This is a genomic window from Candidatus Leptovillus gracilis (genome assembly GCA_016716065.1).
Taxonomy (GTDB): domain Bacteria; phylum Chloroflexota; class Anaerolineae; order Promineifilales; family Promineifilaceae; genus Leptovillus; species Leptovillus gracilis.
The window spans coordinates 115,343-173,013 of record JADJXA010000011.1; the positions used below are offsets into that span (position 1 = coordinate 115,343).

Annotated in this window: 44 protein-coding genes and 1 pseudogene (2 of these 45 running past the window's edge); 12 read left to right on the top strand and 33 right to left on the bottom strand. The window is 58.3% G+C overall.

The genetic code is table 11. The annotated features are described in order from the left end of the window. Positions 1-991 carry the 3' portion of a hypothetical protein gene (locus IPM39_21605; protein ID MBK8988632.1) on the top strand. Its footprint begins 95 nt before the window's first position, so 991 of the gene's 1,086 nt are visible here — the last part of the coding sequence; its start codon lies off the left edge, out of view; it ends in the stop codon at positions 989-991. A gap of 24 nt (positions 992-1,015) precedes the next feature. On the opposite strand, the gene IPM39_21610 is transcribed toward IPM39_21605, so the two are convergent. Together IPM39_21610 and IPM39_21615 are read right to left on the bottom strand one after the other, a co-directional pair. Then, positions 1,016-1,726 carry a polysaccharide deacetylase family protein gene (locus tag IPM39_21610; protein MBK8988633.1) on the bottom strand — a complete coding sequence of 237 codons (711 nt, stop codon included), beginning with the start codon at positions 1,724-1,726 and terminating at the stop codon, positions 1,016-1,018. A gap of 45 nt (positions 1,727-1,771) precedes the next feature. Beyond that, on the bottom strand, positions 1,772-4,297 hold the full coding sequence (locus IPM39_21615; protein MBK8988634.1) for an alpha/beta fold hydrolase: 2,526 nt from the start codon (positions 4,295-4,297) through the stop codon (positions 1,772-1,774). 150 nt (positions 4,298-4,447) lie between these two features. On the opposite strand from IPM39_21615, the gene IPM39_21620 reads away from it, so the two are divergent. Together IPM39_21620 and IPM39_21625 are read left to right on the top strand one after the other, a co-directional pair. After that, positions 4,448-5,644 carry a sensor histidine kinase gene (locus tag IPM39_21620; GenBank protein ID MBK8988635.1) on the top strand — a complete coding sequence of 399 codons (1,197 nt, stop codon included), beginning with the start codon at positions 4,448-4,450 and terminating at the stop codon, positions 5,642-5,644. Between the two features lie 452 nt (positions 5,645-6,096). Continuing rightward, positions 6,097-6,756: a response regulator transcription factor gene (locus IPM39_21625; protein ID MBK8988636.1), complete on the top strand. Its 660-nt coding sequence runs from the start codon at positions 6,097-6,099 to the stop codon at positions 6,754-6,756. A gap of 136 nt (positions 6,757-6,892) precedes the next feature. On the opposite strand, the gene IPM39_21630 is transcribed toward IPM39_21625, so the two are convergent. Together IPM39_21630 and pulA are read right to left on the bottom strand one after the other, a co-directional pair. Then, the gene (locus IPM39_21630; GenBank protein ID MBK8988637.1) at positions 6,893-7,837 is read right to left on the bottom strand and encodes a D-alanine--D-alanine ligase; all 945 of its coding nucleotides are present in this window, start codon (positions 7,835-7,837) and stop codon (positions 6,893-6,895) included. Positions 7,838-8,084: 247 nt separating this feature from the next. Next, a complete protein-coding gene (gene pulA / locus IPM39_21635) occupies positions 8,085-11,591 on the bottom strand; it encodes a pullulanase-type alpha-1,6-glucosidase (protein ID MBK8988638.1) in 3,507 nt (1,168 codons plus the stop codon). Positions 11,592-12,794: 1,203 nt separating this feature from the next. Here pulA and lipB point away from each other — a divergent pair. The 7 genes from lipB (at position 12,795) to IPM39_21670 (ending at position 21,700) form a co-directional block, all read left to right on the top strand. Then, positions 12,795-13,484, top strand: coding sequence for a lipoyl(octanoyl) transferase LipB (lipB, locus tag IPM39_21640; GenBank protein MBK8988639.1), 690 nt, complete (start codon positions 12,795-12,797; stop codon positions 13,482-13,484). Between the two features lie 28 nt (positions 13,485-13,512). Further along, on the top strand, positions 13,513-14,484 hold the full coding sequence (lipA, locus tag IPM39_21645; GenBank protein ID MBK8988640.1) for a lipoyl synthase: 972 nt from the start codon (positions 13,513-13,515) through the stop codon (positions 14,482-14,484). A 254-nt stretch (positions 14,485-14,738) separates the two neighbouring features. Continuing rightward, positions 14,739-16,007, top strand: a complete 1,269-nt coding sequence (locus IPM39_21650; protein ID MBK8988641.1) for a glycosyltransferase family 1 protein — start codon at positions 14,739-14,741, stop codon at positions 16,005-16,007. Beyond that, positions 15,982-16,917, top strand: coding sequence for an aminotransferase class IV family protein (locus IPM39_21655; protein ID MBK8988642.1), 936 nt, complete (start codon positions 15,982-15,984; stop codon positions 16,915-16,917). The genes IPM39_21650 and IPM39_21655 overlap by 26 nt, the downstream gene beginning before the upstream one ends. Before the next feature lie 1,275 nt (positions 16,918-18,192). After that, positions 18,193-18,528: a hypothetical protein gene (locus IPM39_21660; protein ID MBK8988643.1), complete on the top strand. Its 336-nt coding sequence runs from the start codon at positions 18,193-18,195 to the stop codon at positions 18,526-18,528. Between the two features lie 1,907 nt (positions 18,529-20,435). Further along, positions 20,436-20,591: a hypothetical protein gene (locus IPM39_21665; protein ID MBK8988644.1), complete on the top strand. Its 156-nt coding sequence runs from the start codon at positions 20,436-20,438 to the stop codon at positions 20,589-20,591. Beyond that, complete coding sequence (locus IPM39_21670) at positions 20,588-21,700, top strand: alpha/beta fold hydrolase (protein ID MBK8988645.1); 1,113 nt, start codon at positions 20,588-20,590, stop codon at positions 21,698-21,700. The genes IPM39_21665 and IPM39_21670 overlap by 4 nt, the downstream gene beginning before the upstream one ends. Positions 21,701-21,730: 30 nt before the next feature. Here IPM39_21670 and IPM39_21675 read toward each other — a convergent pair whose 3' ends face one another. The 14 genes from IPM39_21675 to IPM39_21740 form a co-directional block, all read right to left on the bottom strand. Next, positions 21,731-23,464, bottom strand: coding sequence for a hypothetical protein (locus IPM39_21675; protein ID MBK8988646.1), 1,734 nt, complete (start codon positions 23,462-23,464; stop codon positions 21,731-21,733). A 388-nt stretch (positions 23,465-23,852) separates the two neighbouring features. Beyond that, complete coding sequence (locus IPM39_21680; GenBank protein MBK8988647.1) at positions 23,853-25,190, bottom strand: C39 family peptidase; 1,338 nt, start codon at positions 25,188-25,190, stop codon at positions 23,853-23,855. A 57-nt stretch (positions 25,191-25,247) separates the two neighbouring features. Further along, positions 25,248-26,432 (bottom strand): NAD(P)/FAD-dependent oxidoreductase, encoded by a 1,185-nt coding sequence (locus IPM39_21685; protein MBK8988648.1) that lies wholly within the window; start codon positions 26,430-26,432, stop codon positions 25,248-25,250. A 167-nt stretch (positions 26,433-26,599) separates the two neighbouring features. Continuing rightward, complete coding sequence (locus IPM39_21690) at positions 26,600-28,069, bottom strand: peptidase S10 (GenBank protein MBK8988649.1); 1,470 nt, start codon at positions 28,067-28,069, stop codon at positions 26,600-26,602. Positions 28,070-28,373: 304 nt separating this feature from the next. Continuing rightward, a complete protein-coding gene (locus IPM39_21695; protein ID MBK8988650.1) occupies positions 28,374-29,564 on the bottom strand; it encodes an SPFH domain-containing protein in 1,191 nt (396 codons plus the stop codon). A 53-nt stretch (positions 29,565-29,617) separates the two neighbouring features. Continuing rightward, positions 29,618-30,955, bottom strand: coding sequence for an AI-2E family transporter (locus IPM39_21700; protein MBK8988651.1), 1,338 nt, complete (start codon positions 30,953-30,955; stop codon positions 29,618-29,620). Between the two features lie 114 nt (positions 30,956-31,069). Next, complete coding sequence (locus tag IPM39_21705) at positions 31,070-32,497, bottom strand: phosphoglucomutase/phosphomannomutase family protein (GenBank protein MBK8988652.1); 1,428 nt, start codon at positions 32,495-32,497, stop codon at positions 31,070-31,072. Positions 32,498-32,752: 255 nt separating this feature from the next. After that, the gene (locus IPM39_21710) at positions 32,753-34,069 is read right to left on the bottom strand and encodes an MFS transporter (protein ID MBK8988653.1); all 1,317 of its coding nucleotides are present in this window, start codon (positions 34,067-34,069) and stop codon (positions 32,753-32,755) included. Positions 34,070-34,088: 19 nt separating this feature from the next. Continuing rightward, entirely contained in the window at positions 34,089-34,814 is a 726-nt protein-coding gene (locus IPM39_21715) for a class I SAM-dependent methyltransferase (protein ID MBK8988654.1), read from the bottom strand. A 55-nt stretch (positions 34,815-34,869) separates the two neighbouring features. Next, positions 34,870-35,343, bottom strand: coding sequence for a hypothetical protein (locus IPM39_21720; GenBank protein ID MBK8988655.1), 474 nt, complete (start codon positions 35,341-35,343; stop codon positions 34,870-34,872). 24 nt (positions 35,344-35,367) lie between these two features. After that, positions 35,368-36,759, bottom strand: a complete 1,392-nt coding sequence (locus IPM39_21725) for a hypothetical protein (protein ID MBK8988656.1) — start codon at positions 36,757-36,759, stop codon at positions 35,368-35,370. After that, positions 36,756-38,063 (bottom strand): hypothetical protein, encoded by a 1,308-nt coding sequence (locus IPM39_21730; GenBank protein ID MBK8988657.1) that lies wholly within the window; start codon positions 38,061-38,063, stop codon positions 36,756-36,758. The genes IPM39_21725 and IPM39_21730 overlap by 4 nt, the downstream gene beginning before the upstream one ends. Positions 38,064-38,136: 73 nt before the next feature. After that, the gene (locus tag IPM39_21735) at positions 38,137-39,756 is read right to left on the bottom strand and encodes a radical SAM protein (protein ID MBK8988658.1); all 1,620 of its coding nucleotides are present in this window, start codon (positions 39,754-39,756) and stop codon (positions 38,137-38,139) included. Continuing rightward, a complete protein-coding gene (locus IPM39_21740; protein MBK8988659.1) occupies positions 39,750-40,091 on the bottom strand; it encodes a hypothetical protein in 342 nt (113 codons plus the stop codon). Before IPM39_21740 ends, IPM39_21735 begins: the two co-directional genes overlap by 7 nt. A 240-nt stretch (positions 40,092-40,331) precedes the next feature. On the opposite strand from IPM39_21740, the gene IPM39_21745 reads away from it, so the two are divergent. After that, on the top strand, positions 40,332-41,339 hold the full coding sequence (locus tag IPM39_21745; GenBank protein MBK8988660.1) for an Rpn family recombination-promoting nuclease/putative transposase: 1,008 nt from the start codon (positions 40,332-40,334) through the stop codon (positions 41,337-41,339). Between the two features lie 161 nt (positions 41,340-41,500). Here IPM39_21745 and IPM39_21750 read toward each other — a convergent pair whose 3' ends face one another. The 4 genes and pseudogenes from IPM39_21750 to IPM39_21765 form a co-directional block, all read right to left on the bottom strand. After that, entirely contained in the window at positions 41,501-41,830 is a 330-nt protein-coding gene (locus IPM39_21750) for a hypothetical protein (protein MBK8988661.1), read from the bottom strand. Between the two features lie 53 nt (positions 41,831-41,883). After that, a complete protein-coding gene (gene mutS / locus IPM39_21755) occupies positions 41,884-44,514 on the bottom strand; it encodes a DNA mismatch repair protein MutS (protein MBK8988662.1) in 2,631 nt (876 codons plus the stop codon). Positions 44,515-44,710: 196 nt separating this feature from the next. Next, positions 44,711-45,055 (bottom strand): type II toxin-antitoxin system HicB family antitoxin, encoded by a 345-nt coding sequence (locus IPM39_21760; protein MBK8988663.1) that lies wholly within the window; start codon positions 45,053-45,055, stop codon positions 44,711-44,713. Then, a pseudogene (locus IPM39_21765) lies at positions 45,052-45,304 on the bottom strand (type II toxin-antitoxin system HicA family toxin). Before IPM39_21765 ends, IPM39_21760 begins: the two are co-directional and overlap by 4 nt. A gap of 300 nt (positions 45,305-45,604) precedes the next feature. Between IPM39_21765 and IPM39_21770 the strand changes: the two are divergent. Continuing rightward, the gene (locus IPM39_21770; protein MBK8988664.1) at positions 45,605-45,937 is read left to right on the top strand and encodes a PLP-dependent transferase; all 333 of its coding nucleotides are present in this window, start codon (positions 45,605-45,607) and stop codon (positions 45,935-45,937) included. Positions 45,938-45,962: 25 nt separating this feature from the next. Here the strand turns inward: IPM39_21770 and IPM39_21775 are convergent, their stop codons facing one another. The 11 genes from IPM39_21775 to IPM39_21825 all read right to left on the bottom strand — a co-directional run. Next, positions 45,963-46,499, bottom strand: coding sequence for a dual specificity protein phosphatase family protein (locus tag IPM39_21775; GenBank protein ID MBK8988665.1), 537 nt, complete (start codon positions 46,497-46,499; stop codon positions 45,963-45,965). Between the two features lie 96 nt (positions 46,500-46,595). Beyond that, positions 46,596-47,825 carry a YeeE/YedE family protein gene (locus IPM39_21780; protein ID MBK8988666.1) on the bottom strand — a complete coding sequence of 410 codons (1,230 nt, stop codon included), beginning with the start codon at positions 47,823-47,825 and terminating at the stop codon, positions 46,596-46,598. Between the two features lie 34 nt (positions 47,826-47,859). Beyond that, positions 47,860-48,441, bottom strand: a complete 582-nt coding sequence (locus tag IPM39_21785) for a YeeE/YedE family protein (protein MBK8988667.1) — start codon at positions 48,439-48,441, stop codon at positions 47,860-47,862. Between the two features lie 50 nt (positions 48,442-48,491). Then, a complete protein-coding gene (locus IPM39_21790) occupies positions 48,492-51,296 on the bottom strand; it encodes a cytochrome b/b6 domain-containing protein (GenBank protein MBK8988668.1) in 2,805 nt (934 codons plus the stop codon). 2 nt (positions 51,297-51,298) lie between these two features. Then, the gene (locus IPM39_21795) at positions 51,299-52,741 is read right to left on the bottom strand and encodes a tetrathionate reductase family octaheme c-type cytochrome (GenBank protein ID MBK8988669.1); all 1,443 of its coding nucleotides are present in this window, start codon (positions 52,739-52,741) and stop codon (positions 51,299-51,301) included. A 6-nt stretch (positions 52,742-52,747) separates the two neighbouring features. After that, positions 52,748-53,095 carry a winged helix-turn-helix transcriptional regulator gene (locus tag IPM39_21800; GenBank protein ID MBK8988670.1) on the bottom strand — a complete coding sequence of 116 codons (348 nt, stop codon included), beginning with the start codon at positions 53,093-53,095 and terminating at the stop codon, positions 52,748-52,750. A 161-nt stretch (positions 53,096-53,256) separates the two neighbouring features. Beyond that, a complete protein-coding gene (locus tag IPM39_21805) occupies positions 53,257-53,517 on the bottom strand; it encodes an acyl-CoA-binding protein (GenBank protein ID MBK8988671.1) in 261 nt (86 codons plus the stop codon). Between the two features lie 659 nt (positions 53,518-54,176). Then, entirely contained in the window at positions 54,177-54,602 is a 426-nt protein-coding gene (locus tag IPM39_21810; protein ID MBK8988672.1) for a hypothetical protein, read from the bottom strand. Beyond that, on the bottom strand, positions 54,595-54,882 hold the full coding sequence (locus tag IPM39_21815) for a hypothetical protein (GenBank protein MBK8988673.1): 288 nt from the start codon (positions 54,880-54,882) through the stop codon (positions 54,595-54,597). Before IPM39_21815 ends, IPM39_21810 begins: the two co-directional genes overlap by 8 nt. 127 nt (positions 54,883-55,009) lie before the next feature. After that, complete coding sequence (locus IPM39_21820; protein MBK8988674.1) at positions 55,010-57,514, bottom strand: hypothetical protein; 2,505 nt, start codon at positions 57,512-57,514, stop codon at positions 55,010-55,012. A 97-nt stretch (positions 57,515-57,611) separates the two neighbouring features. Further along, positions 57,612-57,671 carry the 3' end of a hypothetical protein gene (locus IPM39_21825; GenBank protein ID MBK8988675.1) on the bottom strand. Its footprint extends 891 nt past the window's final position, so only the last 60 of its 951 coding nucleotides appear in the window; the start codon falls outside the window, past its right edge — the gene reads right to left on this strand; its stop codon occupies positions 57,612-57,614.

The window sequence follows — 57,671 nt, forward strand, 5'->3', positions numbered from 1 at the left end:
CCAGGATCCTATCCGGGTGCGTAACCTGGTTCTGGAAGCGGGCAACCGGCTGCTGCAAGAGTTCAGCAAACGCGAAATGGAGACCATACTCGCCCGTCTGGAGCAGGCGGCCAACGAGATTGATTATCGCGGCACGCTAGATGGCCTGGCGATCTTTGTCAACCAGGACATTAGCCGCATCTTGTACCTGCCGTTTACCTTAAATGAGCGCGTTGTGATTGATGAGACCTTTGCCACCCGCGACCTGGTCTACGCGCTCAATCGTACCACCCGTTACTGGGTATTGGCCCTCAGCGAAAATTCGACTCGCCTGTTTGAAGGTGTGCGTGAAGAATTAATTGAAATTCGTGAAGAAGGCTTCCCGCTGGTCCATACTGGCGCAACCAGAGGCAAAGCCGTGCCCACCGATCCGGCGGTCCAGGCGTCGGCTTACCGGGATGAACGCCACCGCCAGTTTTTCCGCCAGGTGGACGAGGCGTTTAAGCCATTTTACACCGACGATGAACTGCCCCTGGTTGTGGTGGGGGTGGACCGCTACCTGGCCTTCTTCCAAGAGGTGACGGCGCGCCCCGGCGCAGTCGCGGCAACCTTACAGGGCAACTACGACAAAGCCGCCCCACATGAATTGGGCAAATTGGTCTGGCCGCTGATGGAGGAAGTCGAAACGCAGCGGCGGTTGGAATACCTGGATGTATTGGGGCGAGCCGTCGGGCAGCGGAAGTTTGTCTCCACGGCCGAACAGGTGTGGCGGTTGGCGCAAGAAGGGCGCGGCCGGCTGCTGCTGGTGGAGCAGGATTTCCACTTTCCTGGGCGTCTCAGTGAAGACGGCCGTCTCCTTTTTGCCGCCGACGACCCCACTGCGCCAGATGTAATGACCGACGCCGTGAATGAGATTATTGAGATGGTTTTGTCCAAGCAGGGGCAGGTCGTCTTTGTGGACAATGGGCAGTTAGAACAGCATCAGCGCATTGCGCTGGTGCTGCGTTATTAAACTGCAAAACAGACCTGACAGTTCTCAGAGAGCTGTCAGGTCTGACAGAGTCGCGAAGCGGTAGCCACGCTTTTTCAGGGCGGGCACAACCCGGCGCAGCACCTCCACCGTGCCTTCCCGGTCGCAGCATCCATCGTGCAGCACAATGATAGACCCCGGCTGCACGTTGCCCAAAATGTAACCGGTGGCAAATTCAACAGAGTGGAACTGGGCGTCGTAAGGGTAAATGGAACCGACAACGCAGCGGTAGCGATACGGCCGTATCTGCTCCAACATGCGCGTATTATAAAAGCCCGAACCGGGCCGGAACCAGCGTACCGGCCCAAACGGGGCAATCAGCGCGTGGGTTTCCGCCAATTGACGGTCAAATTCGCCGGCGTCCAGAGTGATGGAACGCTGGTCACTCATCAGGTGATTGCCCAGTTCGTGCCCCTCGGCTACGATGCGGCGCATCACTGCCTCATTGCCGGGGACCTGGCTGCCGATAATGAAAAAGGTGGCGGGCACTTGCAGCTCGGCCAGCGCGTCTAAAATCTCCGGCGTCAGCTCATCGTGGGGGCCATCATCAATTGTCAGAGCGATGACTTTGTCGTGGGGGTCGGCGCGGAACAGCACCTCATCGGAAGTTTGCTCCTCTAACAGACGCGAAAAGAGCCGGGCCTTGAAGAAAAAGCCAGCGGCGGCGGCGGCGCTGAGGACGCTAAGAAGTAAAAAAGTGCTTTTTGTTCGGCGCATGATCATTAACCAACTGTTTATGGGGGACAATCAACGGGTTACGGATCATTGTTGACGGTTGTCGGCTGATTGTTGGTCTTGCACCAGCAGGCGGCGCAAGACCTTGCCAATAAAGGATTTGGGCAGTTCCTCGCGGAACTCAATGTCCCAGGGCACAGCGTAAGGGTCCAGACGGCGGCGGCACAGGTCTAACAGTTCCTCTTTGTTGATGTTGGCCCCGGGGCGGGGGACAACAAACGCCTTCACTTTTTGCCCTTCTTCGGCGCGACCAATACCCACGACGGCCACCTCTAAAACGCGCGGATTTTCGTATAGTACCTCCTCCACGTCGCGGGGAAACACGGTGTATTCGCCGAAGACAATGGTGTCTTTTTTGCGGCTGATAATGCGGAAGTAGCCGTCTTCGTCTTGCACGGCCACGTCGCCTGTGTCCAGCCAGCCATCATCCAGGACGATGGCGTTATCCAAAGTGCCATCGGCCTGCCAGTAGCCCTGCATCACTTGCGGACCGCGTATGACCAGCTCGCCGATCTGCCCAACGGGGAGATCTTCACCAGTAATGAAGCTGATGATTTTGGCGTCGGTGTTGGGCAGCGGCACGCCAATGGAGCCAGGTTTGCGCAAGCCATAAAGCGGGTTGGCGTGCGTGACGGGCGAGGCTTCGGTGAGGCCGTAGCCTTCGACGAGACGACCGTGACTCAGCTTCTCGAACGCCTCTTGCACCTCAACGGGCAGTGGGGCCGCGCCGCTGATGCACGCCTTCACACTGGACAGACCATAACTGCGCACGTCGGGCGTCTGGTTAATTGCCATGTACATGGAAGGCACGCCGGGAAACATCGTTACTTTGTGGTCGCGGATATGCTCTAGCACCTGGGGGGTGTCGAAGACGGGCAGCAGAACCAGAGTGGCGGCCACGGCAATGGGCACGCTCATGGCGCTGATGAGACCATAGCTGTGCAGCAGCGGCACGACGGAGAGAAAGACTTCCTGGCCGTAAGTCAGGTCGGGGACCCAGTGGCGGGTTTGCAGGGTATTGGCGACCAGGTTGTGATGGGTGAGCGCGACGCCTTTGGACAGGCCGGTAGTGCCGCTGGTGTAGAGGATGGCGGCCAGGTCATCGGGCTGCACTTCGATGCCCAACGGTGTGATGGGAGCGTCCTGACGCACGGTGAACATGCGCTGGCCGACTTCGCGGGCAATGGCTTTATGCCGCTCTTCGTCATCGGCAATGCCAAAGCGGGCGATGAGTTTCTGGTAGACGGCGTGGGAAACGGCCGTGCGTAAATCGGCAAATATGAACTCGTTCAGGCCGGTCATCTGCTTGATGGCCTGGGCCAACTGGCTGAAGCTGTGGACTGTTACCAGCACTTTGGGCTGCGTTTCGCGCACCTGGCGGATGATGGTGGTGGTGTCGGCTTCGGCGTTGGGCAGCACCACCACGCCGCCGGCGCGCAGCACGCCGTAAAAGGCCACCACCATCTGCGGCATGTTGGGCAGGATGATCATCACCCGGTCGCCGGGACGCACCCCTAAGCCGTGAAAGACGTGGCTCATCTGGTTGACCTGCTCGTTGAGTTCTTTGTAGGTAAGCTGCGAGCCGTAGAAGTGGATGGCCGGGCGGCGCGGCAGCCAATGGGCGGCGCTTTCCAGAAAGTCGGGCAACGGCCGTTTGGGTATCGGGATGGATGGGGGTGTGCCGGGGCTGTAACTTTTGAGCCAGATACGGCCGTGCAGCGGATTATCCCGGCTAATGGCGTCGCGCCAGGTTCGCGGACGGCCGTCGGCGAACCGTTCGATGGCCCGGGTGACAGCCTGATGGCGCTCTAACTGCACCTTGTGTTTGGCCGATCCCACGTCAATCACTTCGGCATCGGGGATCATCTTGCCTACGTCTTCAAAGACGCGGCGCGGGAAATAATTGTCCCGTTCGCCGGTGATAATCAGCGTGGGCGTGCTGATGTTGCGCATCAGCGACCAGCCCTGCCAATGCTGCATATTATTGGCCATCATATTTTTGACGACGTGGATTTCGGCGTCGAAGCGAGTGCGATATTTCCAGAACGGCCGCAGCCAGTTCAACGGCAGCTTCAGCAGCCACTTGGCAAACCAGGGCAGCGGGTACTCTCCGGCCGTAGCGATGAGAACCAGCTTTTCTAACTGCTCCGGGTGGGCGTTGGCGTATTCCACGGCAATCGAACCGCCAAAGGAGTGGGCCACCAACGTAAACTGCTCCGGCAGCTTGAGCCTCTGGGTGATGGCGTATAGATCGGCGACCAGTTCGTCCATGGTATAGCGCGTATAAGGCGCATCGCTTTGCCCGTGTCCGCGCAAATCGGGGGCGACGACGCGGTAGTTGTGGCTGGCAAAATAATTGATCTGAAACTCCCACGATTCCAGCACGCCAGCGTAGCCGTGCAGAAATAGAATGGTGCGCTCGGCCCCTTCCGGCCATAAGTCCAGCACGCTCAATTCGGCGTCGGCGACGCCGGGGATGGGCACGCTGCGTCGGTAGAGATCATAATCGAATACAATGTCGCGTCGTTTGACGCCGCGGAGTTTCTTTTTCATGAGGCGCACCTGTCAGTTGGGTATGTCACCCGATTATACAAAGGAGGCTGCGTTCCACCAATTCAGACTGTAGTTGTAACTGCTTGTCATCTGCGGCAGCGCGGACATGGGCCGGTGAATGTGGTATAGTAACGGGCCAGGAGATATGTCATGACCAGACCAAACCGAACCGAATTAGACTTGGAAACACACGGCCGTCTTTCCATCCTGGTTGTTGTTGCTGTCGGTTATCTGGTCACGTTTCTGGGCGCCTTTTCTGCCAACGGCTATACCGGCACATGGTTGGAAACCTTTTTGGCGCTGCTGTTTGGGGTGGTTTTTTCCCTGCTTTGCGCCTATGACTGGCTCTTTTTTCATTACGTCCAGGGCGCCTGGAAGAAGCCGTTATACTTTGGCATCCAGCTTGGCCTGCTTTTTGCCATTCAATGGTTGATTGGTCCGGGTGGCATCTGGTTGGTTTCCTTGCCGCTGGCCGGGCTGGCGGTAGAGCATCTGTCGCCGCTGTGGCGTTGGCCGGTTTACCTGGGCATATTGTTCGGCATGTTCGTCTCCATTGGCTTTCGTTATCAGGATTGGCAGTCTGTTTTTTTGTTTACTCTCAGCGTTAGTCCGGCCATCTTTTTTGTGGTGGTTTTTTCGGAGCAGGGGGTGCGTGAACGCACTGCCCGTCAGAAAGCAGAAGAATTGACGGCCGACCTGGAAGAGGCCAACCATCGCTTATCGGCTTATGCCGCGCAGGTGGAGGAGTTGGCAACCACACAGGAGCGCAACCGGCTGGCGCGAGAGATTCATGACAATTTGGGCCATTACCTGACGGTGGTGAATGTGCAAATCGGCGCGGCCAAAGTGCTGTTGGCCCATGAGCCAGAGCGGGCCATGGCCGCTTTGGACAAGGCGCAGGGGTTGACCCAGGAAGGGTTAACGGCCGTGCGTCAATCTGTCAGTTCGCTGCGCGAATCACCGTTGGCTAAACGGCCGTTGCCCCAAGCCATCGCTGCGCTGGTCCAGGAATCCAACAATGCCGGCATCGTCACCGATTTGACCCTTCACGGCGATTACCGCCCTCTGACCCCTCAGACCGAGTTAACGCTCTACCGCGTGGCCCAGGAAGGGCTGACCAATATCCGCAAACATGCCCGCGCTTCCCGCGCCAATCTGACGCTGGATTATGCCAACCCGGAGCAGGTGCAGTTGATGGTGGCCGACAATGGTTTGGGCGCAGCCGCTGCCGGCAGCGGGTTTGGGCTGCTGGGCATACGGGAGCGAGTGCTGCTGCTGAACGGCGATATGGAGATAGAAACGGCCGTCAACCACGGCTTTTGCCTGCGCGTCACCATTCCTAAGTGATCATCTAGAAATTACATGGCCCAGATTGGACCAATCTCCAAGATTGGTCCAATCTAAAAAACAGGAAGTTATTCTTAGACGATTACTAAGAGGTAGGAGCCGTTAACCGAAGTCCGTATTCCGTTTTCCGATGGCATTTATCCAGCAATTCCAATTATCAACCTGCTCGTAGGGGCGGGACAGTCGGGCCAATGTCTCGGCCATTCTCCAACACCTTTGCTCCCGCCTGTCTCGCCCGGTCCAGGCGAAAAAGGGCGAGACGGCGCGGGAAAAAGCCGTTCGCTGCGGTTGTTACCTGCCCGCGCCGTCCCGCCCCTACCACAATTGGAATTGCCGGCATTTATCAGAGGCGACACGCTACGAATACGGATTACGAAGTACGGATTACGTCTACCAGAAGCCTGCCTGAGAAGTAAAATGGGGCACAGATTCACAAAGATTTTGGAGGTTTCATGAGCATTCGCGTATTACTGGTAGATGATCAGGCACTTTTTCGGGAAGGGCTGCGCACCCTTCTTTCGGTCTGGCCAGACCTGGAGGTGGTAGGCGAAGCGGGCAACGGCCAGGAAGCGTTGGTGCTGGCCGCGGCCGTGCGTCCCGACGTGGTTTTGATGGATTTGCGGATGCCGGTTTTAGATGGCGCAGCCGCCACACGCCGCCTGCTGGCCGAGTGGCCCGATACCAAAATCATCGTCCTCACCACGTTTGATGACGACGACCACGTGTTTGATGGCTTGCGCGCCGGGGCGGTGGGCTATTTACTCAAGGATGTGCCCTCGGAGAAATTAGTCGAGGCAATTCGTCTGGCGGCAGAGGGTAAATCCTTTTTGCAGCCGTCTATTGCCGCCAAAGTGGTAGCGGAATTTGCCCGGTTAACGGCCGTACCCCCGGTAACGGCCGTATCTACCTCCCCGTTAGTTGAACCCCTGTCTGACCGCGAACGGGAAATTCTAGCGCTGCTATCCACCGGAGCCAGCAACAAGGAAATCGCCGCGCAGCTTTATATCGCCGAAGGTACTGTGAAGAATCACGTCACCAACATTCTCGGCAAAATGGGCGCGCGTGACCGCACCCAGGCGGCCCTCAAGGCCAAAGAGATGGGCCTCCTTTAAGTTGAAAGACCTGACAGATTTCGCCAACCTGTCAGGTCTTTTGGGTAGTATTCAGTTTTCAGTGCGCGTTTTCCAGAGGTAACACCGACTGAACACTGAACACTGGTCACTGACCACCGATTACGGCTCCTGGCCCTTATAGTCCATACCGTTCTATCGCTTCGTTTAAGATACGGTTAACCAGTTCTTCATAGCTCCAGCCCTCCGCCCTGGCTTCGATGCACAGGTCAGAATATTCCGGGTTCAGGCCGGGCAGGGGATTCACTTCCAGAATGTACGGCTTGTTACCATCATTGGCGTCCAGGCGAAAATCCACGCGGGCAACGTCCAGGCAGCCGGTGACACGAAAAGTAGCGGCCGTCAACCAGTTTAACTCATCCAACATCGCCTGCTCAATTGGCGCCGGGCATAGATAGTGGAAGGTGTGTACCAGTTCGGTCTTGATGCGGCTGGTGTAGATGCCCCCTTCTTCGTCGGGATAGCGAGTCATGTCTATTTCCAGCGGCGGCAGCAGCGAAAGCCCCTTGGAGACACGCTGCGCTTCTTCATCGTCGGGCACGCGCCAGGCGACCGGCGTGGTCAGGTTGCCTACCACGCCTACGGTAATCTCTCGCCCTTCGATAAAGTGTTCGGCCAGCACCGGTTGATCATAACGGTCGAACAATCGGCGTAGCTGGGTCCGCAGTTGGGTCTCGTTCTGCACCACCGATTCGGCGCTGATACCCATGCCGGTGCCTTCGCGGCTCGGTTTGACAAACAAGGGGAATATCAGATCGGCGCTGATGGGTTCGTGAACACGCTCGAAGACCTGAAATTGGGGCGTTGGCAGGCCATGGTAGGTGAGGACACGCTTGGTCATCGGCTTGTCCAGGGTCAGAGCCAACGTGAGGACCTGGGAGCCGGTGTAGGGGATGCGCAGCATTTCCAGGATGGCCGGAACCTGCGCTTCCCGCGAGTCGCCAAAATGGCCTTCACAAATATTAAAGCAAATGTCTGGCTTGAGCCGGACTAAGTTTTCAAACAGGCTTCTGTCCCCTTCCAAAAAGGTGACATCGTGGCCGCCCGATCGGAGAGCGGTCATGATTGACTCGATGGTTGCTTCGGAATCCAAATCGTCCCACATGTCGGGCGACATGCCGGGCAACAAGGGCGCATTTTTTTGAAGGTTTGCCAACAAAGCAACGTGCATTTTATTGTTTTTCTCCTGAAAATTGATTTACATAAAGCGGCAATGTGGTTGCCGCACAAAAATTCACCACAGAGAGCCAACGGGTTTGATAAACCTTCGGCTCTTTGTGGTGCTATCGAATCGCCTGATTCATTTTGCTTTATTCATTGGTTTGTTTGCGTCGCCAGAGGTACAGACCACCGCCGACGGCCGCTATTCCGGCTGCTACCAACCCACCAGCAACCAGGGCATTGTTTGCGCCATCATCTGCGGTTACCGTAGCGGTTTCAGCTTCGGCTGTCGTTGGGGGTTCGGGGGTGGCGGCGGGCTGGAACTCCTCGGTCACGGCCGTTTCTGCCTCAATCGTGGCTGCCGGCAGTTCTGCCTGAACCGCGCTGTCTGGTAAGACGAAAACGGCCGTCGTCCGTCCTGGCACGCTAACCGTACCCGTCGCCGCATCAAAGCTGGATTCAGCCACCAGCGCGTCGGCGGAGTTGAGCAGCACCGGATGCAGTTCCAGGGGCAAATTCACCCAATCAGCCGCGCTGAAGTTGAGCGGATCGTCGTTGGCGTTAAACAGCGTGACGACAAGGGCATAGTTCGAGTCCAGATTCTCCCCTTCCAGGTCCGACAGGCTCATGACAATGACGCCAGGGATTTGCTCTGGCCCGGTGTTGTGAAAACGCAGCCGCGCCTGCACCTCAGCGGCCGTTTGCAGGCGGAAGAGAGGCGAACTGGCGCGAATTTGCAGGAATTCGCGGAAGTGGGCGGCGGAAACGGCCGTGTGTTCGCTGCTGGCTGCCAGGTCGGGGTTAGCCAATAGGGGACCCATCACCGGCCACATGCTCTGGTTGTCGGCGGCGGCAGGCAGCCCCTTGCCCCAGTTGGTGCTGTTGCCAGTCCAATCCACGGCGTTGAACCAGTCGCCGGAATTGTAGCTGTTGCGGTCCAACGATTTGGAGCGCAGCAGATCATCGCCGGCCTGGAAGAAAGGCACACCCTGGCTGAGCATGACGATGCTGCTGCCCAGGTTGTGCATCCGCACGCGGGCGTCCATGTCGGCCGTCAGCGGCGCTTTGTACTGGATGGCGTCGAACAGCGTCTCGTTGTCGTGCTTGGAGACGTAGACGATGTTTTCCTGGGGGTCCTGGGTGTAACCGGCCGGGCTGCCGTTGTAGCTGACATCCGCGCCGGTGGTCAGGACGCCGGCCGCGCCGGTGAATTGGTAGTCGGCCAGGTTGCCGGCCAGCCCGACGCGAATCAGGTCGGCGAAGTTGAGCAGGCTGTCTAGTTGGGCCGATGCCGCGCCCTGATCGGTTTCGTTGGGGTCGTAGTAGAGGCCGTTGATGAAGCCCTGCTCTTGCTGCCCGCCAAAGGGCGAACCACCGCGCGCGGCGTCGCGCAGCCGGTCGTTGAAGACGCCGATGCCGGTTCCGGCGGCGTTAAATTGGGTGGCGTTGACGCCGCGGGCGTTGTTGGCCACTTCGCCGAAGTTCCAGCCTTCGCCGTAGAGGTAGATGGCCCGGCCGTCTACGCCATCATTCGCCAACGTCAGCGCGTCCAGGGCGGCGCGTACCGCCAGCATATCGTCCAGCATATGGTGGCCCATCAGGTCGAAGCGGAAAGCGTCTACTTTGTATTCTTTGGCCCAGGTGATGACCGAATCCACCATCAGTTTGCGCATCATGGCGTGTTCGGTGGCGGTGTTTTGGCAGCAGGTAGAGGTTTCGACACGGCCGCTGCCGCTGAGGCGGTGGTAATAGCCGGGCACAATCCTGTCCAGTACCGATTTGTCGTTTTGGCCGCTGGCGTTGGTATGATTATAGACCACATCCATCACCACCCGCAGCCCCATTTGGTTCAGCGCCTGCACCATCTGGCGGTACTCGACAATGCGCGTCACGCCGGTGGGGTCGGTGCTGTAGCTGCCTTCAGGCACGGTGTAGTGCAATGGATCGTAACCCCAATTGAACCCATCTAAATCGCGCACTTCGCCGATAATGGCCTGCTGCTGCTCGGAGTCCGGCGGGAAGGCGGCCAATTCGGTCGGGTCTGGCTCTACGCGGGCGGCGGCGTCTTCGTTGATGGTGGCGATGTCGAAGCTGGGCAGCAGGTGGAGGTGGCTCAGGCCAGCGTCGGCCAACGCCGCCAAGTGGCGCGTGCCGTCGCTGTCTACGGTGAAGGCCATGTAGGTTCCGCGCAGCATTTCCGGCACGCTTTCATCGTAGATGCTGAAGTCGCGGATGTGCAGTTCGTAGATGGTGATGTCTTCGGGGGCGGCGAGCGGCGGTTTGGCGACGGCCGTCCACCCATCCGGCAGCAAATCGGCGTCATCCAGGTTGACAATCTGGCTGAGTGTGCTGTTGAGCGACAAATTGAAGGAGTAGGGGTCGGTAACCAGGTTGGTTTCCACCGCGCCGGTGGTGGGAGCGAAGATCTGCACTTCGTAAAGGTAATAGCGGCGGTCCCAATCGGCCGCGCCGACCACGCTCCAGACGCCGGTGTTAGAATCTATGCGCATGGGGAAAAATTCGGGTGCGTCGGCCGGGTTGTCGTCGGGGAACAGCGCCAGGCGCACGCGCTGCGCCGTGGGCGCCCAGACGCGCAGCACCGGGGCGCCCTCTTCGTAGCTGACGCCCAATGGACCATTGTAGGCGAACAGGTCGTCCAGTACGCCGGGAATCTGTAGGCCGGTGGCGTCCAACAGGCCGCCGGCGGCGTCGCTCATGGCAACGGCCATTTGCCCTTTCAACGCCAACCGCGCATTAAAAAAGTCGGCGCGGTCAATTTTGAAGGCGGCGTAATCGGCCAGGTGGGGGAATTTTTCCTTCACGCCATCGGGTAAACCGGCCGGATCAGGCGTCAGGCGCAGCCAATCGCCGCCACTGATGTCGCTAAAGCTGAGGCTGAGTTTGCCGTCCAGGCTGTAGTACAGGCGGTAGGTGCTGCTGTCGTCGGCGGTTATGTCCCAGGCGATGGTATCGGTCGTGACCCAATGCGCTTTGGCTTCGCGGATGTTGCCCACCGGGCCACCGCCACCGACGCGAATGTTGATCAGGTTACTGGCCGAATCCCAGGCGAATGTGACCAGGTCGCCATCGGCGGCGACGGTGAAGGGGATGTTGGCTCCATCCAGCGCGCCGCCTTCGCCATAGCTGTCATCCGGGTTCTGGCCGACAGCGACGCGGGCTTCATACTCACCGGCGGGGATGGCGTCGGTCTGGAATAGGAAAAGGCCGTCGCCGTCGGGGTCTTGCAGCCAGGAGCGCAGGCAGTCGGCCTGCCAGTCGGCGGCGCAGCCCAGTTCATCTTGAAAGCTGCCGGGTACGTTGGCGATGACGCTGTTGACGCTGTCGGCGACCCAGCCGGTTTGGGTGGAGAAGAGGAAAGTGACGGCCGTTTCTTGCGCCAGCGACAAGGGGACGTTAGGGCCGCCGGGCTGGGCGGCCAGCCCAAAGTTCACGTCCCAACTGCCGTTGAGGGCGGCTTTGTATTCGTAATCGCCGGCGGGGATGGTGAAGGTATTGGACCAAAGCTGGTCGGTTTCGTTATAAATCAGGGCGGTGGCTTCGCATTCTGGCTGCCAATCGCCGGGGCAGCCCAGGACGCTCTGAATTGTGCCGGGGATGACGACCAGGTTGGGCTGGGCGACAGCCGGGGCGGGCATTCCGGCGGACGGAGCGGAAGTGGCCGCCAAGGATGGATCGCCGGTCGTGATTTCTAGGGAATCAGCCGCCGGGTCGTAATTAAAGATGACAGCTTCCGCTTCGCTGACAGTGAAGGGGGTGGGATCACCCTCGCGGAGCTTCACGCCGAGGTCAAAGGCGAGATTTACCTCATAATTGCCGGGTGGGATAGCAGCGGTGATGAATTGATAGAGGCCGCTGCCGCTTGGGTCCTGCAGCTGGGCAAGTCCGCAGTCTCTTTGCCAATCTTCGGCGCAGCCTAGCTCATCCTGGAAATCACCAACGAGGTGGACCAGGCGACTATTGATACTATCGCTTACCCAGCGTGTCTTATGGCTGTACCAGAAGGTGACGAAGCCATCGGCGGGTACGGTCAGGGGGATGTTGGGGCCGTAGTATTCGGCGTTTAGTCCGTAGTTGTCGGCCCAGGTTCCGTTGAGGGCGGCTTTGTATTCATAGGACCCGGCTTTCAGGGCAAAGGTTCCCAGCCACAAGTCGCCTTGCGGATCATAGGTAAGAAAGGTGGCTTCGCAGTCGGTGTTCCAGTCGCCGGGGCAGCCAAGTTGGGCCTGGAAACTACCAGCGATGGTCACACTGTCCGGGTTGGGGATGTTTTCCGGGTCGTCGCGCTGCGCCAGCAGGCGCGGGGTGGTGAGGGCCAGGGTTAGCAGCAAGATGATGAAGACAAGCAGTCGGGTGGTGATGGGGGAATGTTGGGATTTCATACAATCTCCTAAGCTAGGAATTTATGACAAAGGGACAAAGGTAAAAAGGAACAAAAGTTGCGTTCAACGGCCGTGTCTATACCTCGAATTGTAGCAGAGTATCAGATAGCAGTCAGGCAACGTATCTTCTCAAAAAAGCGCGGCGGAGTTGGTTGAGCCTGTCGAAACCAACGGTCTTCGACAGGCTCAGACCTCGTTCCCCCAGAATATTGAGAAGATACCAGAAAACCAACATTTTTGTCACCTTGTCAGGTGTCACCATGTCACCTTGTCAGGTGTCACCATGTCACCTTGTCAGGTGTCACCATGTCACCTTGTCAGGTGTCACCATGTCACCTTGTCAGGTATAGTTTGCCATTTTAGCCATCTGCTGTTCGCTGTGCGCTGGCTAAAAAGCGGTTGACTTTTGCGCCACAGAAAGATAGCCTTAGGCCATCACGATGAAAGGATGGCCTGCACATGATCACGGCGACGTGGCTCGGACAAATGGCGTATGACGCCGCCTGGGAACGGCAAAAAGAGATGGTGGCGGTGCGTGGTGAAACGCCAGACCTACCAGATGAACTGCTGCTGCTGGAACACCCGCCCACCTATACCCTGGGGCGCAGTGGCAAATTGGACCATCTGCTCCTGGATGAGGCGGCGCTGGACGCTCAGGGCTTCACGGTTCGCTGGGTAGACCGGGGCGGCGACATTACGTATCATGGGCCAGGGCAGTTGGTGGGCTATCCCATCCTGAATTTGCCGCGCCTGTTTGGTTTGCAGGGCTTCGAGAAGCCGGACTTTCGCCGCTACCTACAGAACCTGGAGGAAGTGATCATCCTGGCGCTGGCCGGATTTGGCGTGAGCGGTTGGCGCTATGATGGCTATACCGGCGTGTGGGTAGACCGCCCCGATGGCCCGCGCAAGATGGCCGCCATTGGCGTGCGGGTGAACGCTAAAGGGATCAGCAGTCACGGTTTTGCCTTGAATGTAAACCCGGACATGGGCCACTTTGCCCATATTGTCCCTTGTGGCATTAGTGAACATGGGGTGGTGAGTCTGGCGGATGTGTTGGCACGGCCGTTAACCCCCCTGGACCTTCTCCAGCCGATCACCGAGGCGTTTGGGCAGGTCTTTGCAGCAGAATTGTCAATTGCCAACGGCTAAAAGAGGACTCGACTAAGGACTATAACCCATGACTACCATTAACCTGGATTCTATCGGCGTCAACGAGACGGCCGTTTTAAAGCCCAAGCACCAGCCCAAGCGCCGCCACCCGGATTGGATTCGCGCCCGCATTCCCAGCGGCGAGAATTATGAGCGGCTGAACGAATTGATGCGCAGCAAGGAACTGCATACCGTTTGCGAGGAAGCGCAGTGCCCCAACATGGGCGAGTGCTGGGGCGCGGGCACGGCCACCTTTTTGATGATGGGCGATATTTGCACCCGAAGCTGCGCCTTTTGCGACATCAAAACGGGACGGCCGTTGCCTTTAGATTTTGCCGAACCACTGCGCGTGGCGACGGCCGTAAAAGCGATGAACCTGCGCCACGTTGTCATCACCTCTGTCAACCGCGATGAACGGGCAGACGGTGGCGCGCCGATATTTGCCGCTGTCATCCAGCGCGTCCGCCAGATGCAGCCCGGCTGCTCCATCGAACTGCTCATCCCAGACTTCAAAGGCAGCGCCGACGCCCTAAAAATCGTCATGGACGCCCGGCCGGAAATTCTGGGCCACAATGTGGAGACCGTGCCGCGCCTTTTCAAAAAGGTGCAGCCCCAAGACAAATACGAATGGGCTATGACGACCCTGGAAAACGCCAAAAAGATGGACCCCGAAGTGCTGACCAAGTGTGGCATCATGGTCGGTCTGGGCGAAACTTGGGATGAAGTGCTGGCGGTGATGCAAGATTTGGTGGACCGGGGCGGGGACATTTTAACCATCGGCCAATATTTACAGCCCCGCGCCGACCAGCATTTGCCGGTGGAAAAATATTACCACCCCGACGAGTTTGCCGAACTAAAGCGCATTGGCCTGGAGATGGGCTTCAAATGGGTCGAGAGCGGCCCGCTGGTGCGCAGCAGCTACCACGCCGACCGGCAGGTGCAGGCGCTGTCGCCGATTTACAAGCAGTTGTATGGCAAGGAGTTGGTGAGAGGCGGCTAACAGCAGTATTCACCCAACTCGCAAACCTGAGGACGGAGACCTGGCTGCCAAATTAGCTGACCTGAGAGTTCCGCCAGGAATCGGCTTCGCGCTAGAAGGGGACCGAAAACGCCAGTATGCCCTCTCCATTAACGACCTCAGATGGCCTGCACTCTGGTGAATGCAAAGGTTTTTGAACGTCCGTGCCAGCGCTCGGACGGTGCGCGTTAGGCGGATTAATGCCTATGTCTCTATAGTCAAGGAAGTCATCTGTGATGCAAATATCTATAATCGCGGGAGGAAGTCGTGGTGATGTTCAGCCCTACGTGGCCTTAGGAAAGGGATTAAAGGAGGCGGGACATACGGTTCGAGTCCTGGCTCCTCAGGATTACCAAGACCTGATAACAGCCTATGGCTTGGAATTCTTTGACATGGGCGGTGGGGTGAAGACAATGGCGCAAAGCCAAATTCAGGATATTGTCGAGCAGGGCAATATCCTGAAAATTCTGGCGGTTACAGGAAAAGGCGCTCAACAACTTGCCCTTCAATCAGCCATAAATGGGCTGGTGGCTTGTCAGGATTCTGACTTGATCCTTGCCGGCTTCGCCGGACTCTCCAATGGCTTAGCCCTCGCCGAAAAGTTGGGTGTCCCATTCCTTCAGGCTCATTTAATGCCTTTTACGCCAACAAGCGAATTTCCCAGTGTCCTAACACCGCAGTTACCACAAACACGGTTAACCAAACGGGCTAATGGTTTGTCACACCGCTTTGCCCAGCAAATGATGTGGCAGATGTTACGTGCAGCGGACAACAAAGCGCGTGCCCAGGTTTTGCAGATGACACCCGCCCCATTCTGGGGGCCATTTGCGTCCCTGCAACAGGAATCACAACCAATCATCTACGGGTATAGTCCACAAGTGATACCGCCTCCTGCCGATTGGCCGGATTACATTCATGTCACAGGATACTGGTTTTTAGAGCCGCCCGCTGAGTGGGAACCGCCGAGTGACTTGGTAAATTTCCTACAGGCAGGCCCGCCGCCAGTCTATGTTGGCTTTGGCAGCATGCTCAGCCGTAAGCCAGAAGAAACCGCAGATTTGGTTTTGAAAGCGTTGGCACGCACTGGTCAGCGCGCAGTGTTATCATCGGGTTGGGGCGGGTTAAAGAAAGATAACCTGCCGGAGACCGTGTTTATGGTTGGTTCTATTCCACATAGCTGGCTATTTCCAAAGATGGCCGCGGTTGTGCATCATGGCGGCGCGGGGACAACGGGCGCAGGACTATGCGCTGGAATCCCATCTATTATCACGCCATTTTTTGGCGACCAACCGTTTTGGGGACAACGGGTGTATGCGTTAGGCGTAGGCCCCCGGCCCATTCCGCGCCGCCATCTAACGGTTGATAACCTGGCTGAAGCGATTCAGTGGGCCGTAACCGACAAGACAATGCAAAAGAACGCGACCCATTTAGGGGAGCGCATTCGGGCCGAAAATGGAATTGCACAGGCTGTAGCAGTCATTGAGAAAAATAGAAATCCAAAATAATCCACCCAACCCCCATGTCCAAGGCGTCACCCCAGATGTGCAGCTGTATGCGGTAACGGCCGTTGGCCCCATCCCCTTGCCGACTCCGCCTGGCGCGCATTCCTTTGATGACCTCTACGACGGGTTGGCGCTCGGCGTTTACTCCGCGCTGCGCACCTTTGACCATAACAAATTCTTGCGCCTGGAGGCCCACATTGAGCGTACCAAACGCTCAATGGTCCTACTCGGTTGGGACTATCCATTGGATGAGATGGCTCTGCGCCGGGCGCTGCACGCTGTCTGTTCCGCCTATCATCGCCCGGAGGCGCGGGTGCGCTTTGATGTCCTGGCTGAACCGGCGTTGGCCCTGGGCACAGACGCCCGTGTGCTGCTGGCCCTGGCTCCCTTCACGCCACCTACGCCAGAGATGATTGCCAATGGCGTGGCGGTGGGGTTAACGCGAGAGTTGCAGCGGCAGCGGCCGTTAGCCAAAACGGCCGATTTTGCCGTGGCGCGCCGCCAGTTGGCTGGTCCCGCGGGTATTTACGAAAATTTGCTGGTAAACGACCAGGGCTTCATTCTGGAGGGCAGCAGCACCAATTTCTATGGCGTGCGGCAGGGCGTGGTCTATACGGCCGGGAGCGGCGTTTTGCCAGGCGTCACCCGCCAGATTGTGTTGGATTTGCTGCTCCAACTGGGCATCCCACTGCGCCTGGAAGCGGTACATCAGGACGAGGTTAGGCTGTTGGACGAGGCGTTTCTCAGCGGTTCGTCACGAGCGATTTTGCCGGTGGCCGCCGTTGATGGCAAAGCAATTGGCAACGGCCGTCCCGGTTCCATTGGCCGACGCCTGCTGATCGCTTATAATCAGTTGGTGGCAGAAACAATTCAGTCGGCTGTGCCGGCTGCCGCAGGCCACGAAACACAATAAGGCGCGGAAAACGCAGAGGTTTGACACGACTTTTGCAGTGACATAATGTTTTGATAGCGACCTTTACAAACGAATACGCCATAGAGCACAATACCAGGGAAGGATGAATAGCGCAATTTACTACGCAGGAGGTGTTGAACTATGGTTCCCCTGGTTGAATTTCCGATTGGTTGATCACTACGCCACATTTTCAGTTCGGTCTTTTCGGCAGATACCTTCATCCAGTTCAAGCGGTACATCAGCGGTTTGATTGTTTCCGAAAACAAAACTGTTGAGGAATCAACCGAATTGTTTGTCCACTAAAGCCGTAAAACCAAAAGCTCGCTCAACCGTCTACTAACGGAAAGCCCTTTTTCGCTCGAAGCAGAACTCAATCGTTGTCGCTTAGCTGTCATGCGGAGCAGCCTACCGGGTACAGCCTTGGAAAAAGACGGGGTGTTGAGTTTTGTTGATACGTTACTCACCCACTATGGACACCACTTTCCGCAACAAGATCGCCATCTTGTATGACCATGTGCAAAGTGTTGGGTCTGGGCGCACAACCTGGTGACGTTGCATTGCATTTGCGATGACCAAACTGACTACCCCTATATTCTTTGGGCTGTACGGCAAGCCGGCTGACCTGGTCAAGATTGAAGCAGGGTTACGCGCGGCGAACATCAAAGTTAGAAGGAAAGCAAGCTGGAGCTGAAAAAGCGATCAACCAAAGGTGGCGTCAGTATTTGCTAGGCGTGTGGCGACAAGAAATGTCAAAAAACCGGGCGTAGCTGACCTGTATGACTGAGCAAGTTGCGCATGGCTGAGCAGCAGTGCCAGCAATGGCTGGCACAGTTCCTGAACTTCCAAGCCGCCTATCGCTTGTGATAGTTGGTACACACAACCCAGCTTCTGCCGCTTTCTTGATGAGAAAGGCTTTGCTTATGTGGGCGCCCCTTGGGCGAGAAGCGGTGAAGTGGCGCTGGCAACAGGTCCCGGGAACGATTAGACAAGTTTGCCCAGCCGCCTCAAGGCGGAACATCTTGCGGCATCCGCCAAAAGCCGGTCAAACTCCTGCGTTTCAAACGACGACCATCACCTTTAAGGGAACAACCGAGACTTACTATACCTACTGCCGTACGCATCGGCTGCACAACTTTGGTAAAGTCCGTCTCGTCATCGAGCTATCGTCGGGCTGACCTTCCGACAATCAGGTATTTCTCATCAGCAACCGCTTGCACTGGCAGGCCAAAGGCATGACGCGCATTTATCGCCATCGTTGGCCCGTTGAAGTGTATCATGAAGAAGGTAAAGCCGAAGGGCTGGACCAGTATCAGCTACGGAATTTCGCGGCTATTGAACGACACCCCCTCCGCCCTGGTCGCCGTGGTGTACAGCTCACTGCGTGCCGCTCAACAAGGATACAGACCTGCAACAGAAGACCTTCAGCAACGTGAACTCGAAAAGCTAGACCTCGACGGCAGCGTTCCTTTTTGGCGACGAGCAACTCAAGCCCAAAGTCTGTGGAGCCTCGCTTTGTTTATTACGGCGGGGGGCTGGCTCAGGAAGCAATCTTATTTGCTGGAAATCATGACGCCGCTTGGTCCCCCGGGCTGTCTGCCCGCGTTGACCTGAGCCTTTTCAGTCCTGAGTTTGTGATGCTGTCCAGCTAACTGATGATAAGCTGGAATACTGGTTTTTTGCCATCCCGGCAGGACGCTTAACAGGGTATGGGCATTGGTACTGTTTGGCGTCATTGTGTTAAGGGAAAGGGTTGGTTTTTCCTTCCGTCCCACTCGCCTTTTTGCCGCCCCGTTCCCCCGCGTTTTCCCCTCCCCGCGGCCGGGCCCCCGCCAACCACACCCACCCCCACAAATGGGGAGGGGACGCCTCCCCCCCCCCCCTTTGTCCCCCCCCCGCTCCCCCCCTCCCCCGGGGCCCCCGGGTCCCCCAACCCCTCCCCCCCCCCCCCCCATCCCCCAATATTTACTCCCCCCCCACTGGGGGATAAAAACGGGCCACCCCCACAACACCCCCTTTGGTTTAATCCCCCCGCGCCTGATTGGTGCACCAAGACTTCCCCCCCACGTTCCCTCCCGTGGTTGTCCTCCGTTGGGGGGTCCCCTGGATCCCCAACCTCCCCCTTAATGTCCTCCGTTCGCGGTCCCCATTCCGGGCTTCCCCCTTCCCCCCGCCCCCCCACCCACCCCCCCTCACCCCACCCCCGCTTGACCCCCACCCCCCCAGTTCCCCCGGAAAGGGCTTGCCCCTGGGGGGGGGGTCCCCGGCTTGACCCGGCACCCGCCACACTGCCCCCGTTCGTTTCGGGGTTTGGGGGTGCTCACCCCGTTTTCTCCTCCCCGTGCCGGGCCTCCTCGGCCCATTTCTGACCCCCCCCTTCCTCTCCCGCCGCCAAAACAACCTCCCCCCCCCGGGGACCCCCCCCGACCATACGGCCTCCCGGGGACCCCTCGGGGGCCCCCCTTGAGGGCCCCCCGGCCCTCCGGGGGCCCCCCCCGAACCCCTTCCCCCCCGATGCCCCCCGGACCCGAATTGCCCGCACGCCGAATTCCCCGCCCGTCCCCCCGCCCCCACGAAATTTCGGGCCCTCTTCGTAATCTCTCCCGGGCCACGGAAACTTACCCCTCCGCTTTTGGACCCCCCCCCCAAACCATCCCCCCCTCCCCCCCCTCCGACGCGGCCGGCTCCCCCCAATCAAAACACCACCACTCCCCCCCCCCCCCCCTGCTGGGCCCGCCCCCGCCCACCCCCGGGGGCGCCGGCCCCGACCCATTTAAATTCTTTGGTGTCTCCCCCAATGCCGCCGGGTGGGGCGGTCCCCCGTTGGCGGGGGTGGGCCGCCCTTGTCCGGTGGGGACTACCCACCAAATCTCCCAGGGTTTCCTTCCCCCCTTCTCCCCGGCCGGGGTTCCCCTTTTAACCCCCCCTTTCCTCCCTCCCCCCCCCCGCCCGCCTTTTTTTGACCCCCGCGGAAGGACCCCCCCCCCGGCCGGGGTCCCTCCCCCCCCGGGTTGCCTTTAACGTTGGCAAAGAGGAAGGCATTGAGACGGTGATGGCTTATATGCTGCCAGAGAATAGGGGGATGCGGCGTATCAGCCAGAACTTGGGCTTTGCATTTGAGCGGGAAGCAGACTTGCTAAAGGCAACCATAGACCTGATTGATTTTGCGGTTGACGGGGGTTGTTGAGGATATGCTCATTCTGAGCAAATTCTGAGTAACAGGCTATGAAACGGCCGTCTCGGATGACTTGTTCTCGAAATGGGGATATGATCCCCGTAGATTTGATCAGTTCAAGTACGAAGGAAAAACTCCTCCCCTAAAACTGGCACGAGAAACGCGACTGGAACGCTGATCAAATTAAGGGCTAATGTCCCTCTTCCTTCGTACTGCATTGCCCGAAAAAGTGGCGCACATGCTTCCCTCCTGACATGTGTTGCTGACATGAGAAGCGCCGTCTCGCAAGAGACGGCGCTTCTTTTTATAACCCGCCAGGGGTGAATCGGTTATAATGGCGGGCAAGATGGACAAGTTTTCTGCGAGCGAACCCTTTTCAACTGCGGCCGCCTACGCCCAGGCCCAGGCAAACGACGGCCAATTGAGCCGCTGGCATGATTGGCTGGCCGCCCCCGAAGTTGCATACCGGTCTCCAGGTATGTTGCATGAGGCCGACCTTTGAGACGCTGGTTGTTGCTGGCGCTTTTCTGGCTGTTGGTCGGCTGTAGGCCAACGGCCGTTTCTCCCACGCCCACTGCGCTGCCCGTCCAACCGGTCCTCCGGGCCACTCCGGTCATCGGGACCACAACGCCACCACCCACCACAGCGTTCCAGTCTACGCCCACCGTCACGCTGGCGACGATGACGGCCGTTCCAGCCATTGTCGCGCCTACTTCAACCCCCAACCCAACCATCACCCCTGATCCGTATGCAGATTTGACAATAGACGCCCTGGCAGCACGGCCGTATGGCGGTGGCTTGCTGGAAATCGAAGACACCCTGGAACAAAACGATGACTTTGCCCGCTATCTCATCACTTACCCCAGCGATGGACTGACCATTTACGGCTATATGAATGTGCCCAACCAGGGCAGCCGCTTTCCGGTGGTGCTGATGCTGCACGGCTACGTGGACCCGGCCGCTTATGAAACTGTCGCCTACACCCGCCGCTACGCCGATGACCTGGCCCGCGCCGGTTACCTGGTCATCCACCCCAATTTGCGCAATTACCCACCCTCAGACAGCGGCCCAGACCCGTTCCGCATTGGTTATGCCATAGATGTGTTGAACCTGATCGCCATTATCCGCCAGCAAAGCCAGGACCCGTTGGGCGTGCTGCGCCGGGCTAACGCCGACGAGATGCACTTGTGGGGGCACAGCATGGGCGGCGGCGTGGCCCTGCGGGTGATCACCGTGAACAATGCGGCGTATATTCAAACGGCCGTTCTCTACGGTTCGATGAGCGGCGATGAGTGGCAAAATTATGAGCAAATTCGGCAGTGGACCAACGGCCGTCGCGGGGAGTTTGAGCTGGCGGCTTCGCCGGAAACGCTGGCAGCGATTTCGCCTATCAATCACCTGGAACGCATCAATACGGCCGTTGCCATTCATCACAGCTACGCCGATGAGACGGTCCCGGTAGGCTGGTCGGAGGCGTTGTGCGCCCAATTGGAAGCTCTGAATAAGCCGGTGGAATGTTTTTTCTACGAGGGTGCGCCCCACACCTTTCGCGGCCTGGCCGACTGGCAGTTGATGGAGCGGGTGCGCTTGTTTTATGTTGGCAGACCCTGAGGGTTTTAGAAAACCCTCAGGGTCTACCAGCTAATGCCCGACGACCTGGCGCCGGCGCAGCGCCCAGGTGAGCAGTACGGCCGTTAACAACAGCCCGGTAATACCAACCAGGGAGAGACTGGAACTGCTGGCGGCCGAGAAGGTTTGTAGGGAAACGGCCGTGGGCGCCCCACAGCCAGGGAAGGTGATGGCCCCCGCATTGTTAAATGCCAGGCTGGTTCCGCCAGGATACCCCTGAGTCGCGCCATTGGGAGGGAATGGCGGAACGGCCGTATTGGGTGGCTGCGGCTGCTCGCCGCCGTTCATGGCATCGCTCAGGCTGATGCCATTCGTCCCACCATCCACTGCCGCCGTCAGGCTGCCGCTGCCGCTTGCCACGGCAATATACCCACCGCCACCGCCACCGCCCGGTCCCATCGCCTCTTGAGGGTAGGGTGTTCCCAGGTAAATGACACTTGGCTGATTGCCACCATTGCCACCATTAGCGGATAGGGTCAGGGTATTGGTGGAGAGTGTGGGTGTTTTTAATAAAATTGCACCACCACCACCACCGCCACCAGCGCCATCATCAAATGAATTGGTTGTGTTTAGTGCAGTTTCTCCATTAGACAGCACAGTCCCGCTGCCAGAAGTATTGTGCGCAACAAGGATGACCAACCCGCCGCCATTGCCACCAGACGTGGCGGCATCGTTGTTGCCGTCTCCGCCACCACCGCCACCACCGAAGAAAAGCCGTCCATCTGGACTGTTCGGATTGTTATTCAGGGCACGCCCGCCAAGCCCGCCAACCTGGCGACGGGAATCGCCACCCCAGTCTGAGGCGTTTGGAAAAACCTGGGTAGGGTCTTCATACTGGTTAGAATAAGAATATCCACCTCGTCCACCACCCGCGCCGCCCTGAAAATAGATTGGCACAGTGTCGGTAATCGTGCCGGGATCTAATCTCCAGGCATCGGCATAAACATCATTGGTGTCCACAAACCCATAACCTTCCTTCCATGGGCTGCCAGAAGAGCCGTTGGCGCCGCCGCCACCGCCCGCATTGTGGGCATTGCCGCCACCGCCGCCATTGGCCGGCGCACCCCGGCCATAACGCCCCGACTGTCCATCGTAGACAGTCTGATCCCCCAGAATGCTTTCCCCCTTTTCACCGCCATTTTCTACTTGATCACGAAAACTGCTGATACCAAAGATGATGTCCCAAGGTTCAAGATCGCTTGCTTCTCCCCCGCGAAAGCCGAGGCCAGAGGCGTCTATGGTTCCGTTTACCACCAGGTTGTACTGCACATGCAAGGCAATAATGCCTCCGGTTGCCCCATTCCAGGCCGGGGCCGTTACCGAAGCGCCAGACTCAATGGTGAGGTTGGTGTATTGGGGCACGCGCACCATCTGGACATTGCCGGAAGTGGTGTTGTAGGTATTGGTGATGCCGCTGCATGTGTAGGGTGGGGTGTTGGTTGTGGCGACAGTAATGTTGTTGCCGGCTACGGCCGTTACCAGCGCAAATTCATACTTACCCGCTTCGCCATATTCAAACGCGCCATAGGTGGCGTCGTCGGCGGTGGACGTGAAGGTCGCGCCCTGCGCCTGGTAGATGAGGATGAGATCGCCGGCTGCCAGTGTATCGTTGGTGTAGTGGTCGTCTGCGGTGTCGTTGAGAGTGCTAATGTCCGCCACAGTAATGACGTTGCTGCTGATACTGACGACACGCGCGTAACGGTTTAGGACAGCCCCAGTTGTCGAAATGGTGCGGTCACCGTCCACACCAATGTCTGCCAGAACAAGCCCTGGCGGCCATAAAAGCACGCCCATCAAGGAGAGCAATAGGCAAAAGGAGAAAAATCTTCTGGTTTGGCTAGTGGAAGACCTGTTGATCATATGATTCCTCTGGGATGTGGATTGAATAAGTTACATAAAAAAGTTCAGCTTCGTGAAGAAGTTGAACTTTTGAATAGAAATTGGATTCAGGTAGCAGTGAACTGCGAATTGTGGTTGCTTCCCTAAACGACACCAACGGTGGTCAACCGGCAGCACAATATCTGTCGCCACAGCAATTGGTGTGTGCAACAGAATATAGGTGACATTTCTTTCAATAGTGCTTTCGTCCTAGAAGATGGCGCCATTACGCATTTAGCTGGCTTTTGCCCCGCCTTTATTGCACCGTTTCCTCGGAGGCATCCAGCGCGTTGAGCGCCTGGATGGCCTGCGCCTGGTCTGGTTTGATTGCCAGGGCTTGCTGCCAGGCGGCTCTGGCGGCCGTTTTGTCGCCTTGCGCCAGCAGGGCATAGCCGCGGTAGAGGTGGGTTTCTTCGACAAATTGGCCGCCACTGCTTTGCAGCGTGGCCGCCGTGAGGGTGAGGACGTCTGGGTAACGGCCGTTTGCCAGATACGCCTCATACAACTCAAACTGATACCACAGCATCCGCCACGGCAGCCCGGCGGCCAGCGCCCGGTCGAAGGCGGCGGCTGCATTTTGGTAATAGGCCGCCTCGCCGGTTAATGCGCCCAGGCGCGTCAGGCTGCTGCCCAGGTTAAACCAGGCAAAGGCGTCATCGGGCGCGGCGGTGGTTTGCTGCTGCGCCTGTTCGGCCGCCTGCCGCCACATCGTCAATGGCTGGCGCATCGTCTCGCCCACCAAATTGGCGACCTGTTCTGCTTTTTCCGGCGGGTAAACCACCAGGAAAGCGAAGTTAAAATGCGACCAATGGTCGGCAAACGACTCGTAGCTGTCCAGCCGCCCACTGCCATCCCATGGCCCCAGGAAGGTGTCCAGGCTGATGAACTGCTGTTGGGTCTCGTCATAGCCAATTAACGTCAGATAATGGCCCATCCAGCCTTCCCAGGCATTGGGCAGCAGCCCCTTCTCGACGATGACCGGGTATCCGGCGGCCAGCAGTTGGCGCAGCATCTCCTGACTGCCGCCGCGATAGACGGCCGCTCGCAGCGGCGTGTGTTCATTGACATAATCGGCCATCTCTTCCGGCGAAACGTTGCGGTCGTCATAGGTAGGGCGGATGACAGCCGCAACGTCGAACTGGTCATCGGGCTGGCCGTAATAGTTGAGGACGAGGCTGAGGTTGGTGGGGCCGCAGTTGTTGAACTTCTGCGGCGTGATTTGCAGACCGGTCAGGCGCACGGCCGTTGGCAGGGGGGCGGCGGTAGGTGAAGGAATGGCGGTAGGGGTTGGTTGGACGGTTGGTTGGTTGGTTGGTTGGATTGTTGGCGGCGGGGTTGGGGTGGTGGTCGGCGGCGCCAGGGTAGGGATGACAATGACGGCCGTTGCCGCCAATTTATCCCGCGTGGGGGCGGGTAAGGCGGTAGGCAAAGGCGTGGGCAGCGCGCCGGACAGCGCCAACACCTGCACCGGCAGCCGCTGCTGCACCTGCCCTGGCAGCCCGGCCACAAGCCAGGGCAGCGCCCACCAGCCGGCCAATCCACCCAGCGCCGCGACGGCCAGCAGCAGGATCACATTTCGCCATGTTTGTTTCATTATACAAATCGAGAGCCGGCCGGTTTGCGTTAACCTGAGGCTCTATGGCGCGCCGCGCTATAACTTACTCAGAAAAATTTTCACCAACTCGCTGTTTTTCCGGCCGCGCTGGATCAGAAGGTCTATCAGCGGCGGGAAACGCATGAGAAGGCGTTGATAATTGTAGGCGCGACGCAGACCGGGCAGCAGCTCATTGCGGCAGCGGTACTCGTACACCTTGAGTTGGCTCAGGGCGACGCTGCCGGCCGTCAGCGCTTCGTGGGCCGTTTTGGCGGCCAGTTCGGCTGAAATCATGCCATTGTGGATGCCACCGCCGGTGATCGGGTTGATGAAGCCGGCGGCGTCGCCCACCAACAGCGCGCCATCAAAGGCAAAACGCAGCCCTTCTTGTGAACCAAAATTGAGCTGCCAGGTTGCCACGTCGCGCAGTTGGCCGCCCTGCTTCAGCCGCTTTTTTATCTCAGGCATCGCCAAAAAATCTTTGAGCAGCTCCTCCAGTTTATGTTTGCCCTGGCGGAATTGGTCCAGGCGCATTCCCAGGCCGATGTTGGCCCGGCCATTACCCAGGTTAAAAATCCAGGCATAACCTGGCGCAATGTCTTCGTACAGGTAGAACTCCACGGTGTTGGGCACTTCTTCGATGTCTTCGATATAGGCGCGTAAGGCGACAGCTTTGTGTTCGGGGGTGTGCTGTTCTTGTTTGGGGCGCAGGGCGCGGGCGATGACCGAGGTGACGCCATCGGCGCCGATGACCAATCTGGCGCGCAGGTCTACCGTTTGGGCACGGCCGTTCCCCCCCACCTTCGCCCGCACGCCGACGACACGGCCGTTTTCCAGAATCGGTTCCTGCGCCTGCGCCGCCTGAAAATCGGCCCCCGATTCCACCGCGTGTTCCTGGAGCATGGCGTCTATAACCATGCGCGGCGCGACGTAAGAATGCTCGCCGTGCCGTCCCAGGTGCAGCGGCGCGTCCAATGTATGCCCCTTGGGCGAAACCAGTCGCATCTGGTTAATACGGTTGAAATTGCCCTGCGCTTCGGCCGCGGCCACCTTGCCTTCCATCCCCATGCGCCCCATGATCTCAATGACGCCCATCGGCACGCCATCGCCACAAATTTTGTCTCGTGGGAAGCTCTGCCGGTCCAGCAGCAGCACGTCGTGGCCGCGCTGTGCCAGCAGTGTCGCCGTCGTTGCCCCCGCCGGCCCGGCCCCAACGACAATCACTTCATGTTCTTGTTCCATGCTTGTGCCTCCCTTGAAAATAGCTAGAGCTAGAGCTAGAGTATTGCCCGAATTCTTCCTCTCGCTCTCGCTCTCACTCTCGCTCTCGCTCTCGCTCTCGCTCTCGCTCTCGCTCTCGCTCTCGCTCTCGCTCTCGCTCTCGCTCCTGATAAACCTGGCAGGTTTGTTTACGTTACGGCCGTTGCCAGCCACGCCGCCATATCTTCCTTCAACTGCGCCAGCGACGGCCGGTGAACATACATCATGTGTCCTGCTTCATAATACGTCAGATGCACATTGGCTTGCAACTCAGCTGCCAGCCCCAGGTGGTTGACAGTGTAGCGCGTCGCCAGGTAGGGCGTCGCCAGGTCATAATAACCGTTGGCGATAAACACCTTCAGGTGTGGATTGATGCTGATGGCCTTGCGCAGTGTTTCGGCCACGTCTACAAAGCGGTTTTGGTGTGGTTCATAGTTCCAGGGCCACACCCGCCCCGTCAAGATTTCATAGGGCAGGTCGCTCTCGAATTGCAGGTCGCGGCGCATGTAGTCGTTGAGGGTGGCGGTGTAGGGTCCCTGAATCGCCGCATAACTGGGGTCGAATTCAGGATATTCGCCAACGCCGTCGCGGTCTACGCCGGTGAAGCGCGTATCCAGCCGCCCAACGGTGCGCCCCTGGGCGCGCAGCAGCTCTTTGCAGAAGCGGTGGATTTCCAGGCGCAGGTCGGCGCGTTCGATGTATTCGGCTGAGAGGCCGGTGTAGCGGGCTAATTTTTGGGCAACGGCCGTGCGCGTTTCAGCCGGCAGCGCTGCGCCTTGCATGAGGGCCAGGGTGTATTCGCCCAGAGCAAATTGCTCCACTTCGGCCAGGGTGTGGCGCAAATCAGCTTGCAAGTCTGGGCTGAGACGGCCGTGATACCAGGCCGTCGCCGCATATGTCGGCAAAAACAGGGCGTAGGGCAAATCGTTGCCCGGCGTAAAGTAGGCCGTCTGGAAGTTGAGGATGGAGGAGATGAGCAGGATGCCGTTCAGGTACATACCGTGCCGCTCCTGCAAATAACCAGATAACCCGGCCGAGCGTGTGGTCCCGTAGCTCTCCCCGGCCAGGAATTTGGGCGACGCCCAGCGCTGGTAGCGGCTGGTGTACAGCCGGATAAAATCGCCCACCGATTCGATGTCTTTCTGGAAAGCGTGGAACTCTTTGGGTTTTTCGCCGGGCACGGCGCGGCTGAAGCCGGTGCTGACCGGGTCTATAAACACCAGGTCGGTCTGGTCTAGCAGGGAATAATCGTTGTTTACCAGGCGATAGGGCGGCGGCGGCGCGTTGCCGTCTTCGTCAGCCAGCACCCGCTTGGGTCCTAGCAGCCCCAAATGCAGCCACACCGACGACGAGCCAGGGCCGCCATTGAAGGCGAAGGTGATGGGGCGCGTCGCCGGGTCGGCGTCTTCGCGGGTGTAAGCCACAAAGAAGATGGCTGCCTTCGCTTTTTCGCCTTCGCTCTTGTCTTCCTTTTCATGCTCTTCTTTGAGGATGAGCGTACCGGTAGTTGCGCTGTAGCTCAGCCCTTTGCCGTTCAGGATCAAGCTGTGCCGGGTGGTAACGATTTTTTCTTCGGGGACAGGATACTTTTTTTCTTCTTTCGGCTCGGTTTCGGCCATGGGTTGCCTCCAGGGAATGTTTGGCTGTGCGGCCCACTTTGTAAGCGCGGCGCGCCTGATGACTGTATTGTGGCGAAAACGGCCGTACTATACAAATTTTGCAGCGACAGCCGTTCTCAGTTTGTCATGGTGTGGTGGTAAGGGGGAGACTGCACGCCAGGGAACGGCCGCAGCAGACAGCATTTTCCCGCGCCGTCTTGCCCAACAGAGGGGCAAGACAGGCGGGAGTCAAGGCGTGGGTGATTGGCAAAGAAGCTGCACCGCCTGTCCCGCCGCCTACAGCTGGATTTCAAAATGAGGGTTGCTACTCCGTTTCCTGTTCATCGTTTCCATCGGTCGGAGGAACCGGCGTGTCTTGCAAAATGTCGCGCACCAGAAAGGCGCGGGTTATATCGCTGGCGCTGCCGACTTGCAGCATGGCGCGGGTATTTCCAGCCAAAGAGCGAGACACTTCCAGGCGGGCCATTTCCATTTCCCAGGCCCACGCCTGCGGGTATTTGTTGATGCGCTCTTCTTTGCGCGCCAGGCGAAAATCTTCGGTTTCGGCTTCCGTTTCCTCTACACGCCGCCGCATTTCCGCTTTTTGCAGGGCGACGCGCAGTATCTCTTTTTCCCGTTCCACCTGGGCAATCACCTGCTGAAAGGTAAGGGCGTCGGCGTCTATCTGGCGGCGAATAGCCAGGGCTTGTATTTCTTGTTGTTCGGCCTGCTGCAAGACCGCCAGTTGGCGCGTTTCTTGGGAGCGCATGAATTCGGCCGGTGGCTGGGCAAAGGTGATCTCGATCTTCATCATCTCGACGCCGTAGTTGGCCATGTCGGCGTTCAGTAGTTCCAAAATGTGGCTGACATTGGTGTTTTCGAGGTCCATTACCTCATAAGAGGTAATGGTGCGGACGAAGGCACGGAGAGTGTCCTGGCAAACGGCTTGCAACACCTGGTCAAAATCCATAGCCGAGATGTTGAAGACAAATTGGTAAGGGTCGTGGATGCGGAAGGTGAATACGGTGTCTACCGTGGCGCGCACATTGTCTTTGGTCGGCGCGCCGACGATGGGGACATCGAACGGGATTTCGCGCTGTGTCACCAGGTGGGACACGATGATCCAGGGGGGCAGGATGGCCAGGCCGGGGTTTAGGGTGCGCACATAACGGCCGCCGCGGGTCAGCAGCGCTTTGGTTCCTTCAGGGACGCGCACCATGAAGGCGGGCAAAGCGCCGATCAGCAGCACGGCCGGGCCAACGATCAACGCCAGGGTGGTGAGGGCGGGCATGTTGAACAGCAGGCCCAGGAAGAGACCACCACCAAAGATGGCCGCGGCGGCGATGATCAATTCATTGCGAATGCGCAGCAGTTGGGTAGGAATCAGGATGATGGGCAGTTTGCCATTTTCATCGCGGGTGGAAAAAGCGATAGACGCCTCTTCCAGCGGCACGCGCGCCTGGGTCAGTTGGGAAAAGTCTGTAAACTCTTCGAGCATCGCTTCTTCTTCGGTCATGGGGGATTCCTCAGACATGATTTTATTGAAGGGGTAAAAGTTTAGGTACTGTTTCATGGGCGTTCATTCGGGTTGATTTGGCTGCTGCGGCGCGCGGCACGGCCGTGCCGGTAGGCGGCAGGTATGGTGGGCGAGGGGGCGCGTCTGGCAGGGCGCATCGGTTTGCGTTTGGGCAGCGCTTCGCCGGGCAGCAGGCCGGCCGGCCGCGGAGGTTCTTGGAAACGGCCGTACACATACAAAAACAGGTCGCGCAAAACAGACGTCACCGGCGCGGCAATAAACACCCACATGAAGCCAAACTGACTCAGGGCCACGATCACCATAATCAGCAAGGCTGGATGAACGCCGGCGGCGATTTGCTTGCGCACGCGCGGTTCGGCCGTCGCCCGCAAAAGCTGCTGCACCACCAGATATAGGCCCAACAGAATCAGTACCTCGGTGCTGCTAAACATGGTCATTCTGGTCAAAAAGATGACCATGATGACGATAATTGGTCCGATGGTGGGGATTAACTGCATGAACCCGGCAAAGAGGGCCGCGCCCAATTTAAAGGTGACACTCAGCGCCCCCACGTTTTCCAGGAAAACGAGGCCGATGTAAACAAACAATGTCACAAATAAAGCCAGGACCAACAGCCCCTGCACAAAAGCGCGAAAAGAGCGATCAAAAATGCGCCAGACAGCCATTGTATCGGCCAACCAGCGGCGCGGCAGCAGGCGGCGCAGCGCTCTGGCTCCTGCCTGCTGGTCTCTTAGCACCAACAGCAGCCAGGCCGGGATCGCCAGAAAACCGAGGACAAAACCGGCGGCGTTGAGCAGCCCAAACATGCCGTTAAAAATCAAATTGACGATGCGGTCCATGTAAGTGTTCGCATCAATGTCCACCTGCCCCAACAATTTTGTGGCGACGCGGGTGATGATTTCGCGTATCGGCGGCGCCAGATCGCTCAGGCTTTCATCTAGCTGGCTGATAGTGGCGTTTAACTGGTTCTCGTTGGGCAAAACGTCGTACAACATGAACGCCTGCCGCCCGGCGACGGTGACGGCCGCATAGAGGATCAGCGCCAGGAGCAGTAAGACAACCAGCAGCGCGGTGGCTACCGCAAAAGCGCGGGGCATGAATCTGTCCAGCCAATTGGTGAAGGGCAGCATGGCATAGGCGATGGCCCCGCCAATCAGAAAAGGCAGCAGGGCCGGCCAGGTAGAGGTGAACAGCCAGACTACGCTGCCCAAAGCGGCCGTTACCAAAAGAATGCGCGCCAAAGAGGCTGGGGTAATGCTTTTTATGCGCAGAACCAGTTGTTGCCACGCCTGACGCGATCTATCGGCCGCTTGCGCCCATTTTTCTTGTTCGGGATCCGCAGAGACTAACGGCATCTGTTCATCTTTCATGGTATGTGTGTGACCTTATGTTGTCATTGCCCTGGGATAATTGCGCTCAACTGCCAGTGCGATCATTTTACCATCATGCCGGTCATCGTGGTACACCTTTCCAGGCAAGAATTTCTATGCTTTCTGGGCCATCTCTTCGCCAAAGCCCAGAAGTGCTTTCACCCGCGTATCATCCGGCGCCTCGGCGTAAACGCGCAAGACGGGTTCCGTGCCCGACGGCCGTATCAGCAGCCAGCTCCCATCGTCCAGATAATACTTCACCCCGTCCACCGTCTGCACATCTTCGACTGCTACCCCGGCAATCGCCGCCGGGGCGGCATCCATCAGCAGTTTGACCATATCGGCCTTATGAATGGCCCGTTTCAGCTTCATATCCGTGCGGGCATACTGCGCCGGCCCATATTTGTCCAGCAAATCGGCCACCAATACGTGCAGCGGGGCCTGCGCCTCGGCCATCACCTCCAGCAGCAGCAGCCCCATTAGCACCCCATCCCCCTCTGGGATATGCCCCTTAATGCTGATGCCGCCTGACTCCTCGCCGCCCATCAGCACCCCATTGGCGATCATCAGGTCGGCGATGTGGTTGAAGCCCACCGGCGTCTCTACCAGCGGCAGCCCGTGGTCGGCGGCGATGCGATCAACCATGCGCGTGGTGGAAACGGTGCGTATCACCTTACCCGTCCAGCCCCGTTTCTCGATGAGATAACGCAGCACCAGGGCAAAAATGCGGTGCGGGTCCACAAACTCACCCCGCGCATCCACTGCGCCAATGCGGTCGGCGTCGCCGTCCGTGGCCAGGCCCACGTCCCAGTGTCCCCCCTGAATGGTAGACATCAGCAGCCCCAGATGTTGGGCGATGGGTTCGGGATGGATGCCGCCAAAGCCGGGATTCATCTCGTGGCGGATGTTTTGCACCCGCGTCCGACCGCGCGCCAACACCTCGCCAATCGCCCCACGTCCGGAGCCAAACATGCCATCCGCCACCACGCTTAGCTCGCCGCTGGAGATGATGTCCAGGTCTATCAGCGTGCTGAGATGTTCGTAATAGGCCCAGGCGGGATCAAACTTGCAGACCAAACCTTGTTTCATGGCCTCTTCCAGGTCCATGAGATTGGGGCCATGCACCGTTTCCAGATTACGGTCCAACAGGTATTCAACGCGCTTGTTTTGCGCCGGGGTGGCGCTGCCGCCGTAGCTGGCTTTGAGCTTGACGCCGTTGTAACGCGGCGCGTTGTGGCTGGCGGTGATCATCACCCCGGCCGTTGCCTTTTTGTGGACAACGGTGTAGCTGATGGCCGGCGTCGGTGTGTCGGCGCGGGCCAGCCAGGTTTGTATCTGGTTGGCCGCCATGACGCGGGCTACCTCATTGGCATAGCGGTCAGACAAAAAGCGGGTGTCGAAGCCAATGATGACGCTGGGGTTCGTGTCGTTTTGTTCACGGGTAAAGTCGGCGATGGCCTGGGCCACCAGGCGCAGATTGGCGAAGGTAAAGGTTTCGCTGATGACAGCGCGCCAGCCGTCGGTACCAAATTTGATTGTCATGCAATGCCCCCTTAAAAATAACGGGTCTCTGATGAATTCTGTGGCCCCCTCCCTAACCCCTCCCCCAGCGGGGGAGGAAACCGGCTCCTTCTCCCAAAGGGAGAGGGTTGGGGAGAGGGGTTTGCCACAGGAAAGCTCAGAGAACCAAAATAACAAGTGATAGAGTGGCGAGATTATTCTCTATCTCTTCACTCCGATTTTTATTCATGGCGGGGATTATATCCGCTTCTGTACGTGGATGCTTTGCGACGATGGTCATGTTGGCGTGTCGGCCGTTTGCCAGGGCGTGTGGTCTTCGCTGGTTTGGCCGAAAAAGCGCCAATACAGGTAAATTGCCACCACATAGGCCAGCATGGTTCCCAGGTAAATTGGCCCAAAACCGAAATTCAGTTGCAGCCAGCCGCTGACCATAGGGCTAAAGGCCCAGCCGAAGTTCCAACTCATGCTCACCAGGCTGGCGACTGTCGCCCGCGCCTCTTCGTCCACCTGTTCCATGACAAAGGTCTGGTAGACTGGGTTGCTCATGTTCATCAGCATCAGGCGCACCAGGTAAGCCAATGCGCTGACGCCAAACCAGGGGGCAAAACCCATTAACGCCAGGAATGGGATGGAGATCGCCTGCGACAGCACAACCACTTTCATTTTGCCGTAGCGGTCGGCCAGCGGCGGGGCCAGCAGCAGGCCAAAGGCCATCGCCAATGAACCAACGGCAAACAGGCCGCCAATCAGGCCATCGGAGGCGTTGTATTCGTGGCGGTAGAAGACGTTCATGAAGGGCATTAACAGCCCGGCGCCCAATGAGGTGACAAACATGGGGGCGATTAACTTGACCAGCAGCATCGGCTGTTGGCGGGCATACTGAAAGGGTGAAAGGCTTTTGCCCTGGGTTGCCTTGGCCTGGTTGGGGCGGCGAATGAACAGCAGGGGAATGATGGAGAGCGATGCGATACCGCCAACGACGGCCATCGCCAGGCCGTAGGCGGTGGCGCTGGTGGCGTCGGCTTGCACGGCCGTGCCCAACCACGTTGGCATCTGCCCACCCAACCAGTTCCCGGCAAAACCGGCGATCATCTGCACGCCAAAACTGAAGGAGAAAAGGTAGGTGCGCTCTTCGTGGCCGCTGTTTTCCATGAGGAATGGCCCCAGGGTGACGCCGGCCAGACTTTGGCCCACGCCGAGCAGGGCGCTGAGGACGTAAAAGCCCACGGGGTCGCGCCAGAACACTGTGCCGAATACGGCCGTTGTTGTCAACACACTGGCAATCATCAACGCCGTCTTGCGGCCCAAGCGGTCGCTAACATAACCGGAGGGCAGGGCAACCACCAGGGCCACCAGGTTGGTCACCGTCAGCAGGCGGCCCAGCACTGCCTCATTGAAGCCGAGGCTGAGGGCATAGAAGTTAAACAGCAGGCGGAAGATGCCAAAAGCCATGCCGTTGACAATGGTGTAGCCGAGATACAGCCGGGCATTGGGCGTAAACAAACGGATGCGACCCGCATAGGCGCGCAGGCCGTATTCCAGCCGGGCGGTCAGCCGTTCGGAAGTGGGTGTGAGAGGGGGTGGATTGATCATGGTGCGATGCTGTGGTGGTTTACGGCCGTTCCGCTGTGATGAGCAGGAAGGGCAGGTGGGCGATATGCTCCCAGGGCTGCGATAGATGGCGAGCGGCCGTTTCGGCCCGGTTTAGCGCCGCTTGTTCATCTGGCGTGAGGGGTAGGGTGCGTAAGAAGTCGAAGCGGGTGGGCGACGGCCGTTCCAGCCGTTCCAGTAAATCCACTGTCACCTCAAAACCCTGGGCCGCCAGCGCGCCGGGCAGTTTGCGGCCAACTGCCGGCTCCGCGCCGACCCGCCGCAGCGCCGTCAACCAGATGTCGCCGACGGCGCTTTCCGGGGGGTACTCCATCATGGCTGGGTAATCTGGCTCCAGGGCGATAAGGACGCCGCCCGGCTGCAGAACGCGATGAATTTGGGCGACGGCCGTTGCCACGTCCCCCACCCACAACAGCACACATTGGCAAAACACCAGGTCAAACGCGGCGCGTTTGAAAGGCAATGCCAGGGCGTCGCCGCCGACATTCAGAGCGGGGGTTTGGGCTAACGCTGCGGCAACGGCCGTTACTTCCCGGTCCAACGCCACCACCGACCCGCCGCCGCGCCGCGCCAATTCCCCCGTCACCGCGCCATAACCCGCCCCCAGGTCCAAAATCCGCCGCCGCCGCGCCACACTCACCCGGCGCAGCAGCCGTCCCCGCGCCGGGGCCAGCCAGTTGGCCTGCTCTGCCAGCAGTGGCTGCGCGGGGAGAGAAAATTCGTTCATTGCGGATTTCGAATTGCGGATTGCGGATTGCGCTGCCGCAACCCACCTTCCGCAATTACCTGCCGCCGCCGGCGCAGGCGCAGGCGCAGGCACAGCCGGCGCAGGCGCAGGCGCAGCCGCCGCCCGATGAACCGCCGCCGCCGCTGCTGCCCGACGAGGATGCCAGCGCCTTGAAAATGTCGCCGGTCACTTTGTCGGCGCCGCCCAGATTCACCACGCCGCCGGAGCCAAAGGGGGAGATGGCCGTCGCCATTTTACCGGCTGTGTTTTCCGTCCAACCGGCGAAGGAGGCGGCCACGTCGCCGAAGCTGGTTTTGCCGCCAGGGCCAGAGGAACTGCCGCCGCCGCTGGGCGCCGGTGTGCCCATGCCGCTGCCGCCAACATACGGCCGTACCCAGGTTGGATGATAGTTATAACCGCCGCGCCGGAAGACCGGCTCCGGGTTAGAATCCATGAGAATCCAGGGCCAGGTCCGGTCCAGATATTTTTCTAATTCGGGCACTTCGCCCATCCGCCGCGCCTCTTCCATGGCCCGACTGATGATTTTCTTCTACTAATCCTGCGTGTCGGACAAATCGAAGCCCTTCATCTTGTCCACCACGCTCTGGATGAGCTTCTTCATCGGCTCGTTGAAATCTTGTTTGTGGACCGGTTTGGCGGCGTTGTCTTGCAGTACATCCAACACATCATGTTCGTAATTGCGCAGCAGCACGCCGAACTTCTCGGCCACTTCGCGCCGGTCTTTGCGCCGTTTGGTGGCCGTTTCCGCTTTGACGATATACTCTTTTTCCACAGCTACCGTCAACGGCGAATCGTCTACCAGGCGCACCACCTTTTTGTCCAGCAGGCCAAACATGATCAGCAGCAGGATTTTGTTGAGCGGTGTTTCCAGCAAAACGGCCGCTTCCGGGGCGGTCAGGCCGCGCTTGATGCCGCCGCCTTCCACCTGAGCGATGGCCGGCAGGTAGGTGTCTTTGCGCTTACCCCGCCTTTTCTCCACGAACACCAGAAGCGCCACAGCCGGAATCCAGGCAAACAAGGAGACCAGCGGACTCATCATCAGCAGAAAGACCAGCCCGCAGGCCAGCAGAGCAAACACGGAAATGCCCGTGCCGCCGGAGAAGCGGAAGAAAGCGACGGCCATCAAGATGAAGGTAATCAGCCCAAAGGTCAGACCGACGGCCGGATTGTCTTCCAGCCATTTCAGGGTGATATCTAGCAGGCTTTGTTCGATCACCCGCGTCATGCCGCGCTGCGGGAAGGAGACGCCGACGCGGGTAGGGCCGGTAACTGTGCCTTCAGGGAAGCGCCAACCAACAACGGTATGCTCTTCAAAAATCGCCTTGTCGGTGAAGGGCACGTCCTGGTACAACACTTCGTCGGGTTGAATCTCCGGCAGCATGTGGACCAAAATCCAGACGTCGGTGCGGCCGCGCACCACGGAACTATCGAACCAGGTGGGGGTGATTTGCAGCGAGGCAAAGCCATCCTGGGTGGTGTCCTCGTAAACCATGTCGGGCATGGTAAATTCGACGTGCAGCGTGCCGGTTGCGCCGCTGGGGATGGTGGCGCTGTCCAGGTGAATTTCGACGCCAGTGTCTATGTAGGTGGAATCGCGGATGTCGGTGAGGGAACGGCCGTCCACCGACGCGCTGAAGTTGCTGATATTGTACCTTTTGTTCGGCGTGCCAATGTCCACCACATCTATGGCGCTGCCATAATTCTCAAAGGTGATGTCGTAGATGATGCGCACCGAGGCGTCTGGCTGCACAAAAACCTGCATCCGCAGTTCGGGTACGGCAAAGCTGTAGTCCTGCGCCAGCGCCGCGGAAGCGGGCAGAAAAACCAACAGCAAAAGCAGCAGCAAAAACGCCACTAATCGCCAGATTGTGGATTTTGGATTGACGATTGACGATTGGCGATTGACGATTGACGATTTCTTCACAGGTCACCTCCTACGCCTTGCGCCCAACCGCTCGATTCACGAGGGCAGTCAGCTTCACAAATTACCAGCCCGGGGCAGTCCATACAGCGCGTTGGGGCTGTCACCCGTTTGCGGTAGCGCACAAACGCTTCATGCCGCCAGATGGTCGGCCAGGCATCGGCCAGCAAATTGCCGGCCGCCAGATACGGGCCGCGCGGCGGAATGACGTCGCCATTGGCTTCAATGCGCACAGCCGCATCGCCCGAACAGCGCGGTCCCTGGCGCACCTGCTCCGCCAACGTCTGGCGCGGGTCGCGCTGCACCGGCGGCTGCCAGATAAAACGCACAGCGGACTGATGGGCGATCTCCTCGACCCAGGTGGCCGTCTGGGGCATGGCCTGGGCGGTCAGCGCCCCAGCGCGTTCGTCGTCGGACATGCCTTCTGGGGCGACGATGGCGAAAAAGGAGAAATTGCTTACCCCGGCATTCTCCAAATGGGTCAGCGTTTCACGCAGCACGTCCAGCGTGCTTGCCACCAGCGGAATTTCGGCGACGGCGCAGCCTTCTTGCGCCTGAATGGTGGCAAACAGGTCGGCCATTAGAGCGTGGTCGCCGGCGCCAACGAGGGAATCGTGAACGGCCGTGTCCGCTGCCGCATAAAGCACTGTCACATGGTCCACGCCGACCTGTTCCAGGTCGGCCAACAGGCCCGGCCGGCGCAAATCGGTCGCCCGGCCGCGCACCCCGGCGATGAAGCCCAGGTCTTCGGCGCGTTCCACCGCGCCAACCACCCAGGCCGCGTCGGCCTGCTCCGGCAGCAGGAAAGTGACATGGGGAATACCCACGTCCCATAGTTTGTCTAACAGCGGCCTGATTTGTTCCGGCGCGGCCAGGGGGATGCTGGCTTCCAGCGGGGCCATGAGCTGCGATTCAAACACATCCACCCTGATTTCGTTGAAGTTGATGATCGGGTAGTTGTCTTCCGGCGAGGCCAGCGTGGCGAGGAGGCCGCGCACGCGCTGCAAATCGGCGGCAATGGTCTCCTTGGCCGCCCCTTGATAGCGGCTCAGCACATCGTCCAGCACCGTGTTCGGCGTCGCGCCGTCCAGCAGTCCCTTGACCATGACAACGCCGGCCGGGTTGAGGCGGGCGGCGGCGCTGGCGTTGGCTAACAACATACCCTGGCCGTCAGGCTCCACGCGCAGGTGGAAGCGGGTGATGGAACCGTCTTCTTCATGGGCGTAGGGATAGAGACCGGGCCTAATGGGTTGAGGCGGTTTGCGCCATTGGGGGATCATCCAGCGGAGGAGTCGTTCTTTGTCCATGTTTGGTGTCCAGTGTTCAGTATCCAGTGTTCAGTGTTCAGTTTACGGGATACTGAATACTGAACACGGGTTACTATAATAAAGAAATGCTGTCTAGTGAAATGAAAGATGTTTGCTTAATGTCGCTGCCGGAACGGCCGCTGCCATTGCCGTCGCCGGTTCCGCAGCTGCCGCAGGACAAACTTTCTTGTCCGGCGACGCGCACGCCATCGCGGGCTTCGCGCTCGATGCGGCAGCCGCCGCCGCAGAGCGGTAGGTCGGGGCACTGCCAGCACTTTTGCGGCAGACCGGCCCAGGCGGGGTCGTCCTCGCGGTCGCGGAAGCTGCGAAACAGCTCGCTGCGCCAGATGGTAGACCATTCATCGCGCAAGATATTGCCCGCCGCAACATAGAAAGATTGGCAGGGCAGCACGTCGCCGTTCGGCTCGATGCAGATCGAATATTCGCCGGCGTTGCAGCGTTTGGCCCCAATTTCCAGCTCTACCGGCGACATGCGGCAGTATTCGGTGGGCGTGTACCAGAGGAACTTCATGCCCTTTTCGGCGGCGTGGTCGCGCACGCGCACCAACAGGGGCGGCATTTCTTCTTCGGCGATGGCGTTGGGGTCGGCAAAACCGCCGCCGCTGTAGATCATGCCGTTCATGGCGAAGGTGCGGATGCCCAGGTCGTAGAGGAAATCTATGATCTCTTCCACGTGGTCCATGTTGCGGCGCATGAGGGTGGTATTGGTGATGGCGTGCAAATTGCTGGCGACGGCGTTTTGAATGCCGCGCACGGTCTGGTGGAAAGAGCGGGCGTTCATCACCGCGTCGTGGATGTCCGGGCGGCTGGAGCCGAGGGTGATCTGCACGTGGTTCAGCCCGGCGGCGGCGAGTTGGTCTACATAGGGTTGGTGGGCGAGACGACGGCCGTTGGTGTTCATGCCTACCACGTGCCCCAGGTTATTCGCATAGCCAATAATGTCCAACAAATCGGGATTCAAAGTCGCCTCGCCGCCGGTGAGGATCAGGTGGGGCACGCCGACAGCATGGAGCCGGTCAATTACCTGCTGCCAATCGGTCAGGGTAAGCGAAGGCATGTCGAAGCGGTCTGGCTCGTTGTAACAGTGGTTGCAGGCGTTGTTGCAGCCGTAGGTAATGGCCAGGTCGGCTTTGTACGGCGCGTCGGCGCGGTGGCTGAACAAAGCTGTGCGCTGCAAATCTTGCACGGCGCAGGTGGGGCAGCCGGTTTCCGGGGCGCGGAACCGTTCAACCATGGTGTAAATTTGGGCCATTTCGGCCTGCATCTGCGGCCTGTCGGCGGGATGCAGGCGGCGCGCCAGGGCCGCTTCGGCCTGGTGTTGGGGGACTTCGCTCAGGGCCAGGAAAGCCATCTCGGCGGCGGTGGGGTTCAGGTGGATGACGTCGGTCACGTCTATGAAAAGCGTGCCGGAGCCGTCGCTTTCCTGGCGGAAGTGGATGCGTTTTTGCCCGCCGTTCAGGGGGACGTTGAAGGTGTTCATGCCGGGGGCGGGGATCGGTAGTTCGCTAAAGGCGGCGCGGAAGCTCCCCCAATCGCGCCGCAAGCCCTGCCACAAGCGCTGTGCCAGGCTGTTACCATCTAGTGGGACGCGGATGGACGCGGATGGCACGGATGAAGAAGCAAATCCGTGTTCATCTGTGTTTACCTGCACTCTATTCTTCTCTTCTACCATTTGGGTTTTTCCTCGAATTGGTAGCTGGCGCCGCAGTATTCGCAGTTGACAAAGATGGCCCCGGCTTCCACGCGGATGGACTTTTCGCTGAGGGCGCCGTCGCAGTTTTGGCAGCGGATTTGCTGCAAGTCTACGTCGCCGCTGAGGTCAATTTTTTGCACAATGGTGGTCTGGCTGGGCTGGGGTTTGACGCGCACCATGTAGACAAAAACGGCCGCCGCGCCTAATAAAATCAGGCCAACGACGATGCGAATGATCTGCCCCTGGGAACCGGCGATGAAGACGAAGCCAAAGAAGGCCAGGGCAGCAGCGACGAGATAGGAGACAATTTTCATGAAGAACCTCCGAGAGAATGGTGAATTGTGAAGTGATGCAATGAATCGCAATGTACCATCCAAAATCCGAAATCCGAAATCCGAAGGCCATTGTATCACGTCAGTGGGGTTGATGATAATAGGGATGGGGGAACGGCCGTAGTGTATTCCATCATGCGGCCTGGGGATGAATGTCATTTCCTGAAATTTCATGATACTATTTGTATTGGTCAGGGTAGATGATGGGAGAGGGTAGAAAGCATGAGTGAACTTGGCAATCCGCACGACCGATTTTTTAAGGAAGTTTTCGCGCGCTTGGGTGTGGCCCAAGATTTTCTGCGCCACTATTTACCGGAATCGGTGGCGCAGGCCTTTGACCTGTCTACACTGGAATTACAACCCGATTCGTTTGTTGACGCGGCGCTGCAAGCCCATTTTTCTGATATGCTGTACAAAGTACGGTTGCGCGATGGCCCTGAAACATTGGTGTATGTTCTGTTTGAACACAAAAGCTATGCTGATCCACTGATTGCCTGGCAGCTGCTGCGATACATGACGCGAATTTGGGAATTATCTGTGAAGCAACGAGATGGGTTGCAGACGGTGTTTCCATTTGTGGTGTATCACGGCCGTTCCAAATGGCAGGTAGCAGATAATTTTCAGGCGCTGCTAAAGGTAGATGCGCGGTTAACGCAGTTCGTACCGCAATATCATTATTGGTTGTGCGACCTGTCTGAGTTTGATGACGATGAGCTTAAAGGTGAGTTATTCCTCCAAATAGCGCTGCGTCTGTTAAAATATGTGTTGCGAGATGAACTCGCAGAGCAACTGCCGGGCATTCTGGCGTTGTTTCAACGATTAGGTCGGCAGCAAACAGTGATAGAATATTTGGAAACGGTACTGAGGTATCTCTCAACCGGAACAGACAAGGTCGGCGACGAGGATATCCGGGAGGCTGTTCACAGCGCGTTTCCAGAGGAAGGTGAAGCAATTATGGGCACATTGGCGGAGAAATGGCTGCAACAAGGCCATCAGCAGGGATTGCAGCAGGGATTGCAGCAGGGATTGCAGCAAGGAGAACAACAAGGATTACGTGAAGGGTTGGTTGCCGGGCTGGAACTGGGATTGGAATTAAAATTTGGTAACGAAGGGGTACGCTTGCTGCCGGAAATTTATCGCATTGAAGACGTGAACATTCTGCGGGCTGTTCATGAAAGTTTGAAGACCGCGCGGACGATAGAAGATGTGCGGCAAGTTTATGCCTTTTGAAGTCGGCAAGGGCCGCAGTGACTTCTATTAACAGAAACAACATGAATAATGACTTGTCCCAGATAAACGACTTAGGAATGTGGATCAAATAAATCGCGGGAAAAGTTCAACTTCTCCGAAGAAGTTGAACTTTTAGATCGTCATTGTTCACCGAATGCGTCTTATGCCCAGTCCACCCCATCATAGTAGCGCGTGCCGCGGTGGCCTTTGTACGGAATGGGCGTGGGCAGCCGTTCGCCGGGACAGGCGACCATCACCAGGGTGCGTGGTTTGCCGGAATCGGGGTTGATCGCGCCGGGGATGAGTTCTTTGATGGGGCAGCGGCCGATTAACTCGTCGTTGAAAATGGTGTAGACGTAATGGCCGACGGCCAGTCTGGTGGGTTTGCCAGCCATGTGGAATTCAAATTCGGCCAGGGAACCATCGTATAAAGCGTCGGCGGCGGCACGGCCGTCACCGGCGGGTATGGTCTTTGTGATGCCAAAATTCATCGCAAGTCTCTCCTCGTGTAAATAGTGCGCCAGCATTTAGCTGGCCCATCTTTTTATGCTTCGCGCACAAACTTCCGCTTCCACTCGTACAGCTTGTTGATGGCTTCCAACGGCGTGAGGGCGTTCACGTCCAGCTTCTCCAGTTCTTCGAGGATGGGGCTGGTTTCGGGGAAGAGGGCCATTTGCTGGCTGGCGGTGAAGCGATTGGGGGTAACGGCCGTCGTCGGCGCGTGTTTCTCTAACTCTTTTAAAATCTCGTTGGCCCGGTTGATCACGTCGCGGGGCAGCCCGGCCAACTGCGCCACGTGGATGCCATAGCTCTGGTCAGCCCCACCCGGCACAATCTGGTGCAAGAACACCACCGAATCCCCTTCCTCGGCCACCGCCACGTTGTAATTCGCCACCAGCGGCAGCAAATCGGCCAGCCCCACCAGCTCGTGGTAATGGGTGGCGAAGAGGGTGCGCGGCTTGAGGCGCGGGTGGTTGTGCAGGTATTCCAGTATTGCCCAGGCGATTGCCAGACCATCGTAGGTGCTGGTCCCCCGGCCGATTTCGTCCAGAATCAGCAGCGAACGATGGGTCGCGTGGTGCAAAATCTCGGCTGCTTCGACCATTTCCACCATGAAGGTGCTGCGGCCGGCGTGCAGTTCGTCGTGCGCGCCGATGCGCGTGAAGATGCGGTCTACCAGGCCAATGGCGGCGCTGTCGGCGGGTACGTAGCTGCCGATTTGGGCCATGAGGGTGATCAGCGCCGTCTGCCGGAGGTAGGTGCTTTTCCCCGACATGTTGGGGCCGGTGATAATCTGGATGCGATCGGTGGCATGGAAGTGAGTATCGTTGGGCACAAAGCGTTCGCCGATTGCGACGCCGGTTGACTGTTCGACGACGGGGTGACGGCCGTTGACAATTTTAAGTTCGTGGTCGGTCGCCAATACCGGGCGGACGTAGTTGTTTTTGGCGGCGGCTTCGGCCAGGGTGGCGGCCACGTCAATTTGCGCCAGGATTTGCGCCGTCGCCAGCAGCCGCTGCGCCACCTGCGCCACCTGCCCACACACCTCGGTAAAGACGCGCCGCTCAATCTCCAAAATACGCTCCTCGGCGTTGAGGATGAGCGTCTCATACTCCTTCAAATCGGGGGTAATGTAGCGCTCGGCGTTGGTCAGGGTTTGCTTGCGGATGTAATCGTCGGGGACCAGGGCGCTGTTGGCGCGGGTCACTTCGATGTAGTAGCCAAACACCTTGTTGAAGCCCACCTTCAGCGAGGCGATGCCGGTGCGCTCGCGCTCGCGCGGCTCCAGCCCGGCCACCCATTCCCGCGCATTGGCCGATGAGTTCATCACCCCATCCAACTCGGCCGAAAAGCCCTTTTTGATGACGCCCATCTTGTTGAAATTGGTCGGCGCGTCGTCGCTGATGGCGCGGGTGATCAGGTCGCTGGTTTCGGGGCAGGCGTCCAATTGGGCGGCCAGATTGCGGATTGCGGATTGCGGATTGCGGATAAGAGCCTCTCCTTCCGCAATCCCTAGTCCGACAACCGCAATTGCTTTTTTTAGCTCCGGTATTGCCTCCAGCGCCAGCCGAATATGCTCTAAATCGCGCGGCGTGGCTTTGCTGCTGAGAACACGGTTGGTCAGCCGTTCCAGGTCGGGCAGCCCTTTCAGCGTGGCGCGGACCTCGGCGCGCAGCAGGGCGTCGGCAAAAAAGGCTTCTACCTGGTCGAGGCGCTGGTTGAGGCTGTCTAACGCCAGCAGCGGCCGGGTGATGCGTTCGCGCAGCAGGCGTGTGCCCATTGGCGTGACCGTTTTGTTGAGCACGCCAAAAAGCGAATTTTGCCGCACCCCACCCAATGATTCGGTCAGTTCCAGGTTGCGGCGGGTGTTTTCGTCTAGAGCCATGAAGCCTTCGGTGCTGTAATAGGCCAATCGCTGAATCTGGCCGATGGACCCGCGCTGTGTTTCTTGCAGGTAATAGAGGGCGGCGCCGGCGGCGCGTACGGCCAGTGGTTTGCCGTCAATGCCAAAACCGGCCAGGGTGGACACGCCAAAGTGGCGCAGCAGGCTTTGCCGCGCCGCGCCTTCTTCAAAGCGCCAGCCAGGTAGATGAGTGACGTTGGGATTGGCGTCGTACAGGCTGACATCGTTTTCGGGGATGAGCAGTTCGGCGGGGTGCAGGCGGGCCAGTTCTTCGGCCAGGGCGCGACGGTCGTTTAGCTGGGTGACGGCAAATTCGCCGGTGGTGATGTCAGCATAGGCCAGGCCATAGAGATCGTCTTCGCGGATAACGGCCGTTAAGTAATTATTCCGTCCCGCATCCAACATGCCCGGCTCGATGACGGTACCGGCGGTGAACACACGCACTACTTCGCGCGGCATCAGCCCGTTGATGAGTGTGGTACTCGTTTGTTCGCACAGCGCCACTTTGTAGCCTTTGGCGATGAGCCGGGCGATGTAGCCTTCGGCGGCGTGGTGGGGTACGCCGGCCATTGGCGTGCGCACCCCTTTGCCCTGGGGCCGGCTGGTGAGTACCAGGTCCAGTTCGCGGGCGGCCGTTTCGGCGTCGGCGTCGAAGGTTTCGTAAAAATCGCCCAGGCGAAAGAAAACGATGGCGTCCGGGTGCTGCGCCTTGATGTCGAGGTACTGCTGCCGGCTGGGGGTGACGCTGCTGGATTGTGTGGCTGAGGCCATAGGAACTCCATTGAAAGGATGAAGGATGAATTATGAAGGATGAAGATGGGATTTTAAAGGGGATTGGGGGAGTAGGCAATATAGGTTTGGTGACGCATTTGTCACTGATCTGGATGACCCTCCACGGGTGAGGTAATTCAAATTCCATCAACCATACTTTGTTTGCGGTAAAGTATTCGCTGCCTGTGTGGAAAGCTTAGCACGATTGAGCTTGAATCGTTTGCTCAAGTTCATCTGCTACCCATTGATTTAAGCTTTTCCCTGAAGCTGCCGCCTTGATCGCAAGTTCAGCGTGTAATTCTTTGGGTATACGCAAGTTGAACTTTCCAGAATATTCCTTTCGTGGTTCTATGCCACGTTCTGCACAGGCCTCAAGAAATACTTTAAGTGATAACGCCCCTTCTCTATAAAGACCATCTATGTCTTTTGCATAAAAATCAGCGCCGCCATTCAATCCAATAAATTCACCGCGGAACATTTCAATATCAGGATCATATTGGATAATTGCTTGATAGTCGTCAATTTTCATTAAGTTCATCATGGTGTCACCTCATTTGTTTCCAGCCATTTGCGGATGCTTGCCACAGCCCCTTTGTCAGTATCGGGTCTGGGGTGAGGCCGATGAAAAATACGTATCTCACCGAAAAGGAAAACTTCAACGCGAGAGCCTTCTCTCTGTGATTTCTGCACCCAGTTCGATGAACAATGCTTCTATATCATGCCACTTGATATTTGCGCTAATGGGGCGTGTGAAAATGAGTGCAAGCGTTTTCTGATGTTTTCGCTTCATAGGCGAAATGGTACTATTTTGTCGTACCAAAGTCAAGGTAGGAAAGCTGCCGTTATCATTTCAACGATGTATCGTGTTACAATGCGTGTCACGTCAAAAAACATCGGGCGGGGATTAGGGGATTTATCTCCCAATCCCCGCTTTTATTTTTAGGAGAGGGTGATGACAAAGAGAGAACAGAGATTGGAAACGGCCGTAATCCGTACCTGAACCCCCACTTCCCCGTACCGCGAATACGCCCACGACCTTTTCGCCAAAGAGGTTGACGGGCAAATTTACACTTGCTATGGCAATCCCAACGTGGATGAGTTCATCCAGAGGATGTGCCAGTTGGAAGGAGCGCAGGTGGGCATTGTCCTGGCTTCGGGCATGTCGGCGGAGTTTACAGCGCTGACCGGGCTGCTAAACAGCGCCACCCCACTCGGCTTCTACCACCCACACCAGCCTCACGGAAGCAGAACTCGGGCTGTTTACATTACGCCGGGTCTCATTCGGATTTCGGTAGGGCTGGAAGCGGGGGAGGATGTGATGGCGGATGTGGGGCAGGCGTTGGGGCGGAGGAAATTGTCAATGGCCAATAGTCAATCGTCAATCGTCAATGGTTGTGCCTTACGGCTAACAGCTTATAGCTAACAGCTAATAACTTACAGCGAACAGCTTACTGCTTCCGGTTTTCGACCCACGCATTGAGCCGGTCGCGGTGGCGGCCTTCCAGTTTGGTGAGGGCGCGTTTGCGTTTGAGCAGGGCGTTGGCCTGCTCGAAGGTGAGGTTGTGTTCGGCCATGAGGTAAGCGGCCAGCAGGGTGGCCGAACGGCCGCGCCCTTTGGCACAGTGGACGAGGATGGAACGGCCGTTCGCCGCCTGCTCTCTCATCCACTTCACCCCTTCCTCGATCACGTCCACTGAGGGCACTGTGATGTCCAGCACTTTTAACTGCACATAAGCAATGTCGTGGGCGACGTAAAACGCCGCGTCATCTTCGCGCTCGGCGCGAATGTTGACAATCGCGCCGATGTTGTGCTGCCGTAGAAACTCGTAGTCGCGCCGGTAAGTGGGCGCGCCGCCCAGCCACAATTCGTCCTGAATGACCCCATCGGGCGTGATCTGGTCAAACCAGGCGTGGCCCTGGATGACTTCGTAAATGAAGCGAATAATTGGGTATAGTTTGTCGAAAAGCCAGTGAATCGGATTCATAGGGTAAGCATAGCCCAGGCTAAAAAAATCGCAAACAAAAACGGGGCGTTTGTTTCCGACAAACGCCCCGTCATTTTCTCCTTCTCGCCAGAGAAGCTACCCACAACCGCCGCTGGTCGGTGCGCGCTTCAGTTCCAGCAGAACTTTGGGCGTGTATTCCAGCTCAAAAGCCTCCGGGTCCGGCTCGGCGGCTGCATAGCGGGCGCCGACTGCCGAATCGAAGATGTAACACAATTCGTCGTTACCGGCCCCGGCGTTAAAGCCTTTGGTCAGATTGTCGTCGCCAAAGGTGGCGATCCAATTGTTGATGCCGCCTTCCAAAATATAAACATTGGGCACAGCCTCGGCTACCAGGATTTTCCACGCTTCTGTGGCGGCTTCCTCGTCGTTGCTCATTAATACAAAGACGGCGTTCGCCGGTTCAAAGTGCAGCGCTTCTACTTTGTCGGGTATTTGGGTGAGCGGTATGTGCTGCGCGTCTAAAATGTGGAACAGGTTGTAATCGGCTTCGGCGCGCACGTCCAGCATAATCACCTTGATATTGGTGTCTTCGATGATAGACAGCAGTTCGCCGGGATGAATTTGCACCAGACGGTCGGTAAGCATCTGCCCTTTTTCCGCTTCCATTTTGGTCCAACGGTCTTCGATGGTGGGCTGCCCCAGGACGATAAGCACGACGCCGCTGAGCGCCAGGACGACGGCCGCCGCGTAGCGCCATTTGGGCGCTTCTTTGGCGTCTTTGCCGCCATATTTTTGCTCCAGCTTTTCAGCGCCCCAGAACATGAACAGGGCCATCAGCACCACGCCCAAGACCACCACGCCGGTGGGAAGGCCGAACAGTTCCGGCAAGGTGAAGCGCCCCATGTAGGAGGAATTCCAGAAGATGGCGTAGTAATCTACCGTTTCGCCAAAAAGAAAGATGCCGAATAAAACGCCGAGGACGAAGAAAACGCCGTCTAACTTGCCGGTGGCGACTGCTACCAGCGACGTGCCGGGGCAGAAACCGCCGATGATGAAACCAAAGCCCATGATCAAGCCGCCGAGGACGCCGGGCCAAAGGTAGGTGGGATTGACCCAGAGCAGGTTGTAGTCCAGCAGGCCAACGGCCGTTGCGCCAAAAATCAAGACCATCGCCACAATAATCGCCCCAAACATCACTTTGAGCACGGTCAGGTCTTTGAAATAAAACTGGGCGGCCAATTTTTTGGAATTGCCGAAGCCGGCAATTTCCAGGACGTAGCCAAAAGCGAAGCCAATAATCGCGTAAACGACGTAAGTGCCCCAGTGGCCGAAAATAGGTGTGAGTTGTACGGGAAAAGGAGCCATGTTTTCTCCAGTTACCAGAGTTGGTAAATGATAATTAGTTCCAGAATTTACGCAGGGAATAGGCGAGCATATAGGCTCCGGCGAAGACTGCGAGCATGAAAGCCCAACTGCCCACGGACAGCACGGCGCCGCCGGACAATGCCTGCCCGGAGGTGCAGCCGCGCGCCATGCGCGCCCCATACCCCATCAGGCTGCCGCCGATGAAGGCCATTACCCAGCGCACTTTGATAGGAACCTGGGGGCCGCGATTGGTTTCTATTTTGAAACGGCCGTTTATCACCCCTGCCGCAAAACCGCCCAGAATCGTGCCCACGGTCATAAAGACCACCCAGTTGTCCAGGGCGTTTTTGCTGCCCCCGGCCATGCTGATCAGGTAAGGAACCCGGTCGGTGTGTGCCGGCGCAATCAAATCTTGCGCATAGACCAGGATACGGTTCAAGCCGCCGGAAGCTCCCAGCCCGTTGCCCGTAATGAAAAAGGCCAGAAACAGCACCACGCCTAATAAAACCGCGGCCAAATAGGGGTTGATGTAAGCCTTTTCCGCCCGGGCGGTCAGAGCGTGTTTCAGCGTTTGCCAAAAAGTTGGTTTTGTCTCATTTGGTGTTATCGTCGTCATCACTTACTCCAATCGTCAATCGTCAATCGTCAATCGTCAATCGCCAATCGTCAATCGGCCGACTGCGCCGCCTGAGCGCTGTCGCCGTGGACTTCCACTTCATCCCAGCCCACGATCATCGCCTTGATGTTGGCGGTGGGCGTATGACCGGTGGTGGTCAGGTACACATGGGCTACAATGAAGGAGGCCAGCAGCCAGGAGATCAGGGTATGGAACGGCGCCAGGAACGTCAGCCCGCCCAATTGACTGCTGATTTGCGGCCAGCGCTGCGCGCCCCACATTAAAATACCGGTGATTACCTGCAAGGGCAGCAGCACGTTCAGGAGTCCAAAATAGGTCGCCTGCTGCAAAGGGTTCATTTTGCGCTGGCGTGTTTTTTCATAGGGGTGTTCTTCGCCGCGGAAAATGCCGTGCAGGTAATATTTTCCCTGCACGATGGCGTCGTTAAAGAAGCCGCGGGGCTGGGGCAAAAACTGCCGTATCTCGCCGCTGGCCAGGTGGTAAAAAGCAGCCAGAGCAGCGTTAGCGATGAGTATGAAGGCCATGATATTGTGAATCTGGACCACGTAGTTGAAGCTGAACATGCCAAACTGCGCCGGCTTGTGAATGATCAGCCCGGTAAACAGCAGGATGAAGATGACCAGGGTTTGCAGCCAGTGCCATAGGCGCTCATAGACTGTGTACATGTACACTTCGCGCAGTTCTGGTTCGTGGCGCTCAGTCTGGCGGCGGGCGGCAAGGAAACGCAGGCCGCCGTGGATTACCACCCCAAACAATGTGCCAAGGAAAATCAGCACGCCCAACCAGTCTATCCAGAAAACGGAATCGTGACCCAGGATGTACATGCTGGCGACGTTGGGGTCGCTGCTGCTGGTGAGGGGTTGATAGTACAACTGCCCGGCGTCGTTGGTGACCAGTTCGCCGGTAACGGCCGTGGCGCTGCTGCCGAAGAAGGTGGGCAGGACGCCGCCGGGAATCTGGTTCGCCAGCAGCATGGGGGTGGTAATGCGGGATTCACTGCTGTGGCAGTCGGCGCAGTTTTTGGTGGCCCATTCGCCATGAGTGACGTTGTGGTTGATGTTGTAGGGCTGCACTTCGCCGACGATGCGCGGATTTTCCAGACCTTGAGCTTGCAAACGGCCGTTTATCAGTGCTTCCTTCTCGTCGTTGTTGATGATCAATTCGCCGGTGTCCAGAGCGCCGTCGCCATTGCCATCAAAAGCAGCCAATACTTCGGCGGCGTACTGCGCTTCCCCATCCAGCCAGGCGGCTTGCAGCGCGGCGTAAGGCACGGGCCGCGCCGGTTCGCCATGGATCCAATACCAGGAGCTGACCAGATTGTGCGGAGCCAGCGAGGTGGTCCCGTCGGCGTTGAGGCGGGGCAGCAGCACGGGCTGGAAACCGGTGATCAGAACGTTGCTAAAGGTGGTTCCGTCGCCCTCCACGCCGCGGCAAATGCCCTGCGGAACGCCATCGGGACGCAGCACGGTCCAGTCGGTGGTCTGGCGGGCGGGGCTGTACATGTGGGGCGTGTGGCAGGTTTCGCAGCTGAGAACGGCCGTGTGCCGTTCTTTATAAGGCAGCCAGTTGTGGGTATTCTCAATGCTGTGGCACGATTCACAGGTGCGCAGCGAATTGTCGAACTGCGCGGCCAGCGTGTTTTGCGCGCTTTGCCCCTTGGCAAACTGGTGCAGCGGCCGGTACAGATATTCGCCCAGGTCAATGCGGCGCGGGTCAAACGTGAGATGACCGGGCTGTGAGCTATCGCTTTCCTGGTAATAAATGGGGTTGTTCAGCGCGTAATGGCAGTCGGTGCAGCCGACGACGCGCTCGGCGTGGATGTCCCAGGAGCGGGTGAGTGAGGCTTTGTTTTCCAGGTTGACGCCGGAACTGGAGAGGCGCTGCGGCGAAAAGATTTGCCCGGAGGTGATGGTACTCCACTGGGTTGGCGAACATTCGTTGAGAACCAGCGGCGTTTGGGCGTCTACGTGGACCAGTCCGTGGCACTGGGCGCAGTTTTGGTCTGTGGGGTTTTGAATGTTGACGAAGGATTTGGTGATCTCGCCGTCTTCATCAAAGGCGTTCTCGTTCCACTGCCAGGCGCCGTTCACCTGATCCACGATCCCCGTGCCCAGCAGGGTGGCTGTGTTGGCCCATTGGAACTGCCCGTCTTGCAAAGCGGCGATGCGCGCTTCGTTGTTGGGTTCAGGGGTATGGCACAAAAAGCAGTTCATTTCCACCACGCCGGACTCGGCCCAATCCCAGGGGATGAGCGCGCCGCTGGCCGGGTCGGTGGCCTGCGTGTCCATGTTGCTGGCGCCGGCGGGTAAAGCGCTCAGGGGGTAGCCGTCGCGGCTGGTGACGGACGGACCGCCGCCCACGTGGCGCACGCCAAAGACGCTAATCCAGTCGGCGGTGGTTAAATCTACGATGTCGTCCCCTTCGGGCGAAAGGTAGCGGTAGGTGAGAGGGTTCCATTTGCCGAAGATGCCGGGGCTGCTGTCCCAGGAACGGCCGTTCTCCACCGCGCCAACCTCTGTAAATTCACTCAAACCCACGTCAGCGTGGAAGCTGTGGGTGGCGATGAAATCGGTGTCGTGGCAGGCGCGGCAGGTTTCCATGGTGGAAATCGGCTGGCCGGAAGCCAGCACGTTGCTGCCGTTGGTATCCAATAGTGGGAAAGTGGGATGTAAGGAAGAGATGGGCGGGGCGGAAACGGCCGTGCCGTCCGAGCCGGTTTCGCCTTCCTGGGCAGTCACGTTGCGGTTGAGGATGAGCAGCAGCGCCAGCAGCAGGCTGCCGACGGCCAGGCCAAGGCGCAGCGGTGTGTGTGGGGTGCGTTTCAATGTGTGCATGGTTATTTCCCCGCGAGGCTGGACACAGTGCGCCCGCCCCATTTCATGGGGTCGCCAAAGTAACCCAGGGCTTCCCAGTCTAAACGGCCGTTATCATTGTGACAGTCAGCGCATTGCAGCGCTTCTTCCTTGGTCTGCACCAGATGGGACAGCGGCCAATACATTTCCGTGGGCGCGAAGCCCATCTGCCCGCTGTAAGCCTGCCCGGCGGCTTCCGCGCCCAATCTGGCTGCCTGATCCCAATCAAAGTCTGCCCAATAACCGCCTTCGCCGACCGTTTTAACTTGCAGCAAGGTGTTGTAAATTTCGTCATAAGGCTGCATGGCGGTATGGATTTTGAACGGCCAAATTTTGGCGGTGGGGTCGTTGATGTCGCCCAGCGGCATGTTGATGGATGTGACCTCGCCGGGGTCCATGATGTCGCCTATGAGATAGCGGTCGGCCGAGCCGTTGAACCAGAGATAGTCGGGCATGAAGTTGTTTTCATAGACAAAGCTGCCCTTGATCTTCAAATATTCGTGGGTGTCTTCGGGCAAATCTTGCCCGGCCGTTGACCAGTCCCAGTCCATTTTGGTGGCGTCGCGCACAGCGCCTTCGGGGATGTGGCAGGTCTGGCAGGCGACGGCAGCGGCATGGCTGTTGATGCGTTCATCATCGTGGGGTGTTTCGCTGTGGCAGTCGGCGCAGTCGAAAGCGCTGCGCGTGTCCACGCTGACGGCGATGCTGTGCCCTTTCACCTGATGGTCTTCGGTTTGGTGGCAGTCTACGCATTGAAAATCGTGCCGCCCCATGTGGACGTCTACGTCGGCAGTGGGGTAAAAGAGGCTGCTGTCCAGGTCGCCATGTTTGACGGCGTTGCCGCCGCCGCCGTTGAAGTGGCAGCTGCCGCAGTTGCGGCGGGTGGGCGTACCCACGCTTTGAGCGACCATGGCCAGGTCCACGCCATCGGCCGGCAGGCCGGAGTTGGTTTTGCTATACAGGCCAGATTGGTCGTGGCAGACCAGGCAGTCGATGTTGTCTGTCTGGGAGAAGTCAAAATCCCCGTCTTCCCAGCCGTAGCCGGCGTGGCAGCGGGTGCAGCCCGTCCAGTTGCTCTGGATGCCGATGCAGAAATTATTAAGCTGGTTCTTTTTGCCAATGGTGACAGGTTCGTCGCGGCCGGGCAGCATGACTGGCTCGCCTTCCCATTTCCAATGCACGGTTTGGGAGACCTGGTGGGCGGCGTCTTCGTGGCATTCCAGGCAGGCGCGGGTGACGTCGGCGCCGGTTTCGTAAGGGCCGGTCATCAGGTCGGTGTGGTCTACGTGGGGGGGGCGGACGGGCACGTTCACCCAGGGGTCATCGGCTGCCCGAGTGTCTCTGGTGACGAATAGCACGGTGGGCGTGATGACGATGAGGAGGGTGACGATTAGTCCAACGATCCAGGTGTATTTGAACTCTTTCATGTTGCCTCAACTTGGTCCGATTGGCGGATTCTCAGCCAACAGGCTGGTTTGCCTGGACAGGCTGTCGCGCAGGATGTGGCGCATAGAATTTAAAATGGTAATCATGCGAGGGTCGGCCAGGCTGTACACGACTGCCGGTCCTTCGCGCTGCGTGGAGACGAGGCCACGCTGCCGTAAAACGCGCAGGTGGCGAGAGATGGTAGGTTGGGGGGTGTCTAGCAGGTCGGCCAGGGCGGTGACGTGTAAGGGGTTGTTATCCAGGGCGTAGAGAATCTGGATGCGTTTGGGGTCCCCCAGCGCCTGACAAATGTTGGCGTGTAAGAGGGTTAATTCTTCGAGAGTGGGTATATTCATACGGCCGTTCACCTATCCCTCTGTCTATGTATTCGCTTATGCGAATACATGTAGGAAGTATAGATGACGGCCGTATTTCCGCCCGCCGATGAATGTCACAATTTGCTTGTGACATTTGTCACGATTGGGTGGACGGGACGCCTGCGCTCCGACGAGAAGGGTCAGGCTTTCTGCAGACGTTCCACCAGGGTGATATAGGCCTGCATGGCCGCTTCCTTGTTGGTTCCCTGGAGTTTGGCCCAGGCATCGTACTTGGCGCGGCCAACCGGGTCGGTGAAGCCGGGGCGTTTGCCGCCAGCGTCACCCTGGGTGGCTTGCTTGTAATGGGCGTACAGGCTCAGCAGCTCTTCGTTGCTGGGGCGGGTGGGTAAACTTTGGGCGGCGGCAGCGGCCGTTTGGAATTGGGTCTCTAAATCGGACATAGAAGCTCCTTCTGGGAAAATGGAGTTGTTAAATCCAGCAATTCTCAATTTGCAATCCAGCCGTAGGGGCGGGACAACATTTTTGCCAATCACCAATGCCTGGTCTCCCGCCTGTCTCGCCCCTCTTTGGGTCCCATTGGGCGAGACGGCGCGGGAAAATGGCGTCCGCTGCGGCTGTTACCTGTCCGCGCCGTCCGACCCCTACTAGCACACCCGGGCAAATTGAGAACTGTTGTGTCAAATCTTAACGATTTGACACCTTTAAACCGTAACATCCTGGTTGACTGACAAATCTCAGATTTTCACCGCGGAGAGCGCGGAGGACGCGGAGATTTTCTCTAGTACAGCCTCCGCGCTCTCTGCGTTCTCCGCGGTTAGATAAGTTTTGTCAGTCAATCAGCCGTAACATCTCAATAAATCGGGGGAGCCTATAAGAGGTTTGTCGTTGGCGCCACGGTCGTCTTTAGCCCCGTTTACGGGGCATCGTTTTTTAGCCTGGGGTTTTAGCTCCAGGCGGAGCGGACCACCGACGACGACCAGCGCTAAAGCGCCGGTCCATAAAACAGCGCCGGGTAAACCCGGCTTTTACCTCTTTGCTACCGATTACCCCAAGATATTGAGAAGATACTCTAAACCTTTGAAACACACCCATTGGTAATTCAGGCTTCTTCCTCCACATTGATGAGCTTATCTGTCAGGCCCTCCTTTTCGATGACGAAGTGGAGGGCCATGTCGAAAGCGGCCTGGGTGAATTTCAGGACTTCGGCATAACCTTCGTCGGAGAGTTTGCGGGCGGCGTCGTGGCGGCGGAAGATGTTGACAAATTGGCGTTCGCGTTCATATTGCAGCGGGATGCGGCCGATGCCCCAGTCGTTGAGAATGCGCCAGATGGTGGGGTTGTAGGCGCGGGTCATGCGCATCACAAACGGTACGGGATCGTGGCGAGCCAATAGAGCGGCCAGACGCAGGATCAATTCAAAAGAAAGGGCGGCGGTCCCGTTTTCAACAGCTTCCAGGAAGGTCTTATCTTCCAGGTCCAGGGCGTGGTTGAGGTCGCTGATGGTAAGGCCGGCGACTTTACGCACGTCTTGTAGGTAACCCGCCTTCCAGCATCATGTTCAGCTTGTCGCCATCGGTGATGAAGGATCTGCCCAGGCGCACCGGCATACCACCCGCCTTAACGGCCAACTTCAGCGCGCCAACAGTGACGTCGCCGGTGAGGTTGGTGAGGCGTTTCATTAGTGAAGGGTCCATGTCGGCGGGGGGTTGGTCCAGGCTCTCTTTTGGCGGTTTGGCGGCTGCCGGTTTTTTGGGCGGGGTAATGGAATCGTGTTCGCTGGTGTTGATGGGTGTGGTATCGGTCATAGGTATCTCCAGAAACGGCCGTTTCTTTTCCGATAGTATAAACGATACCCGCCACAATACAATCGCAATCCCAGAGAAGTGCGGGTCCCGGTCTGGCGGATTTGCGTCAATTGTAGCCGCCCAAACTTTAGGGGGTAATGGCCGCTGTTGGCGTTGTTGTAGGCAAGGCCGGGTTGGTGGACGCGCCGGGTTCGGCCATCTGCCCGTCGGCGTCGCTGTTTGGTGTTTCGCTGGGCGTGGGTGGCAGTGGTGTAGCTGTGGGCGGCGTCATTGTGGGCGGCAGTGGTGTGGCTGTCGCTGGCGGCGGCATGGGCGTGGGTGTGGGTGGCAGTGGTGTGGCTGTCGGTGGTGGTGGCGTGGGCGTAGGCGGCAGCGGCGTGGCTGTGGGGAGAACCCAGGTATTGGTGCTGTGACAGTGTGAGCATTGACCGCGTGGATGGCCTGCCGGCCGTGCATGGCAAGAATTACAGTTGGTGTACGTCGTATGGTCAAACACCACAGCCGTCCAGTCCGTGGTATTGTGGCAGCTGGAACATTGGCCGGGCCAATGACCGGCCGGCGTGTTGTGGCAGGCCAGGCAGTCTGTTAGACCGGTGTGGTCCATGGAAATCTCCCACCAATCGTTTGTGGTGTGGCACTGCGAGCATTGCCCGGTGTAATGTCCGGTGGGCGAAGTATGGCAGGTGGCGCAGTCTGTGTAGCCATCATGGCTGAAAATAGATGTGCGCCAGTCGCTGGTGGTGTGGCAGAGTGAGCATTGTCCCGGGTAATGATTGGCCTGACTGTGGCAGTTGGTGCATGTCGTATAGCCGTCGTGATTGAACTGCGCGTCTTCCCAACCGTTGGTGCTGTGGCAGTTGACGCATTGGCCGCTGTAATGGCCGGTGGGGGCCGTATGGCAGCTCAGGCAGTCTGTCAGACCGATGTGGTTGACATTAACATTGTACCAATTTTCGGTGGTATGGCAGGTGGCGCAGCGGCCGTCATAGTGGCCTGGGGGAGGGTTGTGGCAGGATTCGCAGTTGTTTGCATTGTTATGGTTCATTTCCACTTGCCGCCAATCCGCCGTGCCGTGGCAGCTTGAACATTGCCCGCCATAATGGCCGTTGGGCGCATCAGATTGATGGCAGCTCTGGCAGTTCATCGCCCCATTGTGTTTGATTTGCAGATAATTCCAATTTTCGGTGGTGTGGCAGTCGAAGCACAGCCCGAAGGAATGGCCGCTGGGCGGTTGATGACAGGTGGCGCAGTCGGTGTAGCCCTCATGGTTAAACAACGGCTGCCGCCAATCGTTGGTGGTGTGGCAGTTGGCGCACTGCCCGGTGTAGGTGTGGCCGGCTGGGGCTTCGGTGGCATGGCAGTTCAGGCAGTCGGTCTGGCCGGTGTGGTCGAACACGGCCGTATCCCAACGGCGCGTATCGTGGCAGCCGCTGCACTGCCCGGCATAATGGTCGGTCGGCTGGTCAGTTTGATGGCAGCTCTGGCAATCTACCGCGCCACGATGGTTAAATGTCGCCAACTGCCAGTCGCCGGTGCTGCTGTGGCAGTCCACGCACGCGCTGCCGTAATGTCTGCTTGGCGCGTCGGCTTCGTGGCAGCTTGTGCATTCATAGATGCGGGCATGATCGAAGGCCACGCCCGCCCAGGTGGTCGTGTCGGTGTGGCAGCGGCGGCACTCGCCAATGAATTCTTCGTAATGCCGCGCCGGTGTTGCCGCAGCGTGGCAAAGCAGACAATCCTCGTCGCGATCGTGGACGAATTGAATCATGGTCCAATCGGCCGTATTGGTGTGGCAGCGGATGCAGTCGGTGGGGTAATGGTTGGCTGGGCTTACGGCTGTGTGGCAAGATTCACATTCCACCACGCCAACATGGTCAAACTGATACGGCGTCCAGTCGTCTGTGGTATGGCAGTCGCTGCATTCGCCGCGAAAATGAGCGGGGTAGCGCGGGTTGTCGGGCAGCAGTTGGTGGCAGCTGCTGCATTGTGTTGGTGTGCTGGTGTACTGCCCATCCCCATGACACGCCAGGCAGTCTACATTAATGTGGCCGCCAGTCAGAGGCAGATTGACGTGGGCAACGCCGTCGGTCAGGAAAGCGATGGGCTGCCCGTCAATGTTGGTTGGCGGGGCGATAGGTGACGTTTGTGGCAAGACGGCCATCATCTCGGCTCGGGTATTGGCTGCTTGCAGGGCGGCTATTTTTTGGCTCAAACCTTCTACCAGGTCACTGTAGGCCGATTTCTCGATGGCTGCGACGATGATCTTGGCTTGCTGGAGTAGTTGGGCCAGACGGCCGTATAACGCCACCTGTTCTTCTTTTGGGTTTTGGTCAATCGCCAGGATGACGTCATTCAGGGAAGTATCGAAAGCGGCAACAGCCGTGCTAGTGTGATTACGGCCGTCCGACCGAGCCAGGTCAGCCAGGCGGTATTCGGCCAGACGCAGCGCTTGCTGCGCCCGGTTGGCGGCGCTGTTGGGCAGCGCCAACGACCAGGCTTCGGCTGTAAGCTGCACAGTGTACAGGCTGTGCCCTGGTTGGAAAGGATGCGTTTCCACCAGAAACGCCAAAGCAGCCAGACCCATCAGAATGGCGGCGGAAGTGTACATTAAAAATGGGAGCTGCTTCTTCATGAGCATCTCTCCTCCCAGATTTCAAGTCTGGGACCGGTGTTCAGTGGTTGATGTTTGGCGGTAGGTTGCACTGAGTACTGATTACTCAATAGGGGCGCTAGTTTGCCCGAAAATCATCCTTGTCTATCTGGCCGGTTGGGTGGCAAGACAGGCAGTC

Coding starts and splice junctions, on each gene's coding strand:
- IPM39_21610 (MBK8988633.1), bottom strand. CDS start 1,726: ATGCGCCGAACAAAAAGCACTTTTTTACTTCTTAGCGTCCTCAGCGCC.
- IPM39_21615 (MBK8988634.1), bottom strand. CDS start 4,297: ATGAAAAAGAAACTCCGCGGCGTCAAACGACGCGACATTGTATTCGAT.
- IPM39_21620 (MBK8988635.1), top strand. CDS start 4,448: ATGACCAGACCAAACCGAACCGAATTAGACTTGGAAACACACGGCCGT.
- IPM39_21625 (MBK8988636.1), top strand. CDS start 6,097: ATGAGCATTCGCGTATTACTGGTAGATGATCAGGCACTTTTTCGGGAA.
- IPM39_21630 (MBK8988637.1), bottom strand. CDS start 7,837: ATGACCGCTCTCCGATCGGGCGGCCACGATGTCACCTTTTTGGAAGGG.
- pulA (MBK8988638.1), bottom strand. CDS start 11,591: ATGCCCGCCCCGGCTGTCGCCCAGCCCAACCTGGTCGTCATCCCCGGC.
- lipB (MBK8988639.1), top strand. CDS start 12,795: ATGATCACGGCGACGTGGCTCGGACAAATGGCGTATGACGCCGCCTGG.
- lipA (MBK8988640.1), top strand. CDS start 13,513: ATGACTACCATTAACCTGGATTCTATCGGCGTCAACGAGACGGCCGTT.
- IPM39_21650 (MBK8988641.1), top strand. CDS start 14,739: ATGCAAATATCTATAATCGCGGGAGGAAGTCGTGGTGATGTTCAGCCC.
- IPM39_21660 (MBK8988643.1), top strand. CDS start 18,193: ATGAAGAAGGTAAAGCCGAAGGGCTGGACCAGTATCAGCTACGGAATT.
- IPM39_21665 (MBK8988644.1), top strand. CDS start 20,436: ATGGACAAGTTTTCTGCGAGCGAACCCTTTTCAACTGCGGCCGCCTAC.
- IPM39_21680 (MBK8988647.1), bottom strand. CDS start 25,190: ATGAAACAAACATGGCGAAATGTGATCCTGCTGCTGGCCGTCGCGGCG.
- IPM39_21685 (MBK8988648.1), bottom strand. CDS start 26,432: ATGGAACAAGAACATGAAGTGATTGTCGTTGGGGCCGGGCCGGCGGGG.
- IPM39_21690 (MBK8988649.1), bottom strand. CDS start 28,069: ATGGCCGAAACCGAGCCGAAAGAAGAAAAAAAGTATCCTGTCCCCGAA.
- IPM39_21695 (MBK8988650.1), bottom strand. CDS start 29,564: ATGACCGAAGAAGAAGCGATGCTCGAAGAGTTTACAGACTTTTCCCAA.
- IPM39_21700 (MBK8988651.1), bottom strand. CDS start 30,955: ATGAAAGATGAACAGATGCCGTTAGTCTCTGCGGATCCCGAACAAGAA.
- IPM39_21705 (MBK8988652.1), bottom strand. CDS start 32,497: ATGACAATCAAATTTGGTACCGACGGCTGGCGCGCTGTCATCAGCGAA.
- IPM39_21710 (MBK8988653.1), bottom strand. CDS start 34,069: ATGATCAATCCACCCCCTCTCACACCCACTTCCGAACGGCTGACCGCC.
- IPM39_21715 (MBK8988654.1), bottom strand. CDS start 34,814: ATGAACGAATTTTCTCTCCCCGCGCAGCCACTGCTGGCAGAGCAGGCC.
- IPM39_21720 (MBK8988655.1), bottom strand. CDS start 35,343: ATGGAAGAGGCGCGGCGGATGGGCGAAGTGCCCGAATTAGAAAAATAT.
- IPM39_21730 (MBK8988657.1), bottom strand. CDS start 38,063: ATGGACAAAGAACGACTCCTCCGCTGGATGATCCCCCAATGGCGCAAA.
- IPM39_21735 (MBK8988658.1), bottom strand. CDS start 39,756: ATGGTAGAAGAGAAGAATAGAGTGCAGGTAAACACAGATGAACACGGA.
- IPM39_21740 (MBK8988659.1), bottom strand. CDS start 40,091: ATGAAAATTGTCTCCTATCTCGTCGCTGCTGCCCTGGCCTTCTTTGGC.
- IPM39_21745 (MBK8988660.1), top strand. CDS start 40,332: ATGAGTGAACTTGGCAATCCGCACGACCGATTTTTTAAGGAAGTTTTC.
- IPM39_21750 (MBK8988661.1), bottom strand. CDS start 41,830: ATGAATTTTGGCATCACAAAGACCATACCCGCCGGTGACGGCCGTGCC.
- mutS (MBK8988662.1), bottom strand. CDS start 44,514: ATGGCCTCAGCCACACAATCCAGCAGCGTCACCCCCAGCCGGCAGCAG.
- IPM39_21760 (MBK8988663.1), bottom strand. CDS start 45,055: ATGATGAACTTAATGAAAATTGACGACTATCAAGCAATTATCCAATAT.
- IPM39_21775 (MBK8988665.1), bottom strand. CDS start 46,499: ATGAATCCGATTCACTGGCTTTTCGACAAACTATACCCAATTATTCGC.
- IPM39_21780 (MBK8988666.1), bottom strand. CDS start 47,825: ATGGCTCCTTTTCCCGTACAACTCACACCTATTTTCGGCCACTGGGGC.
- IPM39_21785 (MBK8988667.1), bottom strand. CDS start 48,441: ATGACGACGATAACACCAAATGAGACAAAACCAACTTTTTGGCAAACG.
- IPM39_21790 (MBK8988668.1), bottom strand. CDS start 51,296: ATGCACACATTGAAACGCACCCCACACACACCGCTGCGCCTTGGCCTG.
- IPM39_21795 (MBK8988669.1), bottom strand. CDS start 52,741: ATGAAAGAGTTCAAATACACCTGGATCGTTGGACTAATCGTCACCCTC.
- IPM39_21800 (MBK8988670.1), bottom strand. CDS start 53,095: ATGAATATACCCACTCTCGAAGAATTAACCCTCTTACACGCCAACATT.
- IPM39_21805 (MBK8988671.1), bottom strand. CDS start 53,517: ATGTCCGATTTAGAGACCCAATTCCAAACGGCCGCTGCCGCCGCCCAA.
- IPM39_21815 (MBK8988673.1), bottom strand. CDS start 54,882: ATGACCGATACCACACCCATCAACACCAGCGAACACGATTCCATTACC.
- IPM39_21820 (MBK8988674.1), bottom strand. CDS start 57,514: ATGAAGAAGCAGCTCCCATTTTTAATGTACACTTCCGCCGCCATTCTG.